Below are 55,717 nucleotides of genomic sequence, written 5' to 3' on the forward strand. Positions count from 1 at the left end.
GTGGCGCTCCCCCGGTTCCGGGTGATCCCCGGGGGTTGATAACAATACCGGTATTTGTATTCGTGGGTGTAGAGTGGGTGTCATGGTACGACCACCGCTGACCCTCGAGGAGCGGCTGCGTGGCGAGCAGCTCGGCTTGGTGCTGCGCCAGGCCCGTGGCGAGCGCAGCATCGTCGAGGTCGCCGCTGCGGCGGGGATGTCGGCCGAGACCCTTCGCAAGATCGAGACCGGCCGGATCGCGACGCCGGCGTTCTTCACGATCGCCTCTCTGGCCGATGTGCTGGGTATCTCGCTCGACCACCTGGCCACGCGCTCCACTCCCGCCGCCACCTGACCTGCCACCTGACCTGCCACCTGACCTGCCGGCCGGCCGGGTGCTCTCCCCCGCCGTGTCCGCGGCGGTAACCGCTGGGGTGCGGGTGACCGATCGGATGCGGTTTGACTCTGACGCAGGGTCAATCTCTCACCATGGTCGCCGTGACCACGAAAACCAGTGCGATCGAGGTGGCCGGGCTGCGCAAGGCGTACGGCGACCTGGAAGTGATCGCCGGAGTCGACCTGAGCGTTCCCGCGGGCACCGTCTACGCCCTGCTCGGCCCCAACGGGGCCGGCAAGACGACCCCGGTGCGGATCTTGTCCACGTTGCTGCCCGCCGATGGCGGGCGGGCCCGGGTGGCCGGGTACGACGTGCGCCGCGAGGCCGAGCGGGTGCGCGCCTCGATCGGGGTGAGCGGGCAGTTCTCGGCCGTGGACGAGTTGCTGACCGGGCGGGAGAACCTGCGGCTGATGGCCGACCTGGGCCACCTCGGGCGGCGGCGTGCCGAGGGTGTGGTGGGGCGGCTGCTGGAGCGCTTCGATCTGGTGGGTGCCGCTGAGCCGTGCGGACGCCGGATCTGGATGAGGTGTTCCTGGCTCTCACCGGCCGCCCCGCCACTGGGTCCGCTGCTGGGTCCGCTGCTGGGTCCGCTGCTGGGTCCGCTGCCGGGTCCGCTGCCGGGTCGGCCGCTGAGGGGGTGCCGGCATGAGCGGCCTGTCCTACGCCGTGCGTGACTCGGCGACCATGCTGCGGCGCAATCTGTGGCGTATGGCGCGCTATCCGTCGATGACGGTGATGCTGGTCGGCCAGCCGCTGCTGTTCCTGCTGCTGTTCGTCTACGTGTTCGGCGCCACCATGGGTGCGGGCCTGCCGGCAGCTGTGGCGGGGGGTCGCGGCGGTTATCTGACGTTCATCACTCCGGGGATCTTGATGATGACGGTGGCGAGCGTGTCCATCGGCACGGCGGTCCTGGTCGCCACCGACATGACGAACGGGATCATCGACCGGTTCCGGACGATGGCCATCGCCAAGGTGTCGGTGCTCACCGGTCACGTGCTGGGTGCGATGATCCAGAGCGCGTTCGCGCTCGTGGTGGTCATGGGGGTGGCGTTCCTGATCGGTCTGGACAGCGGCGCCTCGGTGATGCAGTGGGCGGGGCTGGCCGCTCTGCTGGTGCTGGTGTCGCTGGCGATGACGTGGTTCGCCGTGGCGCTGGGGCTGGCCAGTCCGGACCCGGAGACGGCGAGCAACCTGCCGATGATCTTCGTGTTGCTGCCGTTCGTGGGCAGCGGGTTCGTGCCGGTCGCGTCGATGCCGGCGGGGTTGCGGTGGTTCGCCGAGTACCAGCCGTTCACGCCGATCATGGATGCTTTGCGTGGTCTGCTGGCCGGGGCTCCGGCGGGTTCGGACGTGCTGTGGGCCGTGGGCTGGTGTGTGCTGATCGCCTCGGCCGGCTATGGGTGGTCGCGGCGCCTCTACCGGGTGCGCGCGGCGCGTTAGGAGACTGGTGTGATGCTGACCATCGGGGAGCTGGCGTCGTATGCCGGGGTGACGGTGCGCGCGGTGCGGCACTATCACGCCAAGGGGCTGCTGCCGGAGCCGGAGCGCGACCACTGTGGCTATCGCCGCTACGACGCCGGCGCGGTGGTCGAGCTGATCAGGATCCGGACGCTGACCGGGGCGGGGGTGCCGCTGGCGCGGGTGCGGGAGCTGCTGCGGGCCGATGAGGAGGAGTTCGCCGCGGCGGTCGCGGACATCGACCGGCGGCTGCGGGCGGAGATCCGGGAGCGGCAGCGCCTGCGGGAGCGGATCGCCCGGCTGGCCGCCGGGGACCAGCTGGTGCTGCCGCCGGAGGTGGTGGAGTTTCTGGACCGGCTGCGGGCGCTCGGGGTGGACGAGCGGATCGTGGGGGTCGAGCGTGACGGCTGGATCCCGCTGGCGGCGCACTCCCCCGAGCGGGTGGCGGAGTGGGTGGCGCGCAAGCGGGAGCAGCTCGCCGACCCGCAGCTCGTGGACTTCTATCTCACCCTGGGCCGGGCTCTGGACTGGGGCGCCGAGGATCCGCGGCTGGTCGAGCTGGCCGACGGTCTGGCCGACTACATCACGCGGATGGCCGAGGAGAGGGGCGAGGACTACGTGGACGTGGCGGGGGTCGAGCCGCCGTTCGCGCGGTTGATGGACGATCTGGCGTTCGGCTCGGCGCCGCCGGCGCGCCGGCTGATCGAGCTGCTGAAGGAGCGCGGGTGGACGGGCTGGACCCGGCTCGAGCGCGTGGACCCGCGGCCGGGAGCGGTGCGGCGTCCGCGGTGACGGCGGGCGGGCGGGATCCTGCGAGCCGGCCAGCCGGGTGGATTGTCGGAGCCGGTGGTTAGGGTCCGCGTCATGATCGCTTGTTTGTGGCGGGCCCGCGGCGGCCGGTGGGACGAGGTGCCCGCATGAATCCCTGGCAGGAGGTCCTCGACCGTATCGAGGAGGGCGATGAGGAGGACCTGGCGACGTTCCTGGACGGCCTGAGCGACCTGGGCCGGCGGGCGGTGGCCGGGCAGCTCCCCCATCATCTGGCCGAGGAGCTGCGCGGCGGGGTCCAGGCCCGGTGGGAGATCGAGGGGCTGGCGCCCGGGTTCCGGATGGCGGGGGCGGCCTGTTTCACCGGGGCTCAGCAGGTGGCGGCCTGGCTGAACCGCAGGGAGCTGCGCCGCGTGCGCGACCCCGAGCGGGACGCCGAGCGCCTGATGTTCCTGCTGCGGCGCCGCCCGGTGGAGTGGCGCCGTGACCTGGCCGTCCGGCTGGCGAAGCGGCTGCGGCCGCCCACCGGCCGCAGGTGGCGGCGGGCGGGCGTGCCCGGCTGGGACCTGGCCGCCGCGCTGGTGTCCGAGACGGGCATCGAGCCGCCGGACGATGACGCCTTCGTGGTCGGGTGGCTGTGGCGGCTGGTCCTGCGGCGCCAGCGGGGCGGCCGTGGCCTCGACGGTGATCCGCTGCTGGCTGCCCTGCTGCCGCGGCTGTTCCGGGCCCAGGGCGTGGCCGGGCCGCTGGCCCTGGACGAGAGCCAGGAGGCGGGGGTGAGCGTTCTCGGCGAGCTGGCCGTGCTGGCCGGGCAGGGTCGTCTGCCGCGCGCGGCGTTGATCGATGGTTGTGCCGGGCGGTTCCTGGCCGGCGGCCCGGCCGAGGAGATCGCCCCGTTCTTACGGTTGTGGCGGCTGCTGGAGCCGCAGCCGCGGGAGATCCCGGTCCTGGAGTTCGTGCGGCTGCTGCCGTCGGCCGGTCCGGTGCTGGCGCAGCTGGCGGTGGAGGAGTTGCAGCGGGCCGAGGGCGCGGGGCTGCTGGAGGAGGAGCTGTTCGCCGAGGCCGTGGGGGCGCTGGCGTACCGGACGGAGAAGAAGCTGCTGCACGCGGCCGTGCGGTGGGTGGCGCGCACGCCTGCGCCGAGGAGCGGCGGCGCGGTGCCCGCGCTGGCCACCGTGTTCGACGTCGAGACGCCCGCGTTGCGGGAACGCGCGGTGCGGCTGGCGGTCAAGCTGGCCCCGCACGCGGACGACGCCGGCCGGGAGGCGGTCCGCCAGGCTGCGGCGCGGCTGCCCGCGGACCTGCGTGGGCGCGTGGCGGCCGCCTATGGCGCGATCGCCTGCCCGCAGGAGCTGCCGGTCGCCGCCGTCCTGCCCGTGCCTGAGCTGCCTGAGCTGGCGCCGCCGTTCGCCTCGCCGGCCGAGCTGGTCGCGCAGCTGCGGGCGCTGGGCTGGGCAGAGGAGCCGCAGCGGTGCGAGCGTGTGCTGGCCGGGATCGTCGAGCTGGCTCACCGCGACCGCGCCGGCCTGGAGGCGGCGCTGCGGCCGTGGTGGCGCGACAGCCGGCCGCCGCAGGGCGAGGCCGAGGGGTACGTGTTCGACCGCGACGCCCACGACCGCGGCGTGCAGACCCTGCTGGCGCGCTGCGCGCTGGCGGTCGTGGCGCCGCAGGACAGCCGGCGGCTGAGCGCGTCTCTGGCCGAGACGGGCCCTTACGCCGGCGGCGATTGGCCGCCCCAGCGGCTGCTCCGGCGCCGCCTGGAGGAGGTGATCGCGCTCTTGGAGAGCGGGCGGACGATTCCGGCGCTGCTGGCGACGCCGACCGAGCCCACCGGCCATGTCGACCCGGCGATTCTGGTGGGCCGGATGGAGCTGCTGCGGGGGGCCGAGCCGCTGGCGGCCGACTTCGAGCAGGCGCTTCTGCGGCTGCCCCGGTACGTCGATCCCGAGCTGATCGTACGGGCCGGGGAGCTGCCGTCGCGGGCGGGCCGGGAGCTGGCCGCGTGGTTGCGTGGGGGCGGGTGGCCCGACCCGGTCGTGGACTGGACGTCGCACCGGCAGGAGCGGGCGGGTTACGGCCTGCGCGGCGGGTCCTACCGGCTGCGTGTCGACGTCGTGCCGCCGGCGGGGCTGCCTGCCTGGCTGGCGCGGCTGTGGGTGATCGACGCGCGGCACACCTATCTGTCCTACCGGCGTGACGCGCTGTGGTGGCCGCTGATCATGCCCTCGCACCGTGAGGTCGTGGCTTCCTGGCTGGTGCGGTGCATGCCGTGGCCCTCTGATGGCAACGACTTCACGATGGCGGCTCTGGCTGCTGCTGCCCATGGTGAGGGGCCCGTGGGTGCCGCCACCGCGGTGGCGATCGCGGGCGGGCTGGGGCACCGGCGGGACGCGCAGCGGGCGGCGGCGGCCGAGGCGGCGCTCACGCTGGCCGCGCGCGGGCAGTTCCCGGCACCCGAGTTCGGGTGGGCGGTCGCGGAGCTGATCCGGCACGAGTTCGTCACGCTCAAGCGAATCGCCGTCGCGCTGGGTGACCTGGCGGCGGCGGGCGCGCATGACCAGGTGTGGCGGGCGCTGGCCGTGGCGCTGCCGCTGCTGCTGCCGGGCCCCGGTGAGCGGCCGCGCGCCGGGTTGGGCGAGCTGCTGGGGGTCGCGGCGCGGGCGGCTGTGCTGGCGGGCGGGAAGGGCGAGATTTTCGGGCTGGCGGAGATGGCCGCGCGCAAGGGGTCGAGCCTGGTGCTGCATGAGGCCAGGCGGCTGCATGAGGCCGTCTCCTCGGGGTCCCGGTAGCAATGGAGCAGAATCCAACGAACCCGCCCCTGGCCAGCGGGAGGAGACGCTCCGCGAGGCGAACACGGTCCTGGTCAACGGCTGCAACGTGCCCGATGAACTGCTGTCGTTCACGGAAAGTCGTAACCCCCGCGAGCGGAGGCGGTTTGGCGTGACGTTGCGTTCGGTGCGGCTTCGGGTGGGCAGGTTGCGCCGGGTCGGCCAGCAGTTCGGCGACTGCTCGGGGTGGCCAGGGCCCGGCCGAGGCTTGCTCGACCGATAGCTGCGCGGTCGGGACGGGACGCCCGTTGATCATTTCGATCAGCTGCGTGATCGGAAATCCGCTGGGTCCGACCAGGTCATAGACGCCGGAATGACCGATGCCGTCGATGGCGTTCGCGAGTGCGTCGATGACGTCGGAGGCGTGGACGGGGTGGAAGCGTTGCGTGCCATCGCCGATGATCCGTACCGGGACATCCGGGTTTGCTTGGTGGAACATCGGCTCGAACGGGCTCGGAGTGTCGCCTCCGGGCACGATCGGGTGGATGCGGAAGATCACGCTGTCGGCGGGGCAGGAGCGCAGCAGGTCTTCCGCCTGCCCCTTGGACCGGGTCCAATCGGGGATGACTTCATCGGCCGGCAGGTCGTGCGGGGTCCGCACGAGCGCGAGGACGCGCGTGCCCAGGCCGGCCAGCCGCGGCAGCAGGTCCCGGCCGGTGCGGCTGTTCGCGCCGGTGACGACCACGGTGCGGGCTAAGGGTGATGGTGACATGAGAACCTCCACAGATTATGTGCTGTGCGAATATATAGCACAGCATATAATCGCACAGCATGTATTGTGGCGGTATGGATCGCATCGAGGAGTTCGGCCTGCTGCTCAAGGCGCTGGCCCGCGAGACCGATCGCCGGATCAACGACCTGCTCCGACCACTCGGGATCACCGCAAGCCAGGCCGAGGCACTGCAACTGCTCGACCGGTACGGCCCACTGTCGCTGGGCGAGCTGGGCACCCTCCTGATCGCGGAAGGGGGCCATCCCAGCAGGCTCGTCGACCGGCTGGTCGCCTCCGGATTCGCCCGGCGGGAAAACTCCAGCGACGACCGTCGGCGGATCGAGATCTCCTGCACCCCACGGGGCAGCGAGCTCGCCCGCGCCGCCCGCGAACACAAGGAGGCCTTCCGTGCATGGCTGCAGGATCAGCTGGCAGGCGCGGACCTGGGCGCGGCCACGGCGGTGCTCGAGACCTGCCTGACCGACACACCGCTGGCCGAGACGGTGCGTCAACGCCGGGAACGCGCGCTCGCCGACGAGATCACGCCATGACCTCACTCGTTCTGGCGGATCACACCTTCGTCGTCCCCCTGGACCACGACGACCCCGATGCCGGGCAGATCGAGGTGTACGCGCGCGAGGTACGCGCAGCAGGCAAAGCAGGTGAAGGGCGTCCCTGGCTGCTGTTCCTCAACGGCGGCCCCGGATTCTCCGCACCTCGGCCCCTCGGCAATGAAGGATGGCTGATCCGCGCCTTGGCCAACTATCGGGTGCTGCTGCTCGACCAACGCGGCACCGGCCGCTCGACACCCGTCAACCGGCACACCCTCGCTCGCCTCGGCAGCACCGCCCAGCAAGCCGACTACCTGGCGCACTTCCGGGCGGACGCCATCGTCCGGGACGCCGAAGTCATACGCCGAACCTTGATCCACGACGAGCCCTGGACCGTCCTCGGCCAGAGCTTCGGCGGCTACTGCACCACCACCTACCTGTCGTTCGCCCCGTACGGCCTGCGGCAGGCCCTCATCACCGGAGGGCTTCCCGGCCTGCACGCCGGTGCCGACGACGCCTACCGCGCCCTGTATCCCACAGTGGCGACCAAGAACGCCCAGCACTACGAGCGCTACCCGGAAGACATCGAACGGGTCAGACAGATCGCCCGGCACCTGCGCGACCACGACGTGCGCCTGCCCAGCGGGCGACAGCTCACCATCGAAGCCTTCCAGTCACTGGGAAACCTGCTCGGGGCCGCGACCGGAAGCCGGCAGCTGCACTACCTTCTCGAAAACCCGTTCACCGGCGGCACGCACCTGTCGGACGCATTCTTGCTCCAGATCGACGCCCAGCTGTCCTGGGCGAGTGCCAATCCGCTGTACTTCCTGCTCCACGAGGCCACCTACGCCCAGACAGACGCCCCGACCGGCTGGTCCGCCCAACGCACCCGCACGGAATTCCCGCATTTCGACGCCGCTGCGGCTCTGGAGGGCGGCACCCCGATCCTGTTCACCGGCGAGATGATCTACCCGTGGCTCTTCGACAACGACCCGCTGCTGCGGCCGCTGCGAGATGTGGCCAACCGGCTGGCCGACCGCCGTGCCTGGACACCCCTGTACGACGTGCCCCAATTGGCGGCCAACACCGTGCCGGTCGCGGCGGCCGTCTACGCCGGCGACATGTACGTCGCCCGGGATCTGTCCCTGGATACCGCGCAAACGATCGCCGGCCTGCGGCTCTGGCTGACCGACGAATACGAGCACGACGGTCTGCGGGCTAGCGACGGAACGGTCCTGGACCGCTTGCTGGCCATCGTCCACCAGAACCCTAAAACCACATGACAACGATCCACGGCGAACAGAAACACCTTCTCTCACAAACGACCGATTCCACGAGAAGATCGCCAACGTGCCACATGGGACGGCCGGAGGCCTTTGAGGTCGAACGTCACTCCTGTCCGCGATGCCACGTCGAACCCGGATCGCCCGGCCAGCCTTGGCGGCCCGGCACCCCGCCGCCCGCCCCCCCGTCGACTTTGATCGACCCACAGCCGACATCCGCATCGGCTACGCCCGCTGCTCCTGCCTCAGTCAGGAACTCCAGTCCCAGCTGGAGGCCCTGAAAGCGCACGGCATCGACCGCGGCAAAATCTTCAGTGAGAAGATCTCCGCTCGCCTCAAAGTGCGGCCCGAGTTCGAAAAGGCCCTCGCCGCCGTCCGGCAGATCGAGGCCCACGCCCCACATTGCCGCGTCATCCTCACCGTGTACGAGATGAAGGGGGCGCGCATGGCGAGGTGTGGCGGGCGCTGGCCGTGGCGCTGCCGCTGCTGCTGCCGGGCCTCGGTGAGCGGCCGCGCGCAGGCGGCTGCATGAGGCCCTCTCCCCCTGACGGGTCGGCGGCCGACCGTGCTTCAGCGCCGTCTCCTCCTGGCGGTTCGGCGGCCGGCCGTGCTTCAGTGCCGGGTGCCGCCGTCAGGGCTGGGGACGCCGGGCCGGGTGAGGCGTTCGGGGTCGACGATCTTGTCGTAGAGGTCTGCGGTGATGCCGCATTGCAGGGCGGCGTCTTTGAGCGGCAGGCCGTTGTCGAGGGCGTAGTGGGCGATGTGGGCGGCCCGGTCGTAGCCGACGACGGGGCTGAGCGCGGTCACCATCATGATCGAGTGCTCGATGTTGTGGTGCAGCGTCTCGGTGTTCAGCCGGACCCCTTCGACCAGGTAGGTGCGGAAGTGGTCCATCATGTCGGCCAGGATGCGCGCCGAGTGCAGCACGTTCCTGATGATGACGGGGCGGAAGGCGTTCAGCTCGAAGTTGCCCTCGCCGCCGGCCATCGAGACGGCGGTGTCGTTGCCCGCCACCTGGATGGCGACCATCAGCAGGGCTTCGGCCTGGGTCGGGTTGACCTTGCCCGGCATGATGGACGAGCCTGGCTCGTTGGCCGGCAGGATCAGCTCGCGCAGGCCGGTACGCGGCCCGGAGCCGAGCCAGCGCAGGTCGTTGGCGAACTTGAACAGCGGTACGGTCAGGGTGCGCAGCGCCGCCGAGACGCGTACCAGGTCGTCGCAGGAGGCCTGGGCGGCGAACTTGTTGGGCGCGCTGAGGAAGGGCCGCCCGGTCAGCTCGGCGATCTTGGCGGCCACCTGCTCGCCGAACTCCGGCGGGGCGTTGAGCCCGGTGCCGACCGCGGTGCCGCCGACGGCCAGCCGGTACAGGCCGGTTCGGGTGCGTTCGAGGTGGTCGATGGCGTCGCCGAGCTGGGCGGCGTAGCCGGACCATTCCTGGCCGACGGTCAGCGGGGTGGCGTCCTCCAGGTGGGTGCGCCCGATCTTGACCACGTGCTCCCATTGCCGGCTCTTGGTCTCGGCGGCCTCGCGCAGCCTGGCGGCCGCGGGCAGCACGTGGTCGTCGATGGCCTCGGCGGCGGCGATGTGCATGGCGGTGACGAAGGTGTCGTTGGAGGACTGGCCCATGTTCACGTGGTCGTTGGGGTGGATCGGGTCCTTGCTGCCCAGCCGCTCGCCGACGAGCTGGATCGCCCGGTTGGAGATCACCTCGTTGACGTTCATGTTGGACTGGGTGCCCGAGCCGGTCTGCCACACGTACAGGGGGAACTCCTCGTCCAGGTCGCCGCGGATGACCTCGTCGGCGACCCGGCTGATCAGGTCGGCCTGCCAGGAGGGCAGGCGGCCGGCGCGGGCGTTGACGATCGCGGCGGCCTTCTTGATGTAGCCGTAGGCGTGGTAGACGGCCTTGGGCATGCGGTCGTCGCCGATGTCGAAGTGGATCAGCGAACGCTGGGTCTGGGCGCCCCAGTAGTGCCCGGCCGGGACCTCGATCTCGCCGAGGGAGTCGCGTTCGGTCCGGGTGCCGTTCTCGTGCAGCCCGACGGGCACGTCCCGGACCCGCGGGGCGCTCATCGCCCGTTCCCGCGGATGGGGCGGTAGAGCGGCTGCCACATCGCATCGTGGACCTGCTGCACCGTGTCGCGCAGTGTGGTGCGGGCCAGGTGCTCCTCGGCCGCCCGGTTGGCGACGGCCACGGCCACCGTGGCCGAGACCGCGCGCAGGTTGTCCACTTGGGGCAGCAGCGAGGCGCCCTTGGCCGAGACGTCGACCATGCCGGCGACGGCTTCGGCGGCCGCCTGCAGCATGCCGGAGCTGACCTGGCGGGCTCGTGAGACCACCACGCCCAGTCCCAGCCCTGGATACAGCAGGGCGTTGTTGGCCTGGGCGATGACGTAGGTGACGGTGTCGCGGGTGATCGGCTCGACCGGGATGCCGGTGGCGATCAGGGCCCGGCCGTCGCTCCAGCGGAGCAGGTCGTCGGGCATCGCCTCGATCCGTTCGGTCGGGTTGGAGATGGGGAAGATGATCGGCCGCTCGACGTGCGCGGCCATCGAGCGCACGATCTCCTCGGTGAACGCGCCGTGGACGGTGGAGGTGCCCAGCAGCATGGTCGGTTTGACCCGCTTGACGACCTCGGCCAGCGAGATGCCGTGCTCGCCCGAGGGCCAGCCGGCGACCTCGTCGCGGGGGCGGGCGTAGGGCTGCTGGTAGTCGCGCAGGCCGGTCATGTCGTCGATGAGCAGGCCCTGCTTGTCGATGGGCCAGATGCGGCGGGTGGCGGCGTCGTGGTCCAGGCCGTCGCGGATCATCGCCTCGCGCAGCTGGTCGGCGATGCCGATGCCGGCGGTTCCGGCGCCGAAGATGACGATGCGCTGCTCCCGCATCGGGGTGGCCGATACGCGTACGGCGCTGAGCATGGCGGCGAGCACGATGGCGCCGGTGCCTTGCATGTCGTCGTTGAAGGTGCAGATGCGGCCGGTGTACTTCTCCAGGATGCGCCGAGCGTTGGAGGGGCCGAAGTCCTCCCAGTGCAGCATGGCGCCGGGGAACATCCGGGTGGCCGTGGTGACGTAGGCGTCGATGAAGTCGTCGTAGCGTTGCCCCCGTACGCGCGAGTGGCGGTTGCCGACGTAGGCGGGGTCGTTCAGCAGTGCCTCGTTGTCGGTGCCGACGTCGAGGGCGACGGGGATGCCGCGGGCGGGGTCGATGCCCGCGGCGGCGGTGTAGACGGCCAGCTTGCCGGCCGCGATGCCGGCTCCGCCGCCCACGCCCCAGTCGCCGATGCCCAGGATCTCCTCGGCGTCGGAGGCCACGATCAGGTCGACGTCGTCCGGGCCCAGCTGCAGGCTCCGGAACGCCCGCTCGATGCCGTCCACGTCGTCGATCGACAGGTACACCCCGCGCGGGCGGCGGTATTCGTGGCTGTAGGTGCGGATCGCCTCGGCGACCGTGGGGTCGTAGACGATGGGCAGCATCTCGCGCAGGTGGTCGCTCAGCAGCCGGTAGTAGAGCACTTCGTTGCGGTCGCGCAGCGCTTCCAGGTAGACGTTCTTGTGCAGGTTCGTCGGCTGGCGTCCGTACTGCACGTATGTGCGGCGTACCTGCTCGTCGAGCGTCTCGACCGCCGGTGGGAGCAGGCCCTCCAGGCCGAGCTCCGCCCGCTCCTGCGGCGAGAAGGCCGTGCCCTTGTTCAGCAGCGGCTCGCGCAGCACCGCGAGCCCCCGCAGCGATGTCACGAAGCTTCCGTCCGGCTGCTCGGCGAACATCAGGTTCGGCAGATCCGGTTTCCTCTTGCCCGGCGACATGGTCCTCCCCCTCCTGTGCAGCCCGTGCGGGAAGGCGCGGCTGTCCTCCCCTGTCTGGCCTTCCCTCGGGGCGGGGGTGGATGCGGAGCCGCAGTCAGGACCACCCCTTATGTGGATAAAAGACCCATTGTGAAGGCGTGGGCGGGAGTCACAGGGTTTCGAGGGCGTCGGCGGGGAGCGTCGGCGTCTGCCACAGCTCGTGGGCCAGGGGCGACCAGTCGCAGGCGAAGGGGCCCTGCCGGGTCTCGACGAGCCCGACGACCTCGTCGCGGGCCGCGCTGACGTGCCGGTGCACCTGCTCGTCGATGAGCCCGAGCCGCCTGCCGTGCCGGTATTCGTCCTCGTCCTTCCACCGGTGCCGGGACAGGTCGGGTTCGACGATCAGGTCGAGCAGCAGGTCGAAGGTGTCGATGCCCAGGCGGGTGCGCTGTTTGGGCAGGTCGAAGTCGATGTACCAGGTCAGCGGCCGCCGGTCGGCGTCGAAGAACCGGCGGACGGTGAAGTGCTTGTCGATGCCGTACCAGCTGCGCACGACGGTGCCCCGCCAGGTCCACCAGCCCAGTTCCCACCGGCCCGAGGCCAGCTCGTCGACGGTCTGCTCGCGGCGGCTGCCGCCGTTGAGGAACGAGGTGATCCAGGTGGTCGAGGCGAGGCTCTTCAGCCCCGGCCAGCCGGCCACCACGAAGTACTCGTCGGTGTCCTGCAGGACCCGGTACGGGGCGGCCGTCCACACCTTGCCGTTCCAGACGTGGCGGCGCACCGCCGTGGCGCCCTCGGCGAAGCGTGTGTTCGTGTCGGCTGTCATGCCTTCGATCATGTCGATCCCGGGCGGGGGCTGCCTCGATCTTGGTGATTTCCTTGCTCCTGGCAGGAGTGCCCGGCCGGGTGAGCCCCCCCGCGGGCGTGGCGCAGGCCGGGGCTGGTGCAATGGCGGGCATGAGTGTGGTGCGTTCGCTGGTGTTGTTCGCCTTGGCCGCCCTGTTCGAGATCGGCGGGGCGTGGCTGGTGTGGCAGGGGGTGCGGGAGCAGCGTGGGCTGGTGTGGGCGGGCGCGGGGGTGATCGCGCTGGGCCTGTACGGGTTCGTGGCCACGTTGCAGCCGGATGCGCATTTCGGGCGGATTCTGGCCGCGTACGGTGGGGTGTTCGTGGCGGGGTCGCTGCTGTGGGGTGTGGTGGCCGACGGGTTCCGGCCGGATCGGTGGGACGTCGTGGGGGCGTTGGTGTGCCTGGTGGGCGTTTTGGTGATCATGTATGCGCCCCGCGGCTGACGGGCGGCCTTGATCGCGAAGTGGCTCATGCGGCCGGTCCTACCTGGCCCGCAGGCAGCTTGACGTGTGCGGCGCATGGTGATCGGTGCCCAGGCGGCGCAGGCCGGTGTCGAGGGCGGCGCGGACGTTCACACCGGTCACGGCGGCGTAGTCGCCCGGGGTGTAGTCGGTGAAGGGCTTGGCGACGAAGATTCCGGCGTTGTTGATCAGAGCGTCGAACCGTTCCAGGGCGGCGGTGATGACCCGTTCGGCGGTGGCGGGGTCGGTGATGTCGCCCTGGACGGTCAGGACGCCCGCGTCGTGGGTGGGGGCGATGGGGCGGAGGTGGCGACGACGGCGTAGCCGAGCTTGCGGTAGGCGTCGACGAGATGGGCGCCGATGCCTTTGCGTCGGGGGCCCCGATTGGCGGTGGCGGGTGATGCGCCGTAGGGTGCCGGTCATGGCTTGTCGCATCTCCGAACTGATCATCAAAAGCCGGGACCCGCAACAGCTGGCGGCGTTCTGGTGCGAGGTGTTGGACTTCATCGTGCTCGACACCGATGACGGCGCGGTGGAGATCGGACCGCGGGAAGGGTTCGGCGGGCTGCAGCCGACTCTGGTCTTCGTCCCCTCAACCGAGCCCCAGACGGGCAGGCCGCGGCTGCACTTCGACGTCAACGCCACCGACCGCGACCAGGACGCCGAACTCGAACGCCTGCTGAAGCTCGGGGCGCGCCCGGCGGACGTCGGCCAGACCGGCCAGGAGTCCTGGCACGTCCTGACCGACCCCGAAGGCAACGAATTCTGCCTCCTGCGAACCCGCCTGAGCTGAGCGGCGGGTCACCGGTTCTTCGGGAATGACGTAGGTCGCCGGGTCCGGTGCCGGTGGAGCGGGACCGAGGCGGTCGCCGTGACGGCACGCACCAGCGCCATGCCCACCCGCCGTGGCCTCGGTCCCACCACTTCTCTCCCGGTCCTATTCGGCGGGCATGACGACGAACGAGAAGTCTGCGCTCGTCGTGCGGTTGAGGGACAGGTCGCACTTGATCCGGCGTTCGACCTCGCTCCTGCTGATCCCGAGCCCCCGGGCGATCAGCCGCTCCGGACGCACGGGCACGGGGTCGAGGAAGGCGACGTCCACCCGGTACGGCCAGGCCGTCTCGACGGCCGATGACTCCAGCCGCCACGCGCCCCGCCAGTCGAGGGTGAACCGGTTGCGCCGCGCGATCGCGGGGTCCAGGAGCGTGTGAGCGACGAGCGCCTGATCGTTGTTCTCGAAGGCGCGGAGCCTGGCCGGATCCAGCGATCGGACCGGCACCCGCTCATGAACCGTGATCTTCGAGGTCCAGTCGCAGCCGACACAGCGGACGAGCAGCCACACGTCAAGCTGCTTGCCGTTGGCATTGATCCGGAACCGGCCCTCGCCGACGGTGGCCGCCTGCGCCCGGCAGTCCGTGCACCGCAGGGCGAGCAGCGGCAGCCGGGTCCTGCGTACGGTCCAGGGCAGCACGAAATGATCTCTATGGGGTTGTGAAGACATGATCTCTCTAAGACCTGACATGAAACGCTGAAGAGCCGGGGCGGCTCAGTGATGGAGAGCAGCCCGGCGGAACCGGCCCCGAGGCCGGTGAGAAAAGCGCAGAAGAAGATGTCAGGCAGCGAGAGCAGGCGGCGTCACGCGACGGTCCTCACGACGAATCCGATAGTGCTGGCCGAACGCTACTGGTCCACCGGTCGGCGCCACAATCGAATTTGTCTCCTGCCGGGCGCCGGAGCGCGGCACACTGGTCGAGCGGCAAGCCATCGCGGGCGACGGAAGGGCAGGCGCAGCCGATGATCGCGCGGACATGGCGAGGATGGGCTTCGAAGGCCACCGCCGAGGACTACCGGCGCCACTACGAAAGCGAGGTGGCCGAGCACCTTCAGCGAGTTCCTGGCTTTTGCGGTGCCCGGCTGCTCCGCTGGGACGACGGTGAGGAGGTGATGTTCACCTCCATCACGTTCTTCTCCAGCATGGAGGACGTGCGCGCGTTCGCCGGAGCCGATCCCGGGCGAGCCGTGGTGGAGGAGGCGGCTCGCCGTGCTCTGACCCGGTGGGACGAACGGGTCACCCACCATGAGGTGGCCGCCGACCTGGACGGCGGGGACGACCGCTGATTCGAATCCGCTGCCGGTCCCGGTAGAGGGACAGCTGGTCCGGTCGTGGCCTTGCCAATCGGCCCGCCGGCCGTCCGGCATATCTCGGCCACCCCCAGGGCCGAGTAGCCGTGCGTCTCGATGAGCGAGCGTGCGGCGCTCAGGATCCGCTCGCCGAGAGCATGCCTATACGGACATACGGGTGAATAGGTACCCATATGGGGATTTATCCCGTCCTCCTGGGTGGCAGGCCGGAGCAAGCTGAACGTGTCTCTGAACACACATGCGCCAACACGGGGGGGAGACGATACACGTGCCAGCCATGTTGCAGCCGCACATCGAGCACGGCACCGCCGGACAGCAGCCCCCACTACGGCTGCTGTCCTGGAACGGGCTCCTGGCCATGGGGGATGGCCTGGCCGTTCGCGCCGGGTGGGCCGGGCAGGACCGCTCGGCGTCGTGGCTGCTGTCGGCACGGCCTTCGGCGGTGCCGAGCGCCCGGCGCATGACCGCGGTCCGGCTGACCGCCTGGGGGTTGCGCGACCACGCCGAGAACGCCGACCTGCTGGTCGGCGCGCTGGTCACCGACGCCCTGCGGCACGCCACCGCACGGCTGAGGCTCTCACTGTGGTTCGAGGACGATCTGCTGCGCTGCGAGATCGAGGACGACCGTCCCGCGCTCGCCTTCGCCGCATCCTGCCACAGGGCCGCCGACAGGGCCGCCGATCGCGGGCACAACCCGCTGCTGGCCCGGCTGGCCTGCTGCTGGGGCGTGGCCGGCAAGGTCGTCTGGTTCGAACTCGTCACCGGCGAACGCGCCTGCGAGCACGCCTGAGCCCGCCCAGCACGTACACCCGTACCTGCCGCCCGAGCGGCACCGAGGGAAAGGAACGACGCCATCGTGCGCCAGACAAGGATCCGCGTCTCCAAGCGGCCCACGCGCCGCCCCGCCCAGGGCGTGGACCTGCGGACCCCGTCAGGACGGCCGCTGCCCTACTGAGGCCGTACCGACACCGCCGACGGCTGGAACCGGCCCTCACCCTGGAGCCGGTTCCGGCCTCCTCAGCGCCGCCAGCGCCTCCTCAGGGCCGCCCCCGTCACTCGTGCCCGTCGGCCCGGGCCCGCTCCCCCACCCACACCGCGATCTGCGCCCGCGAGCTGAACCCCAGCTTGGTCAAAATGTGCTCGATGTGCCCCTCCGCCGTCCGCTGCGCGATCACCAGGGACGCCGCGATCTCCTTGTTCGTCATCCCCTGCGCGACCAGCTCGGCGATCTCCTTCTCCCGCCGCGTCAGCGGCGTCTGCTCCTCTTCCTTGACCGGCCGCTCGGGCGTCTCCTCCTCCAGAGCGTAGGCCAGCGCCTCCTCCAGCGGCAGGCGCGCCCCGCGCCGCACCGCCGTCTCGAACGCCGCCTCCCCCAGCGCCTCCCGCATGGCCCGCTCGCACTCGTCGTGGTAGCGGGCCAGATGCCCGAAACCCGACAGCGGCGCCCCCGCGCAGCTCCACATCGTCTCCAGCACCCCCAGCAGGCAGGCGGCCCGCTGGTGGCAGCCCTGGCCGGCGGCGATCCAGGCCAGCACCTCGATGTTGACGCCGGCGCCGAGCGAGTCGCCGACCGCGCGGTTGAAGGTCAGGCTCTGCTTCTCCAGCTCCGTCGCCCGCCCCAGATCCCCCTGACGCCACCACTGCACACCCAGCGCCATCGTCGTGTACGCCTTGTGCCAGCCCTCCCCACGGGCCTCACATTCGGCCAGGCACTCCTCGCCCGCCGCGATGGCGGACGAGGAGTCACCCAGGAACGAGTGGGCGAGCGTCAGCCGGATGAGCGACAGCGCGATCCCGACCGGGTCGCCGATACGGCGGTGGCGGGCAAGGGCGTCCCTGTATAGCTCGATCGCGGCCTCCGTTCGCCCCTCGCACATGGCCACCATTCCGCGGAACAGGGCCACGTAGGCCAGAACCGGCTCATCATGCAGTTCCTCGCCGAGCCGGCGGCTCTCCTCCAGCAGGGCGATGGCGGCCGGAATGTCGGCCTGGATGATCGCCAGCCAGCTACCCGCCCACAGGGCGCCGGCCCGTACCCGGCTGGGCTCGCTGTCGGCCGCCAGCGCCTGCTGCAGCCAGCCGCGGCCCTCAGCCAGGTAATAACTGGTGATCCAGTGATACAGCAGGTCGCCGGACATGCTCAGCCCCGCGCGGGCCTCGCCCGGCGTGCTCAGCCAGCTGTCCAGGGCGGCCCGCAGGTTGGCATGCTCGCGCCGCAGCCGGGCGAACCACGCCACCTGGCCGGGCCCGAACAGCTCCGCCCTGGCCCGCGCCGCCAGGTCGCGGTAATAAGTGCGGTGCCGTCGCTGCAGGGCGGGCTCGCAGCCGGAGCCCGTGAGCCGTTCGCGACCGTACTGCCGCAGCGTCTCCAGCATCCGGTAGCGTACGCCGCCCGGATGGTCCTCTCGTATCAGCACGGACTTGTCCACCAGGCCGATCACCAGGTCCATGACGTCCAGCGGGTCGATCCCGTCCCCGCCGCACACCGCCTCGGCCGCCTCCAGATCCAGGCCCCCCGCGAACACCGAGACCCGCTCCCACAGCAGGCGTTCTTCGTGCGAACACAGCGCGTAACTCCAATCGATCAGCGCCCGCAGCGTCTGATGCCGGGGCAGCACCGCCCGCGACCCGCCGGTCAGCAGGCGGAAACGGTCGTCGAGCCGGTCGAGCAGCTGCTCGGCCGACAGGGCCCGCAGCCGCACCGCCGCCAGCTCGATCGCCAGCGGCAGCCCGTCCAGCAGGCGCACGATGCGGGTGACGACCTCCCGGTTGTCCTCCGCGACCGTGAAGGACGGCAGGGCGGCGCGGGCACGCTCGGCGAACAGCCGTACCGCGTCCTGCCGTATCAGCTTCTCCAGCGGCACCTGCAGGTCCGGCAGCGGCAGCGGCGCCACCGGCACCGCCTGCTCGCCGGCGATGCCCATCGCCTGCCGGCTGGTGGCCAGCACCCGCAGATCCGGCGCCGCCCGCAGCAGCGCCTCGCTCAGCGCCGCACACTCGCCGATCATGTGCTCGCAGTTGTCGAGGATCAGCAGGGCCTGCTTGTCGCGCAGGTGGCAGGTCAGCACCCGCATCGGGGCATCGCCCGTGTGGTCGCGGATCTCCAGCGCCTCGGCCACGGCCTGGGCCAGCATGGCGGGGCCGTCCAGCTCGGCCAGCTCCACCAGCCACACCCCGTCCCGGAAGGCCCGCCGCACGTCCTGGCCGACCCGCACCGCCAGGCGCGTCTTGCCGACGCCGCCCACGCCCGTCAGCGTGACGGCCCTGGAGGCGGACAGCAGGTGTTTGACCTCGGCCACCTCGTGCCGACGCCCCACGAAACTCGTCACCTCGGCCGGCAGCCCGCCGTTGGGCCGCCCTCCGTAGGTGCTGGCAGTCACCGCTGTCATTGGCGCCTTCCGCGACGCGGCCGGCGCTGCCGTCGGCCCGCATCCCACGTCGTCGCCCCCAGGTTATGTCCCGGCCGTTATCCCAGACGAGCACGGTCAAGAACCCACAACAAGTTTTGGCCGTCGCATGGTGTAACGGCGTCTCGACCTTGACGGCCGGCCGCTCCTAGCGTGGAGGGAAGGAGAGGGGCAGACCATGTTCATCCAGGTCATCCAGGGCCGCGCGCTCGACGTCGACGATCTGCACGAGGCGCTGGAGCGGTGGATGCGCGAGCTTTCGCCCGGCGCGCACGGCTGGCTGGGCACCACGGCCGGCGTCACCGACGACGGCCTGTTCGTCCACGTCGCCCGCTTCGACACCCGCCACGCGGCCCACCACAGCGGCGACCGGCCCGAACACGGGCAGTGGTGGGTGCGGACCGCGAAACTGTTCGCCGGCGAGGTGACCTTCCTCGACTGCGACGAAGTGATCGAATACCTGGGCGGAGGGTCCGACGAGGCCGGATTCGTCCAGGTGCTGCAGGGGCGCGTACGCGACCACGCGCGGGTACGCCAGGTGCTGGAGCGCGGGCAGGAGGAGCTGGCGGCCTTCCGCAGCGACCTCATCGGCGGCACCGCCGCGCTGTGCGGGCAGGACGGCTGCGTCCAGACCGCGTACTTCACCAGCGAGATGGCCGCCCGGCGGGGCGAGGCCAAGCTGCAGCCACCGGCGATCCGGGGCCTGCTGCGGGACTGGCAGGAGCTGTTCGTCTCCGACGTGGACTTCTTCGACCTGCGCGAGCCGTGGCTGTACTCGCCGCGCTAACCGCCCCTTCTCACACATGGGCGGGCATCCGTACGGGCACCTCGAACCACACGAGCTTGCCCCGGCCCGTGGGCACGCTGCCCCAGCCGGAGGACAGGACCTCCACCAGCAGCAGCCCGCGCGAGCCCTCGTCGTCGCAGGAGGCGGCGCGCGGGCTCGGCGGCACGGGACTGGAGTCCTCCACCTCGCAGCGCAGCAGCCCGTCGGCCGCCGACAGGCTCATGCGCACCAGGCCGCGCGCATGCCGGACCGCGTTGGTGACCAGCTCGCTGATCAGCAGCTCGGCGTACTCGCACGCCTGCTGCAGCCCCCACTCGGCGAGCTGGGCGCGGGCGGCCTGCCGGGCCCGGCGCACCGAGCGCGCCTGGGAGGTGAACGTCCACGACGCCAGGGCGGTGCTCACGCGGCCCGCTCCAGGACGGCCGGTACGACGCTGCGGCCGTCGGGCAGCAGCTCGCCGGTGTCGTCGAAGAACACCACCCCGTTGCACAGCAGCCCCCACCCCTGCTCGGGATGGTAGGCGACCAGGCGGGCGGCCTGGTGAGCGGCGGAGTTCGCCGGAGGACAGGGAGGCTGGTGCGTACACATGGTGCGGATTCCTCCGTTCCTCGCATCCAGCTGGTTTTCCGTACGCTTCCAACGTGCCCCACAGCACCACGTCAAGAAGAGGTGAAAAATACCCTTATAGGTACCTATGTCGGCACGTACGTAGCTGGGGCGGTCACACCGTCAGAGCCTCCCGGCCCTCATCCCACCTCCACCGCACCTCACGACCCCTCAGATGCACCCCGCCGATCCACCGATCCACCCCGTTGAGCCGCACCTGATCCTCCTCACCCGCCAACACCCGCGCACCCACAGCGCTCAACCGCACCACCGTGGCCGGCCCGACCGGCCCACCCCCAGGCCGAAGATCCAGCAGCGGGTACGAGCCCCCCGCCAGCCGCTCCATCATCGCGAAACACGACGTGTCCCCCAGATACGGCCGCGCCTCCCGCGCCGCGGCACGCACGAACACCTCCCCCGCCGTCCCCTCCCGCGCCGCCGCCGCCAGCACCCGACGCTCGGCCAGCGAAAGCCCGTCACGAGTGGAGGGATACTCCCGACAGAGCCGCTCGAACGCCTCACCGAGAAAACGCAACTCACCGGAGCGCACCGCGGCGATACCCGCCAGCCCCCCCGGCGTCGGCGCACGAAAAGCCGCCCACGCCCGGCTCGCCAACTCCAGCGCCGCCGCAGACAACCGCGCGCACGCCCTCGTCGCCGGCAACTCCCGCAACTGCTCCGCACGCAACTCACCCAGACCACCGAACCGCGCGATCCCGGGATGCTCCCCGATGCAGATCAACGTCACCGCCCCGGCCGGCACCCCCAGCTCGGCCAGCAGCGCCAGAATCTCCACGATCTGCAACTGATCATAGAGATCGGCCTCGAACCACAGCACGTACTGCCCGCCCCGGTTCGCCTCCACGGCCGCGTCCCGCTCCAGGAACATCCGCAGCCCCTCACCACGGTCCACCCCGTGCGCCCCCGCCAGGAACGCGGCCCTGACCCGGCGCAACTCCTCCCGCCCCACCGCCGGCACCGGCCCCTCGTGCAGCACATCCCGCCAGAACACGATCCGCCGCGCCAGCCCCGTACCCGCCAGATCGGTGGCGTCACCGTTGCTGATGTGCAGCGCCGCCGCCATCCAGCCATCCTCAGCCGCGGGCCGCTCACCCAGCAGCCGGGCGCGCGCCACCGCGTACGACTCGCCCGTCTTGGCCATGCGGGCACGCACCCGCCGCTTGAAATCCGCCTGCTTGGTCATGAACATCTCCCGAACGCCGCCGCGGCGTCCCCCAGCGACCGGCGCGGCAGGCGCACGACCAGCCGGCAGATCCCCCGTCCGAGAGGTGAACCTCCCTTTGCCTCCAACAGCTGACCCGGCTGGGGCGGGTGACCGGAGGTTGGGCGCGGACGGCCGCCACCGGCCATGGTAACGCCGCCCCCGCCGCCCCCGCGAGACCCCCGCGAGACCTCTCAGGCCGGCCGCACCGGCTGACGCAGCACCGTACGCGGCTGCGGATCATCCAACGGCGTCAGATACACCTCATGATGCGGCCCATTGGGCACCAGCCCCCGCTCGGCCATGAACGCCTCCATCACCGCCAGCGACCGATACTCCTCACTGAAGGCGCCCACATGCAGCACCTCCACACACTCCCCCTCGGTGAACGTCGCCACCCGCACCCGATCCACCGCCGCCCCCGACGACCGCGCCCCCTCCCGCGCCCGCTCCACCAGCCCCGCCTCCGGCATCCCCGCCAGCGGCAGCAGCAGATGCCAGCGCCACAACTCCCGCGGCACCTCCAGCCCCGGACGCCCGTCCTCCACGAACCACAACCCCTCCAGCGGCCCCGCCGGACCGCCCATCCCCGCCGCCACCGCATACAGCGCGCCGATCGCCGACACGTGCTCACTGCCGCCCGGCTCACCCATGCCCGTCACGTTCAGGCAGGTCACCGGACCATACGTGGCCAGTTCAGGATTCACGACTCCTCCAGACAGATCATCACCTGCGTGACAAGATGGTCAGGCGAGGTCACGGCCGGATCCGACACGTACACCTCGCGAATGGGCCCCCGCACCTCACACCGGCGCTCACCACACCAGGCCAGCACCGCATGCACCGTCAACGACATCTGGTCATAAGGCCCCACATGCGTCGCACACGCGAACCTGCCCCCCGGCAACACCCGCACCGGCGCACCCCCACCACCCTCCCCATCCCCCAGCACCCGGACGGCCTCCACCTCGAACACCTCACCCAGATCCACCGGGAACAACCCGATCAACTGAACCGGCCCGGCAGGTCCCAGCAGGCGCGACAGCGCCGCCGACGCCGCCCGCCCCACATCCTCCGGACCCGCCGCCCGCTCCCTGGCCACCGCCACCCGCCGCGCCGGCTCCTCCACCACCCGCACCGGCACCGACGGCAACCCCTGCGCCATCACCCGCTCCAGCGACGCGAGCGTACGACGCCGCCGCGCCAACTCCGCCTCCAGATCCTCCCTGACCCCCTCCAGCGCCCCCGCCCCGCCGGACAGCACCTCACCCACCACCGCCAGCGGCACATCCAGCGACCGCAGCAACGCGATCGACAACGCCACCCGAGCCTGCGACGCCCGGTAATACCGGTAACCCGTCACCGCATCCACCCGCGCCGGCCGCAACAACCCCAGCTCGTCATAGTGACGCAACTGCTTCACACTCAACCGCCCCAACCGGGCGAACTGCCCGATCGGCAGCAACTCCTCATCCACGCCCACCAGCATGGACCCTCCCACCGAGGGAGAGTCCAGCCGAACTCACCACCCACCTCGGCCTCACCCAACCCGGCACCAGCAAACACCTCCGCGTCCTACGCGAAGCCGGCCTCGTCACCGTCCGCAAAGACGCCCAACGCCGCTGGTACGAACTCCGCCCCGCCCGCGTCGAGAGCGCCAAACTCCTCGACTACGACACCCCGACCGGCCAGGGCGCCCGGCTCATCGTCACCCACACCGGCGACACCACCACCCTCGACGCCTGGCGCATCCGCGTCGAGGACCTGGCTTTCGCCCTGGTGGATCTGTGGTTTTTAAAGGGTGAGAAGGATGGTACAACCACCCACGCCCTTTACAAAGTAGATCACTAGCCTTGGAGGCCGAGGACCGCCGCCGTCATCGCCCGCGCCCGCCCCGGCGCTGTCAGCAGGTCCGTCGAATCCGACAGCTGATCCACGCACCCCACCACCGGCAACCCCCTGATCACCGGATCCGACACCGACTCCAGCAGCGCCTGCACGAACCGGTCTCCCCCGATCACCTCGAACGGCCGGTCGAAGAACCCCCGTACCCGCTCATCCAGCCGCTCGGCCAGCGCCACCCGGTTCTGCAGCGCCGCCACCCGCGCGTACGCCCCCGACAGCCCCTCCTGCCGCTCCCGCCAGGAGCGCGCCGCCATCGCCGCCCTCAGGCACTCCCCCAGCTCCGTCGAGCCGGGCATGCGTGCCAGCGCGCTGCCGAGCCATTTCGCGTACGGCGGGTAGCGCCGCCGCAGCAGCAGCGCCAGCCGCATCACCTCCCGCGCCAGCCGCGCCCCCACCACGGCTGAGCCCAGCTCATCGCCCACCTCGCCGCACCGGCCCGGGAACGACTCCTCCTGCGCGATCCGCCGCCACTGACACGCCAGCACATACCGCCACACATCCTCCGGATACCAGCGCAACGCCGCCCGGGCCGCCTCCAGCCCGCCCCCGGGCACGGCGGCCTCCAGCCCGTCGTGGAACACCTCCCCCTGCGTCACCTCGGCCAGGCATTGCCACGGCGCCGACAACCAGTCCAGCAGCGAGACCCCCGCACGCGGATCGAAACCCAGCCGCTCCACCAGCCACGGCCCCAGCTCCGTCACCACCACCCCCGGCTGCACGCTGCCGTGGTAGCCGAACACCGTCGGAAAACCGCCGAAGCGCTCCGGCAGGCCCGCCACCACCTTCGCCCGCACCTCGGGCGCCATCCCGGGCGCCACGAACACCAGCACCCGCGGCCCCCAGTCATGATCGGCCGAGCGGGCCGTGTCGAACTCCAGCACCTCCGACCCCGGCCCGATCAACGCGGCACTGTGCACGACCCCGGACACCAAAGGCGCCACCACCTCGCCGTAGAAGGCGCGGGACAACTCAATACCAGGTACAAAATCGGACATCACGCCGTCAACTCTGCACCAGCGCCGTCCGAACCTCACCCGATTTTCCGCCCGCCCGCCCGGGTCACCCCGCCACGTGAGAGGCCATCACCCGCCGGCGCCGGTAGCCGATCCGCTCATAGACGGTGACGGCCGCCACGTTGTCGTCGTCGACCATCAGCGCCGCCCGCCCGTAGGCGGCCAGCAACTCCGCCGAGACCCACCGGCACACCCGGTCGGCCAGCCCGCGCCCCCGCAGGCCCGCCCTCGTCGCCACCCCGGCCAGCAGCCCCACGCTGGGCGCCGGCCAGGCCTCGGCCGCCACCGCCGCCAGCTCGCCGCCGACGCGCAGCCCGGCCCACCGCCGCACCCCGGCCAGGCCGGGCACCGCGTAGGAGTCGGGCGCATCGGCCGCCAGCAGGGCCGCCACCTCGGTCTCGGCCTCCGGCTCCAGCCAGCCCACCCCGCCCGGGGCGGGGCCGTCCAGCGCCGGCAGGCTCATCCAGGAGAACGTCCCCGACTCGCGCAGGCCGTCGAGCTTGGCCGTCACCTCGCGTACCAGCTCCAGCTCCCCGAACGGCCGGTAGGAGGGCCCCAGCTCGGCCAGCGCGTGCCGCACCAGCTCCGTCGCGTCCGCGGCCGCGCCCCACACGCCCAGCCGGTCGCGGCGCGAGGCCCCGGGGCCGGCGGCCACCACCGCCCCGCCCAGCGCCCACGCCCGCGCCCCGCCGCGCAGCCCCTGCGCCGCCCACACCAGCAGGTCGTCGTCACCGCACGCGGCGCGCACCTCGGCGTCGTCGCGTAACTCCCGTATCGCCACGGCTCGTCACAAGATGGCGCCAGGCCGGTAGGCCGCCGCCTCCGGGTGCGCCGCCACGACCTCGCCCACCTGCCGGGTGACGGCCTCCACCTGTTCGGCGGCCGCCCCGGTGAACGACACCCGGTCGTCCAGCAGCGCCTCCAGGTGGGCCCGGTCCAGCGGGAAGCGGGTGTCGGCCGCCAGCAGGTCGATCAGCTCGTTGCCGGCGCCGCGCGAGCGCATCGCCAGCGCCGCCCCCACCGCGTGCTCCTTGATCACCTCGTGCGCGCTCTCCCGGCCCACCCCGGCCCGCACCGCCGCCATGAGCATCTTCGTCGTGGCCAGGAACGGCAGGTAGCGGTCCAGCTCGGCGGCGATGACCGCCGGGAAGGCGCCGAACTCGTCCAGCACCGTCAGCATCGTCTCCACCAGCCCGTCGAAGGCGAAGAACGCATCCGGCAGCGCCACCCGGCGCACCACCGAGCACGACACGTCGCCCTCGTTCCACTGGTCGCCCGCCAGCTCGCCCGCCATCGAGGCGTAACCCCGCAGCACCACGGCCAGGCCGTTGACCCGCTCGCAGGAGCGCGTGTTCATCTTGTGGGGCATCGCCGACGAGCCGACCTGCCCCTCCTTGAACCCCTCGGTGACCAGCTCGTGCCCGGCCATCAGCCGGATCGTCTTGGCCAGCGACGACGGCGCCGCCGCCAGCTGCACCAGCGCCGTCACCACCTCGAAGTCCAGCGAACGCGGATAAACCTGCCCCACGCTGGTGAAACGGTGCGCGAACCCCAGGTGCGCGGCCACCTTCTCCTCCAGCTCGGCCAGCCTGCCCCGGTCGCCGCCCAGAAGATCGAGCATGTCCTGCGCGGTGCCCACCGGCCCCTTGATCCCGCGCAGCGGGTAGCGGCCGATCAGCTCCTCCAGCCGCCGGTAGGCCACCAGCAGCTCATCGGCCGCCGACGCGAACCGCTTGCCCAGCGTGGTCGCCTGCGCCGCCACGTTGTGCGAACGCCCGGCCACCACCGTGGCCTTGTGCTCCTCGGCCAGCGACACCAGCCGCGCCAGCAACGCCACCACCCGGTCACGCGCCAGCAGCAGGCTGTCCCGGATCTGCAGCTGCTCGACGTTCTCGGTCAGGTCACGCGAGGTCATCCCCTTGTGCACCTGCTCGTGGCCGGCCAGCGCGTTGAACTCCTCGATGCGCGCCTTCACGTCGTGCCGCGTCACCCGCTCACGCGCCGCGATCGACTCGACGTCGACCTGCTCGACGACCTTCTCGTAGTCCTCGACCGCGCCCTGCGGGACCGTCACCCCCAGCTCGGCCTGCGCCCGCAACACCGCCAGCCACAACCGCCGCTCAGCGATGATCTTGTACTCGGGGGACCACAGGCGGGCCAGCTCCGGCGAGGCATAACGCGAGGCCAGGACATTAGGGATACGCGGCTTGGACGTCACGTCGGACAAGTCTATTCACACGCCCGCGCCCGCACGGCACCAGGCCGCGCGAGCGCCGCGATCACGCCCCGACGTACGCCGCGAGATGCTCACCGGTGAGGGTGGAGCGGGCCGCCACCAGGTCGGCGGGCGTGCCCTCGAAGACGATCCGGCCGCCGTCGTGACCGGCGCCCGGGCCCAGATCGATGATCCAGTCGGCGTGCGCCATGACCGCCTGATGATGCTCGATCACGATGACCGACTTGCCCGAGTCGACCAGCCGGTCCAGCAGGCCCAGCAGCTGCTCCACGTCCGCCAGGTGCAGGCCGGTCGTCGGCTCGTCCAGGACGTACACGCCGCCCTTGTCGGCCATCCGGGTAGCCAGCTTGAGCCGCTGCCGCTCGCCGCCCGACAGCGTGGTCAGCGGCTGGCCGAGGCTCAGATAGCCGAGCCCCACGTCGGCGAGCCGGCCGAGGATGGCGTGCGCGGCCGGCGTACGCGCCTCACCGGCGCCGAAGAACTCCTCGGCCTCGGCCACCGGCATCGCCAGCACCTCGCTGATGTCACGGCCGCCGAGACGGTGCTCCAGCACCGAGGCCTGGAACCGCTTGCCGTCACACTCCTCGCACACGGTGGAGACGCCCGCCATCATCGCCAGGTCGGTGAAGATGACGCCGGCGCCGTTGCAGGCAGGGCAGGCACCCTCGGAGTTGGCGCTGAACAGCGCCGGCTTCACGCCGTTGGCCTTCGCGAACGCCTTGCGGATCGGGTCGAGCAGGCCGGTGTAGGTCGCCGGGTTGCTCCGCCGCGAGCCGCGGATCGCGCCCTGGTCGATCGACACCACGCCCGCGCCCGCCGGGATCGACCCGTGTACCAGCGAGCTCTTGCCGGAGCCGGCGACACCGGTGACGACGACCAGCACGCCCAGCGGGATGTCGACGTCGACGTCACGCAGGTTGTTGGCGTTCGCGCCGCGGATCTCCAGCCTGCCGGTGGGCTTGCGCACGCTCTCCTTCAGGGCCGCCCGGTCGTCGAGATGACGGCCGGTGACGGTGCCGCTGGCCCGCAGCCCCTCGACCGTGCCCTCGAAACAGACCGTGCCGCCCGCCGTACCCGCGCCGGGACCCAGGTCCACGACATGGTCGGCGATCGCGATCGCCTCCGGCTTGTGCTCCACGACGAGCACCGTGTTGCCCTTGTCCCGCAGCCGGCGCAGCAGGTCGTTCATCCGCTGGATGTCGTGCGGGTGCAGGCCGATCGTGGGCTCGTCGAAGACGTAGGTGGTGTCGGTGAGCGAGGAGCCCAGGTGCCGGATCATCTTGACGCGCTGCGCCTCACCGCCCGACAGCGTGCCCGCAGGCCGCTCCAGCGACAGGTAGCCCAGCCCGATCTCCACGAACGACTCCAGCGTCCGCAGCAGCGTCGCCAGCAGCGGCGCCACCGACGGCTCGTCGAGGCCCCGAATCCACTCGGCCAGATCGCTGATCTGCATCGCGCACGCCTCGGCGATGTTGACGCCGTTGATCCGCGAGGAGCGGGCCGCCTCGCTGAGCCGGGTGCCGTCGCACTCCGGGCACGTGGTGAACGTGACCGCCCGGTCCACGAACTCCCGGATGTGCGGCTGCATCGCCTCCCGGTCCTTGGACAGGAACGACTTCTGGATCTTCGGGATCAGCCCCTCGAAGGTGAGGTTCACCCCCTCGACCTTCACCTTGGTCGGCTCCCGGTAGAGGAAGTCCTGCATCTCCTTCTCGGTGAAGTCACGGATCGGCTTGTCCGGGTCGAGCAGGCCCGACTCGGCGTAGACCCGCACGGTGAAGAAGCTGTCGGACTTCCAGCCGGGAATGGTGAACGCGCCCTCGGCCAGCGACTTGGAGTCGTCGTAGAGCTGGCTGAGATCGATGTCGGAGACCGCGCCCCGGCCCTCGCAGCGCGTGCACATGCCGCCGGTGCGGGTGTAGGTCTGCACCTCCGCCTTCTTGGCGCCACGCTCGACGGTGATCGCGCCGCTCGCCCGTACCGACGGGACGTTGAAGGAGAAGGCGTGCGGCGAACCGATGTGCGGCCGCCCGAGCCGGCTGAACAGGATGCGCAGCATCGCGTTGGCGTCGGTGGCGGTGCCGACCGTGGAGCGGGGGTCGGCGCCCATCCGCTGCTGGTCCACGATGATCGCGGTCGTCAGCCCCTCCAGCACGTCGACCTCGGGCCGCGCCAGCGTCGGCATGAAGCCCTGCACGAAGGTGCTGTACGTCTCGTTGATCATCCGCTGCGACTCCGCGGCGATCGTGTTGAACACCAGCGAGCTCTTGCCCGAGCCCGACACGCCCGTGAACACCGTCAGCCGGCGCTTGGGGATCTCGATGCTGACGTCCTTGAGGTTGTTCTCGCGCGCGCCGTGCACGCGGATCAGATCGTGGGTGTCGGCAACATGCGGCGCAGGCGACTGCGGGTCCGTCCTCATGGCCTTGCTCATCCTCTCTCCATCTGTCGGGCAGGACCGCCTGGCGTGATCCGACCAGTTTCGAGCATTATGTCGGGTTTTTGGGGTCAGTACGGTCGGCAAGGACCGCCGCTCACCGATCCTGAAGCAGCCCCAGGACATTGCCATCGGGGTCGGTCACGGTCGCCACCAGACGGCCACCACCGACGTCGCGCACGGGCTCCTTCACCACGGCGCCCGCAGCCGTCACCTCCGCCAGCTTCGCCTCGATGTCCGGCACGTGCCAGTAGGCCACCGGCGAGGACATCGCCTGCGGCCCACCGGCCGGCACCAGCCCGATGTGCTGACCCGCCGCCTCGAAACCGACGTAATAGGACCCGTCGACCACCGGCGCGACGCCCAGCAGCGCCGCGTACACCGCCTTGGCCTTCGCCAGGTCCGACACCGGATGCAGCACCGTCCTGATCCCCTGGGTGGAAGAGTCGCTCATGGTTCACTCCTGTTCGAAAAGATGAGGTCTGTGCCGGTCACGCTAGCCGCACCGCACCACACCGCGCTTCTCCATTCCTGACCGGTCGCATCCGGATGCTGTGAGAGACTGACCAGGTGAAACGGCAGGACCTCGACGATCTCGTACGGCTGCGGCGGGCCCGCGACCGGATGGACCGCGACTACGCCGAACCCCTCGACGTCCCCGCGCTGGCACGCGACGCCCTCATGTCCGCGGGCCACTTCTCCCGCAGCTTCCGCGCCGCCTTCGGCGAGACGCCCTACAGCTACCTGATGACCCGCCGCATCGAACGCGCCAAAGCCCTGCTGCGCCGCGGCGACCTGTCCGTCACCGAAGTCTGCTTCGCGGTCGGCTGTACCTCACTCGGCTCCTTCAGCACCCGCTTCACCCAACTGGTCGGCGAGAGCCCCAGCGCCTACCGGGCCCGCAACCACGACCACGCCGCCGACATTCCCGCCTGCATCGCCAAGATCTACACCCGACCGGTCAGGAACGGAGAAGCCAACCCCACCGCTCGCCCGTAGGGTGAAACGCATGGACATCAAGCTCTCCACCTGCTTCATCGCCGTCGACGACCACGACAAGGCACTCGCCTTCTACCGCGACGTCCTCGGTCTCGAGGTACGCAACGACGTCGGCTACGAGGGGATGCGCTGGGTGACCGTCGGGTCGCCCTCCCAGCCGGACGTGGACATCGTCCTCGAACCACCACTCGCCGACCCCAACGCCTCACCGGCCGACCGACAGGCCATGGCCGAACTGATGGCCAAGGGCCTGCTGCGCGGCATCATCTTCACCACGGACGACTGCGACGCCACCTTCGAGCGCATCAGCGCCGCGGGCGGCGAGGTGCTGCAGGAGCCGATGGACCAGTTCTACGGCGTGCGCGACTGCGCCTTCCGCGACCCCGCCGGCAACATGCTGCGCTTCAACCAGACCCTCAACAAGTAAGCTCCCTGGCCGTCGCTGTGGGGGGTTCTTGTGGATGCGGTTGGTTATCCCCAGCCGACGCCCTTTACAATGTAGATCACTAAGTTGGGGCGCATCATAGGCACATGACGAGCGACGACGCTGCCCTGGACGGAGCCGCCGCCTGGCGGGCCCTGACGCCGCTGATGGACCTGATGACCCCCATGGCGCTGCGGGTGGCCGTCACCCTGCGCCTGCCCGATCTGGTGGACGACGAGGCCGGCTCGGACCTCCACGACCTGGCCGCCCGCGCCGGCGCCGACCCCGACGCGCTCGGCCGGGTGCTGCGCCACCTCGTCGGCCGCGGCGTGTTCGCCGAGCCCCGGCCCGGCACGTTCACCACCAACGGGACGGCCGCCCTGCTGCGCCGCGACCACCCGTCCGGCGCCTGGCGATGGCTGGACCTGGACGGGTTCGGCGGCCGGATGGACCTGGCCTTCACCGGCCTGCAGGACACCGTGCGGACCGGCCGGCCCGCCTGGCCGGCGGTGTTCGGGGCGCCGTTCTGGGACCATCTCGACGCCGACCCCGAGCTGAGCGCGTCCTTCGACGCCACGATGGCGGCCAACGCCGCCGGCCGCGAGCTGGCGGAGGGCTACGACTGGCCCGCGCTGACCCGGGTGGCCGACGTCGGGGGCGGCACCGGCAAGCTGCTGGCCGAACTCCTGCTGCGCCACGACGGCCTGCGCGGCGTGCTGATCGACCTGCCGGACACCGTCTCACGCGCCCGCCACTACCTGGCCGAACACGGGCTCGCGGACCGGTGCGAGACGGTCGGGCGCAGCTTCTTCGACGAACTGCCCGCCGGCGCCGACGCGTACGTGCTCAACCGGGTGCTGCACGACTGGGCCGACACCGAGGCGACCGCCATCCTGCGCCGCTGCGCCGACGCGGCGGGCCGGCACGGCCGGGTGCTGATCCTGGAGTCCCCCAGCATGTCGGAGATCGATCCGGCCTCGTTCGCGGAGATGAACCTGCGGATGCTGGTCCTGACCGGCGGCCGCGAACGGACCCTCGACGACTACCGTACGCTGGCCACGGCCGCCGGACTGCGGCTCGCCGCCATCCACGACATCCCACCGTGGCACACCGTCATCGAATGCGTCCCCGCCACCTGACGGTCCTTCCACGCGGCGCGCATTGTCGGTGGCCTGTGCCAGGGGGCGGGCCGGAATGCGCCACAAACGGGCGGCGCATTCCGTGACCAGCCTTCTCACCTGCGCTAACGAGCCTGTTGGGCGGTAGCGGACCAGAGATGATTTCCGGGTCCACTGCTCGGCTACGTACCACCAGACCACGGCAACCGGGGCTTGCTGATGTCGCACAGTGGAGGAGATGGGCTTCGGCGGGGACGTCGGTCGATCGGACGGCTTATCCGCGGTTCTCGCGGGTAATGTCGGGCCGGGAGCTGGCTGAGACGTTCACGCCCACTGAGGATGAGGTGGCCTGGGGTCGGGGCCGTACCCAGGACGAGCAGCATCTGCTGGCGCTGCTGGTGTGGTAGAAGTCCTACCAGCGGCTGGGGCATTTCCCGAAGCTGGAGCGGGCGGCCAAGCGGCATCGGCAGTTCGTGCGCGAGCGGCTGGGGGTGGTCTACGAGCGGCTCAGGTACGGCAGATCGCCGAGGAGGCGATCCGGAAGGCGGCCCAGACCAAGGACAACCCGGCGGACCTGATCAACGTGGCGCTGGAGGAGCTGGTGCGGGCCCGGTGCGAGTTGCCGGGCCCGCACCACGCTCGACGCGATGACTGCGACGATCCGCACCCAGATCAACACCGGCATGTTCGCCATGGTCGCCGGGCGGGTGGACGCGGCGGCGCGGGCGCTGGCTGGCCCTGCTGCTGCTGGTGGATCCGGTCACCCGGCGCAGCGATTTCGACAAGCTGAAGGAGGTGGCCCAGGCCGCCTCGCTGACCAAGTTCAGGACCCGCCTGCAGTTCCTGCGCGAGCTGGACGCGCTGGGGCCGACCTGGGCAAGGTGCTGGCCGAGGACAAGCGGCTGACGCTGATCATCAGCCTGCTGCACCCCGTGAAGACCAGCACCCGCGATGAGGTGGTGACCATGTTCTGCAAGCCATGGCCGCCATCCACAAGAAGGGCCGCGACCACCTGGAGGCGCTGCGCGAGGCGCACCGGGCCGAGTCGGAGCGGCTGCTGGGCGTGTTCGGCGAGGTGCTCTCGGCGGTTGGCGAGGCCATCTCCCCGCCCACCGCCGAGCCGGGTGCGCACGCCGACGGGCATGACAAAGCGGCGACCGGCGACGTTCCTGGGGACGTCGCCGGCGATGTCGTTGGACAGGCCAGCGCGGACGGCCGACGGGCGCGGGCTGACGTTCGAGCAGGCGATCGAGGGGGTGACGGCCGCGCTGTACAACCAGGCGATGTGGCCTGCCGCGATCGCGGGCTTCACCGAGGTGAAGACCGGCAAGGGCGACACCCTGCTGAAGCATCACCCCAGGTTGACCGTGAGGTCGAACGTGCCTTGGTGAGGGATGCGGAGGGCGTGGAAGCGGCGGGCGCCGTCGCGGAAGTAGCGCACGCTGCCGGCCGCCAGGGTCGCCTGCAGGGGGGTGCTCCAGCGCAGGCGGATCGTGGTGCGGCCCCGGCGGAGGTCGAGGCCGTCGGCGGTGGCGGTGGTCGTGCCGCCGAACGCGGCCTGGGTGCCGTCGGTGAAGGTGAGGACGTCCGTGGGATGGAGGACGAAGGGGATCTGCTCGGTGGCGGCGGTGTTCGCCGTGACCGTGCGGCGGACCGTCCGGCGGGTGACCAGGACGTCCGTGGTGACGTTCGCGTTGCCGTAGCGGATGCCGAGGGCGGCGGGGGCCCGGCCGCCGGTCCACTCGCGGCCGCCGGGGGCGCCGTGGAAGTAGGTGGCGGGCAGGGAGCCGTTGGAGTCGGGCACCTGGCCGGGGAAGACGGTGGACCAGCAGGCGTAGTTGTTGTCGTTGAGCCCGCAGATGATCGTGCCGGCGTCGGGATGCCACAGGAAGGTCAGGCCGGTACGGCTGCGGGAGGCGCGCGTGCCGAAGTAGCCGCCCAGGTACAGGCCGGGCTTGCGGACGTACAGGAAGTCCTGGCCGCCGTCCCTGCGCAGCTCGGCGAAGTCGTTCGAGCGCAGGTAGGGCAGGTCCGCGATGGCCTCGGCCCGCTGCCGCCTGCTGGGGAACCGCTCGCCGTACAGGCCGTGGGTGAGGATGCGGGGCGAGGTGTCCTGCTTGGCGAGCGGCGTCACCGGCTCGGTGGACGCCGCCCAGGCCGCGCGGGCCTCGGCCAGGTCCTCGCGGGCGGTCATGAAGGCCGACAGCAGCGGCACCTGGCGGGTGAACGTCCAGTTGAGCGCGGTCCTGTCGGGGTCGGGCCTGACCTCGTCGTACCAGCGGGCGCTGGTACGGGTGGAGGGGGCGACGTTGACCAGGTATCCGGCGCCGTCGGGCTCGCGCAGCAGGTTGTAGGACAGGAAGCCGGTGAACGCGCGGGCCATGTCCACCAGGTGCGGGTCCCGGCTGTGGAGGTAGGCGTCGGCCAGCTCGGGGAGCATGACCTCGAAGTTGTAGTTCATGTCGTGGCCGCCCTCCTCGTAGAAGAAGCCGGCGGGGCTCTGGCCGGCCGCGGGAAGCCGGGCGAACGCCTCGGTCAGGCGGGTGGCGAGCGCGGGGTCGGGGTCGAGCTGGAGCGCGTGCGTGGCCCCTGCCAGGCCCGAGGTGGTCTGGTTCGCCCAAGTGAGGCGATCCTGCCAGACGACACGGTTGCCGGCGTCCAGGAACCACGTCATGGCCCTGCGCAACGCGGCGGTGAGTTGCGCCTGCCGGGCGGGCAGCGCCCCGGACGCGCGCAGGATGCGCAGGGTCTTGGCCAGGTACCCGATGCCGAACCCGGTGGGGGCCAGGCCGTGCTGGTCGCGGCTGTACTCGGGGAAGGAGCCGTCGGGGTGCTGGAGTGACAGGTAGTGGCCGAGCGCCGCGTCGAGTGCGGCCAGCAGGCCCGCGTTTCCGGCGTACGGGTTCCACGGGCGGGCGTTGGCGTGGAACCAGGCCAGCGTGAAGACGTGCTCCTGCACGCGGGCGTTGTACGGCGCCGCCGGCGTACGCCACCAGCCGCCGGCGAAGAACCCGCTGTCGTCCATGTCGTTGACCATGGGCCCGAGGGTGGCCAGGTACGGTGCGAAGCGCTGCTCGTGGGGGGCGAACGACGTGCGATCCAGAGCCGGCGGCAGGGAGGGGATGGCGGCGAAGGCGGTGCCGGGCGCGAGCACGGGGACGGCCGGGAGCAGGGCGGCGGCACGGAGCAGGGTGCGACGGGAGAGCATGGTCAGCCTTTCAGACCGGTGTGTGCGAGCCCCTCGATGAACTGCCGCTGGGCCAGCACGAAGACGACCAGGATGGGCAGGGCGGTCATCGTGGCGGCGGACAGCTGCACGTTCCACAGGGGCGAGCCGTAGGCGTCGACGAACTGGGTGAGCGCCTGCGGGAGGGTGAACTTCGACGGGGTCGACAGGAACACGATGGGTTCGAGATAGAGGTTCCACGAGTGCAGGAACGTGAAGATGGCGACGGCGCCGAGCGCCGGCCTGGCCAGCGGCAACACCACCCGGCAGAAGGTGCCGAAGCGGCCGAGCCCGTCGACCCTGGCGGCCTCCTCCAGCTCGTCCGGCAGCGTGATGAAGAACTGCCGCATGATGAACGTCGCCAGCACGCTGGGCGCGCCCAGGATCGGCACCAGGATCAGCGGCCAGTGCGTGTCGGTCATCCCCGCCTCGTGGAACATCTGGAACAGCGGGACGATCGTCACCTCGCTGGGGATCAGCAGGCCGACAAGCACGACCAGGAAGAGCACGTTCTGGCCGGGGAAGCGGATGCGGGCGAAGGCGTAGCCGGCCATCGCGGCCACCGCCATCGTGCCGGCGGTCACCACCGCGGCGATGTAGAGGCTGTTGAGGTACTGCTGCCCGAACGGCTGCAGCTCGAAGACCCGGCCGTAGGTGGAGAAGTCGAACCTGGAGGGCACCAGCGCGGGCGGGAAGGCGAAGATGTCGCTGATCGGCTTCACCGACGAGGTGACCATCCACCAGGTCGGGAAAACGAACGGCACGCACAACACGCACAGCAGCGCGTACAACGCGAGCTTGACCCTACGACTCATGGAAGACCCACTTCCGGCGCAGCCGCCACTGCAGCAGCGTCAGCGCCGCGACGATCAGGAACAGCAGGACGGACAGGGTGGCGCCGTAGCCGAGGTGCCGGAACTGGAAGGCCTGCTGGTACAGGTAGTAGACGAGGACGGTGGTGGACATGCCGGGCCCGCCCTGGGTGAGCACGGCGATCTGGGCGAACACCTGCAGCGACCCCACCACGGTGATGATCGAGGTGAGCAGGATGGTCGGGCTGATCAGGGGCACCGTGATGCGCAGGAACCGGGTCCAGGCGCCGGCGCCGTCGAGCTGCGCCGCCTCGTACAGCTGGCGCGGCACGCCCTGGAGCGCGGCCAGGAACAGGACCATGTTGAGCCCCACGTTCTTGACGACCTGGACGACGACGACCGACAGCAGGGCGGTGGTCTCGCCGCGGAGCCAGTTGGGGCCGTCCACGCCCGCCGCGCCGAGCAGGCCGTTGATGCCGCCGTCCTGCTGGAGGAGGAACTGCCAGACGATGGTCCAGGCGACCAGCGACACCAGCACCGGCGAGAAGAACAGCGTGCGGAAGAACGTGGTGCCGCGCAGCCGCTGGTCGAGCAGGACGGCCAGGGTGAGGGCGAGGGCGAGGTTGAGCACGACCAGGCCGACCGAGAAGAGCGCGGTGCTGGTCAGCACCTGCCCCATGTTCGGGTCGGCCAGCAGCTTGGCGTAGTTCTCGCCGCCGACGAACTCGAACGTGCCCGCCAGCACGTTCCACTCCTGGAGGCTGTAGTAGACGACCAGGCCGAGCGGCAGCAGGACGAACAGCGCGCTTCCGGCGAGCTGCGGCGAGATCAGCAGGTAGCCGACGAGGGCGTCGCGCCGGGGGATGGTCCAGAAGTGGCGGGGCCGGGTGGCGGCGCGCGCGGCCACCCGGTCGCCGAGATCCGTCACCGCCACGTCATCCGCCCAGCAGCGGCTGGATCTTCGCGCACACGCCGTCCAGCACCGCCTTGACGTCGGCGTCCGGCTTCCACAGCGGGTCGAGTGCGGCCCTGGCGGTCTGAGCGAGCTCGGCCTGCCCCTTGTGGTTGGGCTTGACCACGCCCTTCTGGATGCCGTCGATCACCACTTCCTGGAGCTGGTCGCCGTTCAGCATGGGGCTGGTCTTGACCATGGTGTCGGCTGTCAGCAGAGAGCCACGCGCGGGCGGGAAGTACGCGGCGAGCTTGGCCGAGTTGGCCACGTTGGTGAAGTAGGCGAGGAAGTCCGTGGCCTGCTCGGCCCTCGGCGACTTCTTCAGCACGCCGATCCCGGCCTGGCCGATGACCGCGTACTCGCCCTTCGGCCCAGTCGGCAGCGGCACCAGGTCCCACTTGAACGTCGCGTCCTTCAGCATCGCGGCGCGGGAGATCTGGGCGACCGCCATCGCGGTGTCGCCGGAGAAGAAGTCGACGGCGGTGCCCGGCCCCGGCATGGACTTGTCGGTGAAGATCGCCTTGTGCACGAACGTCATGGCTTCGACCATCTCCGGCGCGTTGAACTGGCACGTGCCGCCGTCGTCGCTCCACGCCTTGGCGCCCCAGCCCTGCCAGACGGTGGCGAGGTTGTCCCAGGCCTTGTAGTCGAAGTTGAGGATGGTCAGGCCGTTCTTGCCCTTCGCCGCCACGGCCTTGTTGATCTCGTTGGCGTGCTCCCAGTCCCACTGGCCGGCCTTGATCAGCTCGCGCGGCGTCTTCTGGCCCGCGGCCTTGACCAGGTCGGTGTTGACGAAGACGCCGAAGGGCGAGGTGGAGAACGGGTAGGCGTACAGCTCGCCGTCGCGCTCCCACAGCCGGGTGGCGGCGGGGACCAGCTCGCCCGCGTTCTCGACCTTGCTCTTGAGCGGGACGAGGGCGCCGGAGCCGACGAAGTCGGGGGCGGAGTTCTCGAGGATCCAGGCCAGGTCGGGGGCGTTGCCACCGGCGATCTGCGTGGTCAGCGTGGTGGTGTAGTTCTCGAACGGGATCGGGTCGAAGGTGATCTCGCCGACCTGCGGGTGGGACTTGCGGTATTCGGCGGCGATCTCCTTGAACAGCTTCAGGTGGGCCTCGTTGGAGGTCCAGATCGACATGCGCAGCGGCTGCGGGCCCTTCGCGGCCGGCGCCTCACCGCCGCCACACGCGGTGACCGTAAGGAGGGCGGCCAGCGCAAGGGCTGCCAGGGGTGCTTTCATGGGGGTACTCCTTCTGGCGTCAGTAGCCGGTGACGTCGGGCCAGCGCAGCTCCACGCCGTCGCGGACGAGCCGGTGCTGGTAGTCGGCCAGGAGCCGGCCGTCCGCGCGCACGGCGTGCGGCGTGGTGGCGTGGTCCAGGCAGAAGGCGGCGAGCGCGCCGGCCGCCTCGCCGACGTTCCACTCCACCGGGTGCAGGCGGTAGGCGCCGTTGGTGATGTGGGTGGTGCCGATGTTCTTGCAGGCGGGCAGCAGGTTGCTCATCCGCTGCGGGATCAGCGCCCCGAGAGGGATCTCGAACGGGGAGCAGGCGACGTCGATGTAGTTGTCGCCGCCGGTCGACGGGTGCAGGTCGATGCGGTACATGCCCACGCCCACGGAGTCGTGATAGGAGACGGCGCCCTTGTCGCCGCGTACCGCCACGGACAGGTCCTGTTCGGTGACGGTGGTCAGGGCCCGGACGCGCCGGGACTCGCGGATGTAGGGGGCCTGGGCGAGCCCGTCGGCGCCGCCGGTGACGTCGCCGCGCAGCCGCAGGCCCGGGTAGCCGGTGCCGCCGTCGTGGCGAGGGGCCTCGGTCTGCAGCCAGTACAGCACCGACATCGACAGCTCGCGGGCCGCCGCCAGGTGCCGGTCGGCGTCGGGCACGTCGATGACCGGCCCCTCCAGGTAGTCGATCATCGGCCAGTTGACCAGCGCGATGTCGCTGTCGTACGCACCGGGCAGGAAGTTGTCACGGGCGGCGATCCTGCGGAACGTCCACAGGTTGCCGTCGCCCGGGTTGACCCGCTGATCAGCCTGCACCAGGCGGGGGTCGTCGCCCGGGTTCGGGGTGAAGGAACGCTCCACGATCTCCAGCGTCCGCGGGCTCGGGCAGCGCCACGACAGCAGCCGGTCGCCCCAGAAGGGCGGTTGGTAGGCGCGCCAGAAGTCGTAGGTGGCGGGCCTGTCGACGGTGTGGTCGCCGTCCACGTGGTCGATCGCGAAGCACACGGACACGGCCTGCATGTTCATCGGCTGCGCCGTCGCGGGGGCGCTCGGCTCGCCGGTGTCGGCCTGCGACTCGAACCCGGTCACGTACTCGGTGCCGGTCAGCGGCAGCAGCTCGCCGGTCTCGGTGGCGTCCAGCACGTACGGCGCCACCGCGGTGATCTCGTCGCCCCCGTCGCGGTGCGCGAGCCGCACGGCCGTGACGCGATCGCCGTCCACCTCGGCCCCGACCGGCCGGTACGGCTGGAGCACGCGCAGCCTGCCCGACCCCCGGTACGGGGCCAGCATGGCCTCGATGACCGCGACCGCGACCCTGGGCTCGTGGCACAGCTTGCTGACGTGCCCGGCGCCCGGGTTCAGTTCCGGCCACGCCCGCGCCCGCTCGGTCAGCGGGTAATGGTCGCGGTAGTAACGGCGGATGCCGTCGCGCAGCGCGCGGTAGCTCGCCGTGACGCCGAACCGCTCCACCCAGGTGTGCTCGTCCGGCGGCACCGCCTGGCTGGTGAGCTGGCCGCCCAGCCAGTCGTACTCCTCGGTGAGCACCACCGATCGCCCGGCCCGCAGCAGGGCCAGCGCGGCGGCCACGCCGCCCAGCCCGCCTCCGACGACGAGCGCGTCTGCCGATATCTCAACCACGTAGGGGTTACCTCTCCTCATGTACGGGTGCCAGCGTCGATCCCTCGACCAGCTCGCACGCCAGCAGTTCCTGCGGGACGCCGCCGCGTTCCAGCACCTGGGTGAGCAGTTCGACGGCCCTGCGGCCCATCTCCCGCCGGGGGATGCGGAACCCGGCGAAGTCGATGTCGGTCGACACCGGCCTGGTGGGCGCGCCCAGCTCGACGATGGACAGCTCGCGCGGCACATCCAGGCCGCGGGCCCTGGCGGCCTCGGCGATGGCGACGCCGTCGGCGAGCTTCTCGGCGAACACCACGGTCGCGCCGCAGTCGAACAGCCCGTCCGCGGTGGCCAGGCGCAGCCCTTCGACACCGGTCACGGCCACACCCTCGGTGAAACCGCGCAGCCGGTCGGCGTAGGACTCCGCGCCCTCCCCCGCTCCGACATAGGCCATCCGCCGGTGCCCGAGCGCCACCGCCCGCTCGACCAGCGCGCGCACCGCCGGCGGGTAGTCCGCCCCGACGTACGGCACCGGCCCGCCCGCGTCGTCGCGGCGGCCGACCGAGACGAACGGAATGCCCTCGGACAGCAGCCTGGACAGATCCTCCCGGTCGATCGTGCGGCCGAGCAGGACGCATCCGTCGGCCAGCCGGATCCGGCTCTCCGCGCTGAAGATCCGCCGCCGCTCCCCCTGCACCTTGGCACTGGTGAACAGCAGAAGGTCGCAGCCCGCCTCCTCGACGCACTCCTCGATCCCGACCAGGAACGGGTAATAGAAGTCGGCGCTCTCCGCGGGGAAGACGGCCTCGTAGGTGAACACGCCGTAGATGCGGTTGCGCCGTTCGACGAGCCGGCGCGCCGCCGGGTCGGCTACGTACCCGGTCTCCCGGATCGCCTGGAGCACCCGATCGCGGGTTTCGGGCGAGATCCGCACCTCGCCCTCGGCCCTTCCGTTGAGCACCAGGGACACCGTCGTCTGGCTCACTCCAGCCATGCGTGCGATGTCCTGTTGCGTCAGCCGCCGCCCTGAAACCGTCACAGTGCGTATCACCCATCGTCGCGCTAATGCGTATTAGTTCGGTTATTGTGAGACCGCACGAAACAGCACGTCAAGTGATAATCGTGAAGTAATTCGTATTAGCAGTGGTTCAGCCCGCTCCGGACATGACAACATACGGTGACGCCGAGGGGCGCCGGCGAGCCGAGGCACTGCCGTCCGCACGGCGCCCATCGCCTGCCACGACCAGGATCGGAGGGCATGTTGACCATCCATCAATCAGGCCGGGACTCGAGTCCGCTCACCCGGCGCGGCGTGTTACGCGGCGCCGGCACTCTGGGGGCCGCGACCACCGCCGGTCTCGTCGCCCGGCCCGCCACCGCCGGGGCCACCACCGCCGGGGCCACCGCCCGGCCCGCGGGCCTGCCGGTGTTCCGATACGTGCGGGACGCCCTGGCCCTCCCCCTGCACTACAACCGCACCGGGGAGTTCATCTTCCCCTGCATCAGAGGGGTGTACGACAAGCTCGGCAACCCGCGCTCGCGCTACTACCTCTACTACGCCCCTCATGAGAACCCCGGCGGCATCTGCGTGGCCTTCAGCGACACCTTGGAGGGCCCGTTCCACGACTACAGCGGCAACCCGATCATCGACAGGCAGCTGCCCACCACCACGGTCAGCCACGTGTCCTCGCCGCACGTCACCTGGGACGCCTCCACGCGGCAGTTCTTCTGCTACTTCCACGGCGAGAACTTCACCACCCGCGTGGCCCGCTCCACCGACGGCATCACCTTCACCGACGAGACTCCCATCCTGAGCACCCGCCTGGTGTCCGGCACCTCCGAGACCTCCTACGCCCGGGTCTTCGAGCATTCCCTTCCGGGCCGCGGCAACAAGTACGTCATGGTCTTCATGGGCGTGAAGAACGGCCGGCGCCTCTTCCACGGCTGGTCCCCCAACGGCTGGGACGGCTGGCAGTTCAGCCAGGAACCGCTGGTCAACCCCGAACCCGACGGCGTGACCGACATCTCCGGCCCGACGCTGGTCAAGCGCAACGGCACCACGTACGTCGCGTACCACGGCAACGACGGCAACATGCGCGTCACCGAGGTCGGCAACGCCTTCGACAAGGAGGTCCACCTCGGGGTCTTCCACTCCCCGATCGCCTCGGACAACGGCCGCGTGGCCGCGCCCTCGTTCGGCACCCAGGACGGGGTCGAGTACATGTTCTACGAGGCCGGCCCCCGGTTGCAGGCTCGCATCTGCATCGCCCGCGCCGTTCCGGCCTGACTGCCCGCGCGTCCGGAGGTCACTGATCGACCCAGCCGAGCGTGTCGGCGGTTCGCCCGCCCGGAACGTACTCGCAGCCGATCGGGCCCGCGTAACCGTGGCCGATCAGGATGTCCACCGCCTCAGCGATGGGGAGCGCGCCGGTGCCGGGCGCGTCGGCGAGCTGGACGTGGCCCACCATGCCGGACGAGGGCTCGGCGGCGGCGACGACGTCCACGCCGTTCGCGCCGAGGTGGTAGACGTCGAACAGCAGCGCGACGTTCTCCTCGCCGACACGCTTCCGGCCATCGCACGCGCCACCGCGGCGACGTCGAAGCCGCCCTGTCCGGAGACGGCCGGGTACAGTTGCACGCCGAGGACGGCCACCAGTTCGTGCTGGCACGACTGGCGGACGGCACCCGCTACGACGTCATCGTGGTCGATCTGCCGGACGAGGCACCCGACAGCGACGCTCAGCACAACCGCCTCTACACCGGGCGTTCTGTGCTTCAGCAGCTGGGAGCACGAGTTCACTCGCCGCTCGCGGCCGGGGTCATCGACATGGCCGTCAGGACCGGCACGGAGCCGGCCGCCGAGATGTGAGGCGGGTTCAGCCGCTTTCAGGTTCGCTTCAGCATGCACTCGTGACAGTCATGCCCCATGACCAACTCCCGAGTGCCGCTCGCGATCGCCACAGCCGTCCTGGCGACCCTCACGGGCTGCGCCTCGACCGGCGGGACCGAGACGGCCGCGACACCCTCCGCGGATCCCGCCAACCAGCAGCGCCAGACGCAGACCCAGCTCGCCGCCTGCATGAAGGGCAGGGGGTTCACCTACCACCCGATGGTGTCCATGCCGGAGCTGCCGGACGCCGTCAAGCAGGAGATATCCGGCGACTACTCCGCGATGAAGAAATATCGCAGTAAGTACGGTTTCGGGTTCGCCGCCTCCATCATCTACCCCAACGACGGCGTCGGCCGGATGGCCCGCCAGGTAGGTGAGGGCGACAGCGCGAAGGACCCCAACGGCAAGGTCGTCGCCGGGCTGTCCAAGCCGCAGCAGGAGGCGTACTTCCAGGCGATGGAGGCCTGCAACCTGGAGCTGATCAACAAGGCGACCGGCAAGAAGCACAAGTCCATGCAGGAGGCGGCCAAGGCCCAGAGCGAGATGATGAAGCAGATCATCAGCCGCGAGATCGACGGCGATCCCAAGCTGACGGAGCTGGCGAGGGCGTTCGCCGACTGTCTCAAGGGCAAGGGCTATCAGGTCACCTCGCAGCGCCCCTCCGACATCGCGCGCAGCACCGAGAGCTCGTTCCTGACGGAGTTCGGCAAGCTGGGCGGCAAGCGGCAGCCGACGGCGGACGAGGCGCGTCCCCTGTTGCAGCGCGAGATCAAGGCGGCCCTGGACGACCTGGAGTGCGGCAAGGACTTCTACGCCGCCTACCGCCCCAAGGCGAACGAGGTCTACAAGCGCGCCGAGCTGCTGCCCGGCCTGGGCATGACCGTCGCGGTCAAGGGGTGACGTGGGCCGCTCAAGAGTGCTCGCCCTCGTCATGGCGGGAGTGCTGGTGATCGCCGGAGTGGGGTGGGTGGTCGGCTCGCGGCTGCGTTCGCCGGCCGACGAGGCGGCCGGGCGCCGCCCGCCCAAGCCGTCCCTGGTCACGGCCGCGGCCGAGCGGCGCAAGCTCACCAGCACCGTCACGGTCAGCGGCACGCTCACGTACGGCTCGCCGCTGCCCGTCACGCTCGCCGGCACGGTCGGCGGATCCGGCCTCACCGGCGGCGCGGGCGGCGTGGGGGGCGCGGGCGGCACGCCGCAGCGCGTCACCACGGCGCCCAGACCCGGCCCGATCCGCGCGGGCCAGGTGCTGATGCAGGTCAACGGGCGGCCGGTGTTCGTCATGAAGGGCAGGAAGCCGATGTACCGGCCGCTGGTGCCGGGCACCGAGGGCGACGACGTCAAGCAGCTCCAGCGCGCCTTGCGGGTGAAGGTGAGCGGCGTCTTCGACGCGACCACGGCGGCGGCGGTCAAACGCTGGTACGCCAGGCGCGGCTACAAGGCCCAGGAACCCGACCTGGAGTCGCGCAAGATGCTGCAGCAGTTGCGCGAGGCCGTGCGGACGGCCGAGGAGACCCTGGCCGCCGACCGCAAGGCCCTGGACGAGGGGCTGGACGTGCGCCCGCTGCGACTGCGCCACGACAACGCCCTGCGCGACCTGCGCTCCGCCAAGAGGGCGCTGGAAGAGGCGCCGGAGATCACGCCGGAGCAGGACACCCAGCTCGTCGCGTTGCGGCGGGCCGTGCGAACCGCCGAGGAGCAGTCCCTGGCGGCCGAGCAGGCGCTGGCCGAGGCCAGGAAACCGGCCCCCACCCCGACCACGACCACGACACCCGCGCCCACCTCCAGCCCGGTGGACACGAGCCTGCTGGAGATGAAGGCCGCCAACGCCCAGCAGGACCTCGACGAGGCCCGGCAGGCGGTCGCCGCCTACGAGGAGCAGATCCGCACAGACCACGACAAACGGCTGGAGGAGCTGCGCAAGGCGGTCCGCACCGCGAAGGAGGCCGAAGTTACCGCGGCCCAGGCGCTCAGCCGGGCCAGGAAGGTCTCGCCGCTGCGAATGAAGGTCGCCCACAGCAGGGCCGCCCTGGCCGAGGCCACCAGTGTGCTGGCCGAGTACCGCGGGACGTACGGCGTGAGCGTGCCGGCCGGGGAGATCGTGTTCCTGCCGAAGCTGCCCGCCCGCATCGACAAGGCGGAGGTCAAGCCGGGCGACACCATCGAGGGCAAGGTCGCCACCGTGACCAGCTCCGCCTTCGCGGTCACCGGGTCGGTCGACGCCAAGGAGGCCAAGCTGCTGCGCCCGGGCCAGGAGGCCGACATGGAGACCATGGACGGCACCCGGCTGCCCGCCACGCTCACCGCGACCGGCGTGCAGGCCCGCCTGACCCCGGCGCAGGGCGAGAACGACAAGGATGAGGACGAACCGGACGCCGGCTCGGTGCCCGTCCTGCTGACGCCCGGCTCGGCCAAGGGCCTCAAGCCGCTGGTCGGCTCGGCGATGACGGTGCGGATCTCGGTCGGCTCGACCGAGGGCGAGGTGCTGGCCGTGCCGGTGTCGGCCGTGGTCACCTCCGCCGACGGCCGGCCGCGGGTCCGGGTGGCGCTGGACGCCGACCGCAGCCGCGAGGTCGAGGTCCGTACCGGGCTGACCGCCGACGGGATCGTGGAGGTCACCCCGGTGCGCGCGGGCGAGCTCAAGGAGGGCGACCGGGTCGTGGTGAGCGATGCCTGAGCCCGTCATCGAGCTGGCCGGCGTCTCCCGCGAATTCGTCGCGGACCCGCCGGTGCGCGCGCTGAGCGAGGTGCACCTGCGCGTCGAGCCCGGCGACTACGTGGCCATCATCGGGCCGTCCGGCTCCGGCAAGTCCACGCTCCTGAACATCCTCGGGCTGCTGGACCGGCCGACGTCCGGGTCGTACCGGCTGGACGGCGTCGAGACCACGACGTTGCGCGACGGCGCGCGGACGCGGCTGCGCGGCACCCGCATCGGCTTCGTCTTCCAGTCCTTCCACCTGCTGTCCCACCGTACGGTCGTGGAGAACGTGATGCTCGCCGAGGTGTACGGCAGGCGTCCGCGCACCGGCCGGCGGGCACGGGCCGAGCGGGCACTGGAACAGGTGGGCATGAGCCAACGAGCCGCCTTCGTCCCCGACCGGCTGTCGGGTGGCGAGCGCCAGCGCGTGGCCATCGCCCGCGCGCTGATGGCCAGGCCCGCGCTGCTGCTGTGCGACGAGCCGACCGGCAACCTCGACAGCCGCAACACCGGGGCGATCCTCGACCTGTTCGACGGCCTGCGCGCCGGTGGGCTCACCGTCCTGGTGATCACGCACGAGGCGGAGGTGAGCGCCAGGGCCGAACGCCGGGTGCGCATCGGCGACGGCGTCCTCACCGAGGAGGGGTGAGCGTGGACCTTCGCGACCTGTGGGCAGAGTCCCTGGCCGGGATGCTGGCCCGCCCGATGCGCTCCGCCCTGACCACCCTCGGCACTGTTCTGGGCATCACCACGCTGGTGGTCACCCTGGGCATCGCGGCGACCGCGGGCAACCAGATCGTCGGCCGCTTCGACGAACTGCTGGCCACCAGCATCACCGTCGAAGTGCCGCGTGGCGGCCACGACCCGCTGGTCACCTGGGAGGCGGCCAAGGAGCTGCGGCGGCTGCACGGCGTGACGTCGGCGACGGCCCTGGCGCAGAGCGACGCCAGTTCCAACCTCGTCGTGACCGCCAACAACCTGCTCGACCCGACCCGGGTGAGCGGGCAGACCCTCGCGGTCATCGCGGCCACCCCCGACCTGCCGGAGACCACCCGCGGCCGGATGCTGGCCGGGCGCTTCTACGACGCCGGCCACGTGGCCCGCCACGACCCGGTGGTCGTGCTGGGCGAGCAGGCCGCCAAGATGCTCGGGATCACCGGCCTGGAAAACTCCCCGGCGGTGTTCGTCAAGGACCGGCCCTACACGGTCATCGGCATCATCGGCGGCCTGCGGCGCGAGCAGATCCTGGCCGGCGCGGTGCTCGTCCCGCCCGCCCTGGGGCCCGACTTCGGCCTGAAGGACGTCACCCGCGTCCTGGTCGGCACCCAGGTGGGCGCCGCCGAGCTGATCGCCCGCCAGGCGCCGCTCGCGCTCAGCCCCGGCCACAGCGGGGAGCTGCAGGTGATCGCTCCGCCCAGCGCCAAGCGGGTACGGGACGGCGCCCAGGACGACGTCAACGGCCTGTTCGTCGTCCTCGGCCTGGTCTCCCTGGTCGTCGGGGCGGTGGGCATCGCGAACGTCACCCTGGTCACGGTCATGGAGCGGGTCGCCGAGATCGGGCTGCGCCGTGCCCTGGGGGCGGCCCGCCGGCACATCGCCGCCCAGTTCCTGCTGGAGTCCAGCCTGATCGGGCTGACCGGCGGGGTGATCGGGGCCAGCCTGGGGATGGTCGCCGTGGTCGCCGTGGCGGCCGTACGCCAGTGGACCCCGGTGCTCGACGTGCGGCTGGTGCTGGCCGCGCCGGTGGCGGGCGCGCTGGTGGGACTGCTGGCGGGCCTGTACCCGGCGCTGCGCGCGGCCCGCATGGAGCCGGTGGACGCGCTGCGCTGACCGTTGCCCGGCTTGGGACCAAAGTTGATGCGGGCCGGAAGGGAAGGCGATGAGATGGACCTGTCGCTGATCTCACGGATGCTGTGGCAACGGCGCGCCCTGCGACGCCGCGAGCACTGGAGCGACGAGCGGTTGCTCCGGGCGCAAGGGCGTCATCGCCAGTGACGCCCGCGAGTGCCCACCTCCGCCAGATCGTCTTGACCGCCTCCGAGCGGCGACGGCTCAAGAAGCTGGCCCGTTCTCACACCGCCCCTCCTCCCAGCAAGTCATCCGTGTCCGGATCGTGCTGGACGCCGCGCATGGCTACTCCAACGCCCGTATCGCCCGAGGCGGTTCCTGGGCGATGTCCTCGTCCTACCGGGCGAAGATCTTGAGCAGGTCGTAGCGGACTGACGATGCCCGGCAGCGTGTGCAGTTCCATGGGTCCGACGGTCGCGTGCAAGGGCGGCAGCCGGATGGGCGAGGAGATCCGCAACCTCCTGCGAGCGATCGCGAGGTGACCGCCGTGTCGAGCCGCCACCGGGCCGTGCTGGGAGCGGCCCGGTGGCGGTCATGGTCGTCGGCCCCTTTCTCAGCCGGGGTCGCTGCGGCCTTCGAGGCGGCCGATCGCCTGGAGGCCGGCGTTGCCGCGCAGGCCCACGGCGTAGTGCCAGCCATCCAGCGCGCCGGGCCTGGTGAAGTCGATGCGGCTCTGGGTGGTGCCCGTCATGATCTGGGACCAGCCCCAGCCACCCCCGCGGTCGACCCAGGTGCTGATCGAGTTGCCGTCGAGGACGAACGCCCAGCGGTCGCCGGGCTCCAGCACCCCCGCGGCGCCAGAGACGGCGGTGAGCCTGCCGTCGATCCTGATGTCGATGCCGTGCTGGCCCTTGATTCCGGTCCACGCCATGACGTAGTTGCGCTCGTCCTTGACCAGGCCGTTGAACACGGCGTCCTGCCCCTTCCCGGTGCCGGCCCACCGGTCGTGGTCGACGATCACGACAGCCCGGGAGCTCTTCGGCCCGGAGCCGTGGGAGACCAGGCCGTAGTAGGCGCCCGGTCCCTGCGCCCGCAGCGTTCCCGTGCCGAAGGTCAGCTGCGGCAACGCCTCGGTCCCCGACGGCTTGTGGACCGTGTAGGCGGCGCTGGAATCGGTGTCGAAGGTGTCGTCCACGCCGACCTCGGGGTAGGCCTCGGGGGCGAAGGTCACCGTCGTTCTGCTGATCGCCTGGATCGCGTGCCCGTCCCAGCTCGCGGTGGCGGTGAAGTCCGCGGTCTGGCCGGTCAGCACGGTCGATTCCGCCCGTACGGTGAACGCGACGTGACGGGCCTCGCCGGGCTTCAGTGAGCTGATCACGTCTGGCTCGGCGGCGGTCGCGGTCCAGCCCTTGGGGGCCGACAGCCGTACGCGAACGTTCCGCGCCGTCTTGGCGGTGTCGTTGACGACCGAGACGATCGCCGTTCCGGCGCCGGTCGCGGTGGAGATCGCGGCCGGCGCCTGGTACACCGAGAGCCGGGAGTCGACCGCCCGGAAGCGGGGACGCTCCTCGGGCACGGCGACCCGGCCGCTGACCAGCGTGGGCGGTGCGCCGTGGCGGCCCGAGCGGACGCCGAAGACGGACAGTCCGCCGCCGTCGGAGGCGAAGCGGAGCGTGACGGTGTCCCCGTCGCCGAGTTGGCGTGCGGTGATCGGGACGGCGATTCGGTAGCCGTAGCGGTTGCCGAAGTCGGCGACGAGGGAGCCCCGTGATCGACCGGCCAGCGCCGTCGGACCGTGGGGATCGTCGGGCAACTCGATCACCCGCAGCGCGGTGCCGTTGACCGACACGGTGAGACGGGTGGGGTAGCGGCGCGCTGTGGTCACGTTGTTGGGGTCGTACCAGCCGCGGGGCTGGGCGGCCGCGACCTCCGCGATCAGGGTGGCTCCGCGCGACCGGCCCGTGCGGATCTCCTCGGGCAGCTGCACCTCGTACTCGAAGTGGCCGCGGCCGTAACCGGTGACCCAGTCGGACCCTCCGGTGGTCCTGGCCTGGGCTCCGCCGGTCCATTCCTGCGCGGTCACCGCGCCGGGGGAGAAACCGCCGTCGGGGGCGGGGGTGTCGAAGGTCAGGTAGTTCTCGGCGACGGTCCGGCCGCCGATGTCGAGCCAGATCCACACGTACCCGTTGCGCAGCTTGGCCGGCAGGGTGACCGACACGGTGCCGGCGTCGGTCACGGTGTAGCGTTCCGGGGCGAACGGCCGCGAACCGCCGCCGCCCGCGTCGGCGACCCAGCGTCCTTCGTCGTCGTAGCCACCGATCCTCCACCGGAGCGTGGCCCGGGACAGGTCGGTGTCACCGAAGTGGCTGATCTTGGCCGGCACCTCGATCGCGCCGCCGCGTTCGACGGTCCGCGCCGACGTGCCCATCAGCGAGATCGCGTCGTCCCCCTGGAACAGGTCGATGCCGCGCGGCCTGCCGTGATGGTCCATGAACTCCGGCAGGTTCGGCTGCCGGTCGAACGTGACCGGGCTCTGCACCTCCTGCTCGGTCTCGGCGAGCTGGACGCCGATGTACCCGTTGAGCTTGGGATAGGCGCGGAACAGGCCGAACGTGTGCGGCACCTGCCCGGACCTGATGGCGAACTCGGAGTTCAGCCACGGCTGCCCGCTCTGGGCGCCGTCGTTGAAGTTCCAGGTGGAACCCGGCTTGACCTGGGCGTCGAACCCGTCCAGCAGCTTCTTCCACTCGTCGTAGCCGGCCAGGTAGTAGTGGAAGTCGTTGAGGTCGGTGTCGAGGTGGCCGTTCTGGCAGCAGGCTGAGTTGTCCACGATCAGCCGCGACGGGTCGGTGTCGCGGGCGACCCCGACCATCCTGCGGACGTACGGGAACGCCTCCGCCGGGATCGGCTGCTGCCACGGCTCCTTGCCGAGCCCCCACGCCTCGTTGAAGATCGTCCAGATCACGATCGACGGATGGTTGTGGTCCCGCTTGAGCGTGGCGCGTAGCAGCCCCTCGAACAGCCGCTCCGCCTCCGCGCCCAGAGAGTGCCAGCCCGCGTTGGGCATGTCGTACCAGATCATCAGCCCGAGCCGGTCCGCCCAGTGGTAGTAGGCGGGCTCGTTGACCTTGAGGTGGTTCCTGATCACGTTGAAGCCGAGTTTCTTGGCGTTCTTCAGGTCGAGCAGGATCGAGCCGCGGCCCGGCTCGTTCTCGGTCCCGGTACGCAGGTCGGGCCCGGCGGTGGCCCCGGTGTAGGTGTACAGGCCCCACGGGTTGTAGCCCTGATCGAGCACGCCCCTCAGGTAGACCGGCCGGTTGTTGAGGTACACGTACTGGTACTCGTTCTGGTGGCCGGGCGCCCATTTCCGCTCGATCGTCCGCAGGCCGAACGTCGTCCGGATGCCGTCGTCGTGGCCGAGACGGAAGTCGGCGGTGTACAGGGCCGGATCGTCCGGCTCCCACAGGCGCGGCCGCGGGATCGGGATCCGCGCCGTCCCGCGCCCGTCCTCGAGCGGTACGTCCGCGCTGCCGACCACCTTGCCATCGGGGCTCCTGATCTGCACGGTGGCGCGCTGCCCGCCGTCGGCGGCGACGTCGATCCGCGCGGCCGCCACGGATGGCGTGCGCGCGTCCCCTTCGAAGGTCAGCTCGGGTGTCACCCGCGTGTCGGTGAGCCGCGCGCCCGCGTAGGGCTCGATCCACACCGACTGCCAGATCCCGCCGACGTCGCTGAACCAGCCGGTGTCCGCCCCGTTGGGCTCGCCCGTCTGCTTGCCCATCGGGTACGGCGACTCGGGCGTCGTCGGCGGCGCGACCACCCGGATCGTCACCGTGTGCGTCGAACCGGGTGCCAGCGCGCCCAGCCCGGCGCTGATCTCGGTGAACCCGTCCCCGGTGTACGGCAGCACCGGCTCACCGTCGAGCCAGATCGCCGCGCCCCAGTCGGCGGCCCCGACGCGCAGCCGTACCTGCTGCTCGGGGAAGTCCCTGGGCACGGTGAACGACCGCTGGTACCAGACCGTCCCCCGGTAACCGGCGAAGGCGCCGCGGAAGATCTCCTTGGTCGCCAGCTCCTCCTCACCCCACGCGGCCAGCGACTGGTACGGGAACGGCACCCGGATCGCCTTGCCGAACACGTGCCCGGGGGCGTACCAGCGTTCGCGCTCCCCGGCGTTCCCGGGATCGAAGTCGAACGACCAGGTCCCGTTCAGCGACAGCCACGTGTCGCCGGTGAACGGGCGCCGGTCGGCGTCCGGGCGCGGGTACTCCTGCCGCGCCGGATCGGTGTCCCTGGCCAGTTCGAGGGTGACCGAACCGGCCGCGGTGGTGGACGCGAACGCGTACCCCTCCTTGCCGGCCACCACGAGCGCGCTGCTCTCCGGCACGCCGGACAGCACGAACGTGCCGTTCTCGGCGGTCGTGGCGAACACGTCGCTCCGCGAGGCGTGCAGACTGGCCCCCTCGATCGGCGCGCCGCTGCGGGCGTCCACCACCCGGCCGCTGACCTCGATCGTGCGACCCTCCGCGGGGGTCGCGGGCGGGGGCGGCACCGCGAGGGCGGGCGCTGTCGCCGCCAGCAGCGTCCCCGCGGTGAGCACCACGACGGCGAAGGCCCGGCGTAACGTCATCGCCCGTGCTCCGATCCGGCCCGCTCGATCGCCGCCAGGCGCAGTTGCGCCGCGCGGATCCGCGCGACGTCCAGCTTGCTCGACCGGTCGAAACGGTAGATCCCGTTCTGCTCCTGATAGACGTCGGTGAGCTGCGTGTAGCAGTAGCCGAACATCCGGGGATCGTCGAGCAGCACGCCGACCAGCCCGGCGAAGCGCCGCTGGAGCTCCTCCTCGCTGGCGGGCCGCTCGCCGTAACCCCAGGACTGCTCCTCGGGAGGCGCGTCCGGGTTCCACCAGATGCCGCCGAACTCGCTGCAGAAGTACGGCTGCCCCTGGTACGGCACCGACCACGCGCTCCCGTCGGGGCCGGCGTTGACGTACGGCGTCCCGTCGGCCAGGCCCGACATCAGCTTGCCGAACACCTCGGGATCCTGCTCGTAGCAGTGCGAGTCGTACACGTCGGCCCCCGGCACCCGGTGGGCGTACCCGGACGCGTCGATCACCGGCCGGGTCGGGTCGGCCGCCTTCGTGGCCAGGTACATGCCCCACGTGACGTCGTCGAGCACGGTGATCCGGTCGTGCAGCTTCTGGAAGGTCTCGTTGAGCGGGCACCAGCCGACGACGGACGGGTGGGAGTAGTCGCGTTCGACCGCCTCCAGCCACTGCGTCACGAAGGAGGCGGTCGGCCGCTGGTTGTCCCACGACGGGCCGCCGCCGGTGTTGGCGCCCCAGTCCCCGAACTCGCCCCACACCAGGAATCCCATCCGGTCCGCGTGGTACAGGTACCGCTCCTCGAACACCTTCTGGTGCAACCGGGCGCCGTTGAAGCCGGCGGCCACGGCCAGCTCGATGTCGTGGCGCAGGGCCTCGTCCGAGGGCGCGGTCATCAGGCCGCCGGGGTAGTAGCCCTGGTCGAGCACGAGCCGCTGGAAGCGCACCTCGCCGTTGAGCAGCACGGCATGGCCGTCGATGGAGACCGAGCGCAGCCCGGCGTAGCTGGCCGCGGTGTCGATCACGGTGCCGTCGCCGTCGAGCAGGTCGATGCGCACGTCGTACAGGTGGGGGTCCTCCGGGGACCAGAGCCGGACGCGGTCCTGCGGCAGTGGCAGCCACACCTCGGGGGCGAGGTCGAGGTCGGCGCGCGCCCGCGCCCGCGCGACCTCGCCGTCCTGGTCCGACACGGTCACCTGCACCTGGTGCCCGGCGCGGGCGGCCGAGACCGGCACGGTGATCCGGAACGCGGACGCGGCGACGTTGGGCGTGATCCGCGGCCGGCCGAGATGGGCGCCGGGCACGGGCTCGCACCACACCGTCTGCCAGATGCCGGTGGTGCGCCCGTAGTGCGCGCCGTGCCCCTCGTACGTGGTCGCCTGCTTGCCCCGCGCCTGCGGACCACTCCGCGGGTCGCGGGCCCGTACGACCACCGTGTACGTGTGCCCCGGGTCGGCCGCCGCGGCCAGGTCGCAGCTGAACGGCGTGAACCCGCCCCGGTGCCGCCCGGCCTCCACGCCGTCCACCCACACGGTGGCGTCGTGGTCCACCGCCTGGAAGTGCAGCAGTACCCGCCGCCCGGCCCAGCTCGGCGGCACCCGCACGGTACGGCGGTACCAGACGGCCTCGTGGAAGTCCGGGTCGCCGATGCCGGACAGTGGCGCCTCCGGGCAGAACGGCACGACGATCTCGCCGCTCAGCTCCCGGTCGAGCAGCCCGCGCTCAAGCCCGGAGTCGCCGGCATCCCGCTCGAACTGCCACGTCCCGTTCAGGCACTGCCACTCGTCGCGGACGAACTGCGGCCGCGGGTACTCGGGACGGGGGATCATGGAATCGTCAGGCACAATGCTCACTTTCGATGGATCAGGACTTGACGGCACCGGCGATGCCCTCGATGAAGTACCGCTGCAGCACGATGAACAGCACGACGACCGGCAGCAGCGAGATCGTCGCCGCGGCGGCCATGCCCGACCAGTCCGTGGCGTTCTCACCGACGAACGCCAGCATGCCGACGCTGACGGTGCGCAGGTCGGGCCGCGAGAACGTGAAGACCAGCGGCAGGAAGAACGCGTTCCAGGTGGACAGGAAGGTCAGCACGGTGACCGTGGCGGTCACCGGCCTGGCCAGTGGCAGCATGACGCGGAAGAAGATGGTGGCGAAGCCGGCGCCGTCGATGAGCGCGGCCTCGGTCAGCTCCTTGGGGATGCCGCGGAAGTAGCCGAAATAGAGCAGGATGGCCGCCACGTTCGCGGCGCCCGACATCGCCAGGACGATGCCGGTCAGCGAGTTGAGCAGGCCGAGCTTCTGGGACAGGTCGACCAGCGGGATGATGGTGTACCCGGCCGGGACGAACAGCGTGGCCACCAGGACGCCCATGATGATCTTGCGGCCGCGGAACTCGTGGCGCGCGAGGACGTACCCGGTCATGGCGCACCTGACCACCACGACCACCACCGTGCACACTGTGACGATCACGGTGTTGAGCAGGTATTTGCCGAACTCCGCCTCGACCCACGCGCGCTCGTAGTTGGCCCACTCCGGTGCGTCCGGCAGCAGGTCGAGCCCCTTGGTGAACACCTCGGCCGACGTCTTGAACGATGCCGAGACCATCCACAGGAACGGGTAGATCCAGATCAGGCAGCCGATGGCGAGCGCGGCGGCGGCCAGCCACCAGGGCAGCCGGCGCAGGACCCTGGCCGCGTTCACGCCATCCCCCTGGCCCGGCGGGTGGCGCGAACCGCGAGCAGCTGCACCATGCCGACGAGGCACACGAACAGGCCGAACAGCACGGCGGCCGCGGACGCGTACCCGAGCCGGGGGACCGTCGCGGCGAAGGCCCACCGGTAGATGTACACCTCGATCACCTCGGTCGAGTAGAACGGGCCGCCGTTGGTCATGGTCAGGACGAGGTCGAAGACCTGCAACGACGCCTCGATCGAGAGCAGGGTGATGATCACCAGGAAGGGCTTGAGCAGCGGCATGGTGATGTGGCGGAGCGTGGCCAGGGCGCCGGCGCCGTCGAGCCGGGCCGCCTCGTACACCTCGTTCGGCACGGTCTGCAGCGCGGCCAGCCAGTAGACCAGGGTGATGCCGAACCACTTCCAGACGTACACGCCGATCGTCGTGCCGAGCGCCGTCGAGGACTGCCCGAGGAAGTCGACGCCGTCCGGCGCCAGCCCGGCCTCGCGCAACGCGAGGTTCACCGGGCCGCTGGCCGGGTCGAAGACGAACTGCATGACCACGCCGACGATCGCCGTGGTGGTGACCACCGGCAGGAACAGGGCTGTACGGAACAATTTGCGCAGCGGCATGCGCGGCGAGTTGAGCACGATCGCGAGCAGCAGCGTGGCCAGCACCTGGACCGGCACCGCTAAGAGCATGAACGTCAGCGTCAGCCGGAACGAGCTCCAGAACATCGGGTCGGCCAGGACCTCTTGGTAATTGGCCAGGCCGATGAACGACGGGCTCGCGTCAAACCCGTTCCAGTCGGTGAGCGAGTACACGTAGCTGCCGACGATCGGGTAGACCGTGAACGCGCCGTACAGGAGCACGGTCGGGGTCAGGAACAGCCAGACGTACAGGGTGGTGCGGTCGCGGCGCCGGCGCGCCGCGGAGGGGAGTGCGACCGTCATCCGCGCGCGCCCGTGGTGCTCTCATCGACCATCAGCCGCCACGGCGCCTCGAGCTGTACGGGGGCGCTGTCGTCGCCCTCGACGCGCTCCAGCAGGCGCCGCACGGCCAGCTCGGCGATCTTCTCCTTGTCGGGCACGATGGTGGTCAGCGGCGGGGTGGCGAACCGGCCCTCCTCGATGCCGTCGAACCCGGCCACGGCGATGTCCTGCGGCACCCGCAGACCTCGCGCCAGGATCGCCCGCATCGCGCCGAGCGCCAGCAGGTCGTTGTAGCAGAACACCGCGTCCGGCGGTTCCGGCAGGTCGAGCAGCCGCTCCATCGCGAGCCGGCCGTCCTGGCGCTGGTAGCGCAGCACCGGCACGGTGAGCTCGGCACGCAGGGGCAGCCCCGCCTCCTCCAGCGCCTGCCGGTATCCGGCCGACCGGTGCGCCGCGGTGTTGCCCACCGGCCGGTCCACCAGGCCGATGGCGGCGATCCGCGTCCGGCCCAGGGAGGCCAGGTGCGCGGTGGCGCTTCTGGCGGCGGCGGTGTCGTCGATGGCGACGTGGTCCACACCCTCCACCTGCACCTCGCCCAGCGTCACCGCCGGGCACTCGCCCGCCCAGTCACGCAGCTCGTCGGGGGTCAGGCCGAGCGGGCTGAAGATGAACCCGTCAAAGAGAGCCGAGCGGTCCCGCCGCATGACGATCTGCCGCTCCCGTTCGGCCACCCCCTCGGTGCGGTCGATCAGCACCGTGTAGCCGCGCTCCTCCGCCTGGTCCACCACGTGGGCGGCCAACTCGGTGAAGTACGGCACGTCCAGCGGCAGCACGAGGGCCAGCAGGTCGGAGCGTCCCCGGTTGAGGCTGCGCGCCGCGACGTTGGGCCGGTAGCCGAGCTCGTCCAGGGCCCGCTGGACCTGGGCGCGGGTCTC

At 71.1% G+C, this 55,717-nt stretch carries 55 protein-coding genes and 1 pseudogene (1 of these 56 running past the window's edge); 26 read left to right on the top strand and 30 right to left on the bottom strand.

Annotated elements, in window-relative coordinates:
- The first annotated feature begins 82 nt into the window (after window positions 1-82).
- From HD596_RS44545 to HD596_RS44580, 8 genes are all read left to right on the top strand, one after another.
- Complete coding sequence (locus HD596_RS44545) at window positions 83-334, top strand: helix-turn-helix domain-containing protein (RefSeq protein ID WP_185075400.1); 252 nt, start codon at window positions 83-85, stop codon at window positions 332-334.
- A gap of 143 nt (window positions 335-477) precedes the next feature.
- The gene (locus tag HD596_RS44550) at window positions 478-1,050 is read left to right on the top strand and encodes an ATP-binding cassette domain-containing protein (protein WP_376776044.1); all 573 of its coding nucleotides are present in this window, start codon (window positions 478-480) and stop codon (window positions 1,048-1,050) included.
- Complete coding sequence (locus HD596_RS44555) at window positions 1,022-1,816, top strand: ABC transporter permease (protein WP_185075402.1); 795 nt, start codon at window positions 1,022-1,024, stop codon at window positions 1,814-1,816. Before HD596_RS44550 ends, HD596_RS44555 begins: the two co-directional genes overlap by 29 nt.
- Window positions 1,817-1,828: 12 nt before the next feature.
- Window positions 1,829-2,626, top strand: coding sequence for a MerR family transcriptional regulator (locus HD596_RS44560; protein ID WP_185079087.1), 798 nt, complete (start codon window positions 1,829-1,831; stop codon window positions 2,624-2,626).
- Window positions 2,627-2,751: 125 nt separating this feature from the next.
- Window positions 2,752-5,391, top strand: coding sequence for a DUF7825 domain-containing protein (locus HD596_RS44565; protein WP_185075403.1), 2,640 nt, complete (start codon window positions 2,752-2,754; stop codon window positions 5,389-5,391).
- Window positions 5,392-5,743: 352 nt separating this feature from the next.
- A complete protein-coding gene (locus HD596_RS44570) occupies window positions 5,744-6,127 on the top strand; it encodes a hypothetical protein (RefSeq protein WP_185075404.1) in 384 nt (127 codons plus the stop codon).
- Window positions 6,128-6,216: 89 nt separating this feature from the next.
- Window positions 6,217-6,693, top strand: coding sequence for a MarR family winged helix-turn-helix transcriptional regulator (locus HD596_RS44575; protein WP_185075405.1), 477 nt, complete (start codon window positions 6,217-6,219; stop codon window positions 6,691-6,693).
- Window positions 6,690-7,976 carry an alpha/beta fold hydrolase gene (locus HD596_RS44580; protein WP_185075406.1) on the top strand — a complete coding sequence of 429 codons (1,287 nt, stop codon included), beginning with the start codon at window positions 6,690-6,692 and terminating at the stop codon, window positions 7,974-7,976. The genes HD596_RS44575 and HD596_RS44580 overlap by 4 nt, the downstream gene beginning before the upstream one ends.
- Before the next feature lie 106 nt (window positions 7,977-8,082).
- Here HD596_RS44580 and HD596_RS65260 read toward each other — a convergent pair whose 3' ends face one another.
- The gene (locus HD596_RS65260) at window positions 8,083-8,370 is read right to left on the bottom strand and encodes a hypothetical protein (protein ID WP_313047719.1); all 288 of its coding nucleotides are present in this window, start codon (window positions 8,368-8,370) and stop codon (window positions 8,083-8,085) included.
- On the opposite strand from HD596_RS65260, the gene HD596_RS65265 reads away from it, so the two are divergent.
- Window positions 8,254-8,508 (top strand): recombinase family protein, encoded by a 255-nt coding sequence (locus HD596_RS65265; RefSeq protein WP_313047656.1) that lies wholly within the window; start codon window positions 8,254-8,256, stop codon window positions 8,506-8,508. The two genes, HD596_RS65260 and HD596_RS65265, sit on opposite strands and share 117 nt — an antisense overlap.
- A gap of 80 nt (window positions 8,509-8,588) precedes the next feature.
- Here HD596_RS65265 and HD596_RS44590 read toward each other — a convergent pair whose 3' ends face one another.
- From HD596_RS44590 to HD596_RS44600, 3 genes are all read right to left on the bottom strand, one after another.
- Window positions 8,589-10,049: a class II fumarate hydratase gene (locus HD596_RS44590; protein ID WP_185075407.1), complete on the bottom strand. Its 1,461-nt coding sequence runs from the start codon at window positions 10,047-10,049 to the stop codon at window positions 8,589-8,591.
- On the bottom strand, window positions 10,046-11,782 hold the full coding sequence (locus HD596_RS44595) for an NAD-dependent malic enzyme (RefSeq protein ID WP_185075408.1): 1,737 nt from the start codon (window positions 11,780-11,782) through the stop codon (window positions 10,046-10,048). Before HD596_RS44595 ends, HD596_RS44590 begins: the two co-directional genes overlap by 4 nt.
- Before the next feature lie 148 nt (window positions 11,783-11,930).
- Window positions 11,931-12,587 (bottom strand): ribonuclease FAU-1 family protein, encoded by a 657-nt coding sequence (locus HD596_RS44600; RefSeq protein WP_185075409.1) that lies wholly within the window; start codon window positions 12,585-12,587, stop codon window positions 11,931-11,933.
- Window positions 12,588-12,718: 131 nt separating this feature from the next.
- Here HD596_RS44600 and HD596_RS44605 point away from each other — a divergent pair, with 131 nt between their 5' ends.
- Complete coding sequence (locus tag HD596_RS44605; RefSeq protein ID WP_185075410.1) at window positions 12,719-13,051, top strand: YnfA family protein; 333 nt, start codon at window positions 12,719-12,721, stop codon at window positions 13,049-13,051.
- Window positions 13,052-13,090: 39 nt separating this feature from the next.
- Here the strand turns inward: HD596_RS44605 and HD596_RS60860 are convergent, their stop codons facing one another.
- Window positions 13,091-13,492 carry an SDR family NAD(P)-dependent oxidoreductase gene (locus HD596_RS60860; protein ID WP_221519852.1) on the bottom strand — a complete coding sequence of 134 codons (402 nt, stop codon included), beginning with the start codon at window positions 13,490-13,492 and terminating at the stop codon, window positions 13,091-13,093.
- Between HD596_RS60860 and HD596_RS44615 the strand changes: the two genes are divergently transcribed.
- Window positions 13,491-13,862 (top strand): VOC family protein, encoded by a 372-nt coding sequence (locus HD596_RS44615; protein ID WP_185075411.1) that lies wholly within the window; start codon window positions 13,491-13,493, stop codon window positions 13,860-13,862. The two genes, HD596_RS60860 and HD596_RS44615, sit on opposite strands and share 2 nt — an antisense overlap.
- Window positions 13,863-14,006: 144 nt before the next feature.
- On the opposite strand, the gene HD596_RS44620 is transcribed toward HD596_RS44615, so the two are convergent.
- Window positions 14,007-14,540: a DUF1062 domain-containing protein gene (locus tag HD596_RS44620; RefSeq protein WP_313046336.1), complete on the bottom strand. Its 534-nt coding sequence runs from the start codon at window positions 14,538-14,540 to the stop codon at window positions 14,007-14,009.
- 323 nt (window positions 14,541-14,863) lie between these two features.
- On the opposite strand from HD596_RS44620, the gene HD596_RS62800 reads away from it, so the two are divergent.
- Both HD596_RS62800 and HD596_RS44635 read left to right on the top strand, forming a co-directional pair.
- Window positions 14,864-15,187, top strand: a complete 324-nt coding sequence (locus HD596_RS62800; RefSeq protein ID WP_185075413.1) for an antibiotic biosynthesis monooxygenase family protein — start codon at window positions 14,864-14,866, stop codon at window positions 15,185-15,187.
- 292 nt (window positions 15,188-15,479) lie between these two features.
- A complete protein-coding gene (locus HD596_RS44635) occupies window positions 15,480-16,001 on the top strand; it encodes an ATP-binding protein (RefSeq protein ID WP_185075414.1) in 522 nt (173 codons plus the stop codon).
- A 262-nt stretch (window positions 16,002-16,263) separates the two neighbouring features.
- Here the strand turns inward: HD596_RS44635 and HD596_RS44640 are convergent, their stop codons facing one another.
- The gene (locus tag HD596_RS44640) at window positions 16,264-18,600 is read right to left on the bottom strand and encodes an ATP-binding protein (RefSeq protein WP_185075415.1); all 2,337 of its coding nucleotides are present in this window, start codon (window positions 18,598-18,600) and stop codon (window positions 16,264-16,266) included.
- A 196-nt stretch (window positions 18,601-18,796) separates the two neighbouring features.
- Here HD596_RS44640 and HD596_RS44645 point away from each other — a divergent pair, with 196 nt between their 5' ends.
- Window positions 18,797-19,405, top strand: coding sequence for a hypothetical protein (locus HD596_RS44645; protein ID WP_185075416.1), 609 nt, complete (start codon window positions 18,797-18,799; stop codon window positions 19,403-19,405).
- 10 nt (window positions 19,406-19,415) lie between these two features.
- Here the strand turns inward: HD596_RS44645 and HD596_RS44650 are convergent, their stop codons facing one another.
- From HD596_RS44650 to HD596_RS64265, 5 genes are all read right to left on the bottom strand, one after another.
- Window positions 19,416-19,808, bottom strand: a complete 393-nt coding sequence (locus HD596_RS44650; protein ID WP_185075417.1) for an ATP-binding protein — start codon at window positions 19,806-19,808, stop codon at window positions 19,416-19,418.
- A complete protein-coding gene (locus HD596_RS44655) occupies window positions 19,805-19,993 on the bottom strand; it encodes a DUF5999 family protein (RefSeq protein ID WP_185075418.1) in 189 nt (62 codons plus the stop codon). Before HD596_RS44655 ends, HD596_RS44650 begins: the two co-directional genes overlap by 4 nt.
- 133 nt (window positions 19,994-20,126) lie before the next feature.
- Window positions 20,127-21,215, bottom strand: coding sequence for a hypothetical protein (locus tag HD596_RS44660; protein ID WP_185075419.1), 1,089 nt, complete (start codon window positions 21,213-21,215; stop codon window positions 20,127-20,129).
- A 212-nt stretch (window positions 21,216-21,427) separates the two neighbouring features.
- The gene (locus HD596_RS44665) at window positions 21,428-21,940 is read right to left on the bottom strand and encodes a hypothetical protein (protein WP_185075420.1); all 513 of its coding nucleotides are present in this window, start codon (window positions 21,938-21,940) and stop codon (window positions 21,428-21,430) included.
- Window positions 21,937-22,722, bottom strand: a complete 786-nt coding sequence (locus tag HD596_RS64265; RefSeq protein ID WP_185075421.1) for a MerR family transcriptional regulator — start codon at window positions 22,720-22,722, stop codon at window positions 21,937-21,939. The genes HD596_RS44665 and HD596_RS64265 overlap by 4 nt, the downstream gene beginning before the upstream one ends.
- 32 nt (window positions 22,723-22,754) lie before the next feature.
- On the opposite strand from HD596_RS64265, the pseudogene HD596_RS60870 reads away from it, so the two are divergent.
- A pseudogene (locus HD596_RS60870) lies at window positions 22,755-23,084 on the top strand (ArsR/SmtB family transcription factor); the annotation flags it as partial.
- On the opposite strand, the gene HD596_RS44680 reads toward HD596_RS60870, so the two are convergent.
- The 5 genes from HD596_RS44680 to HD596_RS44700 form a co-directional block, all read right to left on the bottom strand.
- Window positions 23,081-24,133, bottom strand: a complete 1,053-nt coding sequence (locus tag HD596_RS44680) for a DUF4037 domain-containing protein (protein WP_185075422.1) — start codon at window positions 24,131-24,133, stop codon at window positions 23,081-23,083. The pseudogene HD596_RS60870 and the gene HD596_RS44680 overlap by 4 nt on opposite strands.
- Window positions 24,134-24,197: 64 nt before the next feature.
- Complete coding sequence (locus HD596_RS65270) at window positions 24,198-24,932, bottom strand: GNAT family N-acetyltransferase (RefSeq protein ID WP_221519854.1); 735 nt, start codon at window positions 24,930-24,932, stop codon at window positions 24,198-24,200.
- Between the two features lie 6 nt (window positions 24,933-24,938).
- Window positions 24,939-26,369 carry an adenylosuccinate lyase gene (gene purB / locus HD596_RS44690; protein ID WP_185075423.1) on the bottom strand — a complete coding sequence of 477 codons (1,431 nt, stop codon included), beginning with the start codon at window positions 26,367-26,369 and terminating at the stop codon, window positions 24,939-24,941.
- A 61-nt stretch (window positions 26,370-26,430) separates the two neighbouring features.
- A complete protein-coding gene (locus HD596_RS44695) occupies window positions 26,431-28,821 on the bottom strand; it encodes an ATP-binding cassette domain-containing protein (protein WP_185075424.1) in 2,391 nt (796 codons plus the stop codon).
- A gap of 100 nt (window positions 28,822-28,921) precedes the next feature.
- Window positions 28,922-29,278, bottom strand: coding sequence for a VOC family protein (locus tag HD596_RS44700; RefSeq protein WP_185075425.1), 357 nt, complete (start codon window positions 29,276-29,278; stop codon window positions 28,922-28,924).
- Between the two features lie 170 nt (window positions 29,279-29,448).
- Here HD596_RS44700 and HD596_RS44705 point away from each other — a divergent pair, with 170 nt between their 5' ends.
- From HD596_RS44705 to HD596_RS44715, 3 genes are all read left to right on the top strand, one after another.
- Window positions 29,449-29,823, top strand: a complete 375-nt coding sequence (locus HD596_RS44705) for a helix-turn-helix transcriptional regulator (RefSeq protein WP_185079089.1) — start codon at window positions 29,449-29,451, stop codon at window positions 29,821-29,823.
- Between the two features lie 10 nt (window positions 29,824-29,833).
- Window positions 29,834-30,250: a VOC family protein gene (locus tag HD596_RS44710; RefSeq protein WP_185075426.1), complete on the top strand. Its 417-nt coding sequence runs from the start codon at window positions 29,834-29,836 to the stop codon at window positions 30,248-30,250.
- A gap of 104 nt (window positions 30,251-30,354) precedes the next feature.
- The gene (locus tag HD596_RS44715) at window positions 30,355-31,386 is read left to right on the top strand and encodes a methyltransferase (RefSeq protein WP_185075427.1); all 1,032 of its coding nucleotides are present in this window, start codon (window positions 30,355-30,357) and stop codon (window positions 31,384-31,386) included.
- Between the two features lie 475 nt (window positions 31,387-31,861).
- Here the strand turns inward: HD596_RS44715 and HD596_RS44720 are convergent, their stop codons facing one another.
- The gene (locus HD596_RS44720) at window positions 31,862-32,050 is read right to left on the bottom strand and encodes a hypothetical protein (RefSeq protein WP_185075428.1); all 189 of its coding nucleotides are present in this window, start codon (window positions 32,048-32,050) and stop codon (window positions 31,862-31,864) included.
- A gap of 65 nt (window positions 32,051-32,115) precedes the next feature.
- Here HD596_RS44720 and HD596_RS44725 point away from each other — a divergent pair, with 65 nt between their 5' ends.
- On the top strand, window positions 32,116-32,271 hold the full coding sequence (locus tag HD596_RS44725) for a hypothetical protein (RefSeq protein ID WP_185075429.1): 156 nt from the start codon (window positions 32,116-32,118) through the stop codon (window positions 32,269-32,271).
- A gap of 218 nt (window positions 32,272-32,489) precedes the next feature.
- Window positions 32,490-32,756, top strand: coding sequence for a hypothetical protein (locus HD596_RS44730; RefSeq protein WP_185075430.1), 267 nt, complete (start codon window positions 32,490-32,492; stop codon window positions 32,754-32,756).
- Here the strand turns inward: HD596_RS44730 and HD596_RS44735 are convergent.
- From HD596_RS44735 to HD596_RS44760, 6 genes are read right to left on the bottom strand one after another with little or no spacing between them, the layout of a single operon-like run.
- Complete coding sequence (locus tag HD596_RS44735) at window positions 32,717-34,573, bottom strand: hypothetical protein (RefSeq protein WP_185075431.1); 1,857 nt, start codon at window positions 34,571-34,573, stop codon at window positions 32,717-32,719. The two genes, HD596_RS44730 and HD596_RS44735, sit on opposite strands and share 40 nt — an antisense overlap.
- A 2-nt stretch (window positions 34,574-34,575) precedes the next feature.
- Window positions 34,576-35,406 (bottom strand): carbohydrate ABC transporter permease, encoded by an 831-nt coding sequence (locus HD596_RS44740; RefSeq protein ID WP_185075432.1) that lies wholly within the window; start codon window positions 35,404-35,406, stop codon window positions 34,576-34,578.
- Window positions 35,396-36,337 (bottom strand): carbohydrate ABC transporter permease, encoded by a 942-nt coding sequence (locus HD596_RS44745; RefSeq protein ID WP_185075433.1) that lies wholly within the window; start codon window positions 36,335-36,337, stop codon window positions 35,396-35,398. Before HD596_RS44745 ends, HD596_RS44740 begins: the two co-directional genes overlap by 11 nt.
- Window position 36,338: 1 nt before the next feature.
- The gene (locus tag HD596_RS44750; RefSeq protein ID WP_185075434.1) at window positions 36,339-37,592 is read right to left on the bottom strand and encodes an ABC transporter substrate-binding protein; all 1,254 of its coding nucleotides are present in this window, start codon (window positions 37,590-37,592) and stop codon (window positions 36,339-36,341) included.
- Window positions 37,593-37,611: 19 nt separating this feature from the next.
- Window positions 37,612-39,216 (bottom strand): FAD-dependent oxidoreductase, encoded by a 1,605-nt coding sequence (locus HD596_RS44755; RefSeq protein WP_313046338.1) that lies wholly within the window; start codon window positions 39,214-39,216, stop codon window positions 37,612-37,614.
- Between the two features lie 7 nt (window positions 39,217-39,223).
- Window positions 39,224-40,246 carry a LacI family DNA-binding transcriptional regulator gene (locus HD596_RS44760; protein WP_313046339.1) on the bottom strand — a complete coding sequence of 341 codons (1,023 nt, stop codon included), beginning with the start codon at window positions 40,244-40,246 and terminating at the stop codon, window positions 39,224-39,226.
- A 207-nt stretch (window positions 40,247-40,453) separates the two neighbouring features.
- Here HD596_RS44760 and HD596_RS62820 point away from each other — a divergent pair, with 207 nt between their 5' ends.
- Window positions 40,454-41,482 carry a glycoside hydrolase family protein gene (locus HD596_RS62820; RefSeq protein WP_185075436.1) on the top strand — a complete coding sequence of 343 codons (1,029 nt, stop codon included), beginning with the start codon at window positions 40,454-40,456 and terminating at the stop codon, window positions 41,480-41,482.
- Window positions 41,483-41,501: 19 nt separating this feature from the next.
- On the opposite strand, the gene HD596_RS65940 is transcribed toward HD596_RS62820, so the two are convergent.
- Window positions 41,502-41,864 carry a TIM barrel protein gene (locus HD596_RS65940; protein ID WP_376776046.1) on the bottom strand — a complete coding sequence of 121 codons (363 nt, stop codon included), beginning with the start codon at window positions 41,862-41,864 and terminating at the stop codon, window positions 41,502-41,504.
- Here HD596_RS65940 and HD596_RS44775 point away from each other — a divergent pair.
- The 5 genes from HD596_RS44775 to HD596_RS44795 are packed head-to-tail and all read left to right on the top strand — an operon-like array spanning window position 41,828 to window position 46,610.
- Complete coding sequence (locus HD596_RS44775; protein ID WP_185075438.1) at window positions 41,828-42,064, top strand: hypothetical protein; 237 nt, start codon at window positions 41,828-41,830, stop codon at window positions 42,062-42,064. The genes HD596_RS65940 and HD596_RS44775 overlap by 37 nt on opposite strands.
- A 57-nt stretch (window positions 42,065-42,121) precedes the next feature.
- On the top strand, window positions 42,122-42,985 hold the full coding sequence (locus tag HD596_RS44780) for a hypothetical protein (protein WP_185075439.1): 864 nt from the start codon (window positions 42,122-42,124) through the stop codon (window positions 42,983-42,985).
- 1 nt (window position 42,986) lies between these two features.
- Window positions 42,987-44,759: a peptidoglycan-binding protein gene (locus HD596_RS44785; RefSeq protein ID WP_185075440.1), complete on the top strand. Its 1,773-nt coding sequence runs from the start codon at window positions 42,987-42,989 to the stop codon at window positions 44,757-44,759.
- Window positions 44,752-45,429, top strand: a complete 678-nt coding sequence (locus HD596_RS44790) for an ABC transporter ATP-binding protein (protein WP_185075441.1) — start codon at window positions 44,752-44,754, stop codon at window positions 45,427-45,429. Before HD596_RS44785 ends, HD596_RS44790 begins: the two co-directional genes overlap by 8 nt.
- A gap of 2 nt (window positions 45,430-45,431) precedes the next feature.
- Entirely contained in the window at window positions 45,432-46,610 is a 1,179-nt protein-coding gene (locus HD596_RS44795; protein WP_185075442.1) for an ABC transporter permease, read from the top strand.
- 571 nt (window positions 46,611-47,181) lie between these two features.
- Here the strand turns inward: HD596_RS44795 and HD596_RS44800 are convergent.
- The 5 genes in view from HD596_RS44800 to HD596_RS44820 are tightly spaced (at most 19 nt apart) and all read right to left on the bottom strand, a layout consistent with a single transcriptional unit that may run on beyond the window.
- Window positions 47,182-51,198 (bottom strand): glycoside hydrolase family 2 TIM barrel-domain containing protein, encoded by a 4,017-nt coding sequence (locus HD596_RS44800; protein ID WP_185075443.1) that lies wholly within the window; start codon window positions 51,196-51,198, stop codon window positions 47,182-47,184.
- Complete coding sequence (locus tag HD596_RS44805; protein WP_313046340.1) at window positions 51,195-53,015, bottom strand: glycoside hydrolase family 2 protein; 1,821 nt, start codon at window positions 53,013-53,015, stop codon at window positions 51,195-51,197. The genes HD596_RS44800 and HD596_RS44805 overlap by 4 nt, the downstream gene beginning before the upstream one ends.
- Before the next feature lie 19 nt (window positions 53,016-53,034).
- Window positions 53,035-53,877: a carbohydrate ABC transporter permease gene (locus HD596_RS62825; protein ID WP_221519857.1), complete on the bottom strand. Its 843-nt coding sequence runs from the start codon at window positions 53,875-53,877 to the stop codon at window positions 53,035-53,037.
- Window positions 53,874-54,803: a carbohydrate ABC transporter permease gene (locus HD596_RS44815; RefSeq protein WP_185075444.1), complete on the bottom strand. Its 930-nt coding sequence runs from the start codon at window positions 54,801-54,803 to the stop codon at window positions 53,874-53,876. Before HD596_RS44815 ends, HD596_RS62825 begins: the two co-directional genes overlap by 4 nt.
- Window positions 54,800-55,717, bottom strand: partial view of a LacI family DNA-binding transcriptional regulator gene (locus HD596_RS44820; RefSeq protein ID WP_185075445.1) — the 3' portion only. 90 nt of this gene lie beyond the right edge of the window; 918 of the gene's 1,008 nt are visible here — the last part of the coding sequence; its start codon lies off the right edge, out of view; the stop codon is at window positions 54,800-54,802. The genes HD596_RS44815 and HD596_RS44820 overlap by 4 nt, the downstream gene beginning before the upstream one ends.

This window comes from Nonomuraea jabiensis, from assembly GCF_014204795.1.
GTDB lineage: Bacteria > Actinomycetota > Actinomycetes > Streptosporangiales > Streptosporangiaceae > Nonomuraea > Nonomuraea jabiensis.

Bases quoted from the DNA above. Each gene is read 5' to 3' on its own strand.
- HD596_RS44680 (WP_185075422.1), bottom strand. From the start codon at position 24,133: ATGTCCGATTTTGTACCTGGTATTGAGTTGTCCCGCGCCTTCTACGGC.
- HD596_RS44660 (WP_185075419.1), bottom strand. From the start codon at position 21,215: ATGACCAAGCAGGCGGATTTCAAGCGGCGGGTGCGTGCCCGCATGGCC.
- HD596_RS44735 (WP_185075431.1), bottom strand. From the start codon at position 34,573: ATGCTCTCCCGTCGCACCCTGCTCCGTGCCGCCGCCCTGCTCCCGGCC.
- HD596_RS44750 (WP_185075434.1), bottom strand. From the start codon at position 37,592: ATGAAAGCACCCCTGGCAGCCCTTGCGCTGGCCGCCCTCCTTACGGTC.
- HD596_RS44720 (WP_185075428.1), bottom strand. From the start codon at position 32,050: ATGCCGGTGTTGATCTGGGTGCGGATCGTCGCAGTCATCGCGTCGAGC.
- HD596_RS44655 (WP_185075418.1), bottom strand. From the start codon at position 19,993: ATGTGTACGCACCAGCCTCCCTGTCCTCCGGCGAACTCCGCCGCTCAC.
- HD596_RS62820 (WP_185075436.1), top strand. From the start codon at position 40,454: ATGTTGACCATCCATCAATCAGGCCGGGACTCGAGTCCGCTCACCCGG.
- HD596_RS44595 (WP_185075408.1), bottom strand. From the start codon at position 11,782: ATGTCGCCGGGCAAGAGGAAACCGGATCTGCCGAACCTGATGTTCGCC.
- HD596_RS44580 (WP_185075406.1), top strand. From the start codon at position 6,690: ATGACCTCACTCGTTCTGGCGGATCACACCTTCGTCGTCCCCCTGGAC.
- HD596_RS44600 (WP_185075409.1), bottom strand. From the start codon at position 12,587: ATGACAGCCGACACGAACACACGCTTCGCCGAGGGCGCCACGGCGGTG.
- HD596_RS44555 (WP_185075402.1), top strand. From the start codon at position 1,022: ATGAGCGGCCTGTCCTACGCCGTGCGTGACTCGGCGACCATGCTGCGG.
- HD596_RS44640 (WP_185075415.1), bottom strand. From the start codon at position 18,600: ATGACAGCGGTGACTGCCAGCACCTACGGAGGGCGGCCCAACGGCGGG.
- HD596_RS62800 (WP_185075413.1), top strand. From the start codon at position 14,864: ATGATCGCGCGGACATGGCGAGGATGGGCTTCGAAGGCCACCGCCGAG.
- HD596_RS44800 (WP_185075443.1), bottom strand. From the start codon at position 51,198: ATGACGTTACGCCGGGCCTTCGCCGTCGTGGTGCTCACCGCGGGGACG.
- HD596_RS44695 (WP_185075424.1), bottom strand. From the start codon at position 28,821: ATGAGCAAGGCCATGAGGACGGACCCGCAGTCGCCTGCGCCGCATGTT.
- HD596_RS44710 (WP_185075426.1), top strand. From the start codon at position 29,834: ATGGACATCAAGCTCTCCACCTGCTTCATCGCCGTCGACGACCACGAC.
- HD596_RS44570 (WP_185075404.1), top strand. From the start codon at position 5,744: ATGACCGATGCCGTCGATGGCGTTCGCGAGTGCGTCGATGACGTCGGA.
- HD596_RS44790 (WP_185075441.1), top strand. From the start codon at position 44,752: ATGCCTGAGCCCGTCATCGAGCTGGCCGGCGTCTCCCGCGAATTCGTC.
- HD596_RS44705 (WP_185079089.1), top strand. From the start codon at position 29,449: ATGGACCGCGACTACGCCGAACCCCTCGACGTCCCCGCGCTGGCACGC.
- HD596_RS44645 (WP_185075416.1), top strand. From the start codon at position 18,797: ATGTTCATCCAGGTCATCCAGGGCCGCGCGCTCGACGTCGACGATCTG.
- HD596_RS64265 (WP_185075421.1), bottom strand. From the start codon at position 22,722: ATGCTGGTGGGCGTGGATGAGGAGTTGCTGCCGATCGGGCAGTTCGCC.
- HD596_RS44715 (WP_185075427.1), top strand. From the start codon at position 30,355: ATGACGAGCGACGACGCTGCCCTGGACGGAGCCGCCGCCTGGCGGGCC.
- HD596_RS44700 (WP_185075425.1), bottom strand. From the start codon at position 29,278: ATGAGCGACTCTTCCACCCAGGGGATCAGGACGGTGCTGCATCCGGTG.
- HD596_RS44605 (WP_185075410.1), top strand. From the start codon at position 12,719: ATGAGTGTGGTGCGTTCGCTGGTGTTGTTCGCCTTGGCCGCCCTGTTC.
- HD596_RS44545 (WP_185075400.1), top strand. From the start codon at position 83: ATGGTACGACCACCGCTGACCCTCGAGGAGCGGCTGCGTGGCGAGCAG.
- HD596_RS44740 (WP_185075432.1), bottom strand. From the start codon at position 35,406: ATGAGTCGTAGGGTCAAGCTCGCGTTGTACGCGCTGCTGTGCGTGTTG.
- HD596_RS44565 (WP_185075403.1), top strand. From the start codon at position 2,752: ATGAATCCCTGGCAGGAGGTCCTCGACCGTATCGAGGAGGGCGATGAG.
- HD596_RS44615 (WP_185075411.1), top strand. From the start codon at position 13,491: ATGGCTTGTCGCATCTCCGAACTGATCATCAAAAGCCGGGACCCGCAA.
- HD596_RS44590 (WP_185075407.1), bottom strand. From the start codon at position 10,049: ATGAGCGCCCCGCGGGTCCGGGACGTGCCCGTCGGGCTGCACGAGAAC.
- HD596_RS44560 (WP_185079087.1), top strand. From the start codon at position 1,829: ATGCTGACCATCGGGGAGCTGGCGTCGTATGCCGGGGTGACGGTGCGC.
- HD596_RS60860 (WP_221519852.1), bottom strand. From the start codon at position 13,492: ATGACCGGCACCCTACGGCGCATCACCCGCCACCGCCAATCGGGGCCC.
- HD596_RS44780 (WP_185075439.1), top strand. From the start codon at position 42,122: ATGACCAACTCCCGAGTGCCGCTCGCGATCGCCACAGCCGTCCTGGCG.
- HD596_RS44575 (WP_185075405.1), top strand. From the start codon at position 6,217: ATGGATCGCATCGAGGAGTTCGGCCTGCTGCTCAAGGCGCTGGCCCGC.
- HD596_RS44815 (WP_185075444.1), bottom strand. From the start codon at position 54,803: ATGACGGTCGCACTCCCCTCCGCGGCGCGCCGGCGCCGCGACCGCACC.